The organism is Nocardioides flavus (ex Wang et al. 2016) (assembly GCF_014653115.1).
Classification (GTDB): domain Bacteria; phylum Actinomycetota; class Actinomycetes; order Propionibacteriales; family Nocardioidaceae; genus Nocardioides; species Nocardioides flavus.
In genome coordinates this window covers 57672-115342 of the sequence record NZ_BNAD01000007.1, presented here as the reverse complement: position 1 = coordinate 115342, position 57671 = coordinate 57672, and the positions used below count along the sequence as shown (strand labels likewise).

52 protein-coding genes (1 of these 52 only partly in view) are annotated in these 57671 nt (G+C 68.3%); 24 read left to right on the top strand and 28 right to left on the bottom strand.

Annotated elements, in window-relative coordinates:
* Both IE200_RS13285 and IE200_RS13280 read left to right on the top strand, forming a co-directional pair.
* A protein-coding gene (locus IE200_RS13285; protein WP_191279962.1) for a sulfatase family protein crosses the window boundary here: on the top strand, window positions 1-1063 show its 3' portion. It extends 458 nt beyond the left edge of the window; only the last 1063 of its 1521 coding nucleotides appear in the window; its start codon lies beyond the left edge, outside the window; the stop codon is at window positions 1061-1063.
* A gap of 30 nt (window positions 1064-1093) precedes the next feature.
* Window positions 1094-2020, top strand: a complete 927-nt coding sequence (locus IE200_RS13280; protein WP_191279961.1) for a threonine/serine dehydratase — start codon at window positions 1094-1096, stop codon at window positions 2018-2020.
* A 237-nt stretch (window positions 2021-2257) separates the two neighbouring features.
* Here IE200_RS13280 and IE200_RS13275 read toward each other — a convergent pair whose 3' ends face one another.
* Window positions 2258-3715, bottom strand: a complete 1458-nt coding sequence (locus IE200_RS13275; protein WP_191279960.1) for a phospholipase D-like domain-containing protein — start codon at window positions 3713-3715, stop codon at window positions 2258-2260.
* A gap of 196 nt (window positions 3716-3911) precedes the next feature.
* A complete protein-coding gene (locus IE200_RS13270) occupies window positions 3912-4640 on the bottom strand; it encodes a sulfite exporter TauE/SafE family protein (RefSeq protein WP_229856511.1) in 729 nt (242 codons plus the stop codon).
* A gap of 331 nt (window positions 4641-4971) precedes the next feature.
* On the opposite strand from IE200_RS13270, the gene IE200_RS21110 reads away from it, so the two are divergent.
* Complete coding sequence (locus tag IE200_RS21110) at window positions 4972-5436, top strand: FtsX-like permease family protein (protein ID WP_191280012.1); 465 nt, start codon at window positions 4972-4974, stop codon at window positions 5434-5436.
* 103 nt (window positions 5437-5539) lie between these two features.
* Here IE200_RS21110 and IE200_RS13260 read toward each other — a convergent pair whose 3' ends face one another.
* Window positions 5540-6184: a response regulator gene (locus tag IE200_RS13260; RefSeq protein WP_191279959.1), complete on the bottom strand. Its 645-nt coding sequence runs from the start codon at window positions 6182-6184 to the stop codon at window positions 5540-5542.
* Window positions 6181-8052 (bottom strand): sensor histidine kinase, encoded by a 1872-nt coding sequence (locus IE200_RS13255; protein WP_191279958.1) that lies wholly within the window; start codon window positions 8050-8052, stop codon window positions 6181-6183. Before IE200_RS13255 ends, IE200_RS13260 begins: the two co-directional genes overlap by 4 nt.
* Before the next feature lie 155 nt (window positions 8053-8207).
* On the opposite strand from IE200_RS13255, the gene IE200_RS13250 reads away from it, so the two are divergent.
* Both IE200_RS13250 and IE200_RS13245 read left to right on the top strand, forming a co-directional pair.
* The gene (locus IE200_RS13250) at window positions 8208-8876 is read left to right on the top strand and encodes a hypothetical protein (protein ID WP_191279957.1); all 669 of its coding nucleotides are present in this window, start codon (window positions 8208-8210) and stop codon (window positions 8874-8876) included.
* Between the two features lie 677 nt (window positions 8877-9553).
* Window positions 9554-10165 carry a YceI family protein gene (locus tag IE200_RS13245; RefSeq protein WP_191279956.1) on the top strand — a complete coding sequence of 204 codons (612 nt, stop codon included), beginning with the start codon at window positions 9554-9556 and terminating at the stop codon, window positions 10163-10165.
* Window positions 10166-10292: 127 nt separating this feature from the next.
* On the opposite strand, the gene IE200_RS13240 is transcribed toward IE200_RS13245, so the two are convergent.
* The 5 genes from IE200_RS13240 to IE200_RS13220 all read right to left on the bottom strand — a co-directional run bounded on the left by IE200_RS13240 (window position 10293) and on the right by IE200_RS13220 (window position 15759).
* Window positions 10293-10601, bottom strand: a complete 309-nt coding sequence (locus tag IE200_RS13240) for a hypothetical protein (RefSeq protein ID WP_191279955.1) — start codon at window positions 10599-10601, stop codon at window positions 10293-10295.
* Window positions 10602-10609: 8 nt separating this feature from the next.
* On the bottom strand, window positions 10610-11983 hold the full coding sequence (locus tag IE200_RS13235) for an NAD-dependent succinate-semialdehyde dehydrogenase (protein WP_191279954.1): 1374 nt from the start codon (window positions 11981-11983) through the stop codon (window positions 10610-10612).
* Window positions 11980-13050 carry an alcohol dehydrogenase gene (locus IE200_RS13230; RefSeq protein WP_191279953.1) on the bottom strand — a complete coding sequence of 357 codons (1071 nt, stop codon included), beginning with the start codon at window positions 13048-13050 and terminating at the stop codon, window positions 11980-11982. The genes IE200_RS13235 and IE200_RS13230 overlap by 4 nt, the downstream gene beginning before the upstream one ends.
* Before the next feature lie 94 nt (window positions 13051-13144).
* The gene (locus tag IE200_RS13225; RefSeq protein ID WP_191279952.1) at window positions 13145-14797 is read right to left on the bottom strand and encodes a flavin-containing monooxygenase; all 1653 of its coding nucleotides are present in this window, start codon (window positions 14795-14797) and stop codon (window positions 13145-13147) included.
* A gap of 47 nt (window positions 14798-14844) precedes the next feature.
* Window positions 14845-15759: an alpha/beta hydrolase gene (locus IE200_RS13220; RefSeq protein WP_191279951.1), complete on the bottom strand. Its 915-nt coding sequence runs from the start codon at window positions 15757-15759 to the stop codon at window positions 14845-14847.
* A gap of 201 nt (window positions 15760-15960) precedes the next feature.
* Between IE200_RS13220 and IE200_RS13215 the strand changes: the two genes are divergently transcribed.
* Window positions 15961-16893 (top strand): alpha/beta fold hydrolase, encoded by a 933-nt coding sequence (locus tag IE200_RS13215; protein ID WP_191279950.1) that lies wholly within the window; start codon window positions 15961-15963, stop codon window positions 16891-16893.
* On the opposite strand, the gene IE200_RS13210 is transcribed toward IE200_RS13215, so the two are convergent.
* From IE200_RS13210 to IE200_RS13200, 3 genes are read right to left on the bottom strand one after another with little or no spacing between them, the layout of a single operon-like run.
* Window positions 16874-18373, bottom strand: a complete 1500-nt coding sequence (locus IE200_RS13210; protein ID WP_191279949.1) for a long-chain-fatty-acid--CoA ligase — start codon at window positions 18371-18373, stop codon at window positions 16874-16876. The genes IE200_RS13215 and IE200_RS13210 overlap by 20 nt on opposite strands.
* Window positions 18370-19461, bottom strand: coding sequence for an alpha/beta fold hydrolase (locus tag IE200_RS13205; RefSeq protein WP_224275729.1), 1092 nt, complete (start codon window positions 19459-19461; stop codon window positions 18370-18372). The genes IE200_RS13210 and IE200_RS13205 overlap by 4 nt, the downstream gene beginning before the upstream one ends.
* Window positions 19458-19766: a hypothetical protein gene (locus IE200_RS13200; RefSeq protein ID WP_191279948.1), complete on the bottom strand. Its 309-nt coding sequence runs from the start codon at window positions 19764-19766 to the stop codon at window positions 19458-19460. The genes IE200_RS13205 and IE200_RS13200 overlap by 4 nt, the downstream gene beginning before the upstream one ends.
* A 265-nt stretch (window positions 19767-20031) precedes the next feature.
* On the opposite strand from IE200_RS13200, the gene IE200_RS13195 reads away from it, so the two are divergent.
* A complete protein-coding gene (locus IE200_RS13195) occupies window positions 20032-21831 on the top strand; it encodes a sigma-54-dependent Fis family transcriptional regulator (RefSeq protein ID WP_191279947.1) in 1800 nt (599 codons plus the stop codon).
* Between the two features lie 22 nt (window positions 21832-21853).
* Here IE200_RS13195 and IE200_RS13190 read toward each other — a convergent pair whose 3' ends face one another.
* Together IE200_RS13190 and IE200_RS13185 are read right to left on the bottom strand one after the other, a co-directional pair.
* Entirely contained in the window at window positions 21854-22645 is a 792-nt protein-coding gene (locus IE200_RS13190; RefSeq protein WP_191279946.1) for an alpha/beta fold hydrolase, read from the bottom strand.
* 119 nt (window positions 22646-22764) lie between these two features.
* Complete coding sequence (locus tag IE200_RS13185; protein WP_191279945.1) at window positions 22765-23073, bottom strand: hypothetical protein; 309 nt, start codon at window positions 23071-23073, stop codon at window positions 22765-22767.
* 102 nt (window positions 23074-23175) lie between these two features.
* Here IE200_RS13185 and IE200_RS13180 point away from each other — a divergent pair, with 102 nt between their 5' ends.
* The gene (locus tag IE200_RS13180; RefSeq protein ID WP_191279944.1) at window positions 23176-23571 is read left to right on the top strand and encodes a helix-turn-helix domain-containing protein; all 396 of its coding nucleotides are present in this window, start codon (window positions 23176-23178) and stop codon (window positions 23569-23571) included.
* On the opposite strand, the gene IE200_RS13175 is transcribed toward IE200_RS13180, so the two are convergent.
* Window positions 23511-24464 carry a LysR substrate-binding domain-containing protein gene (locus tag IE200_RS13175; protein WP_191279943.1) on the bottom strand — a complete coding sequence of 318 codons (954 nt, stop codon included), beginning with the start codon at window positions 24462-24464 and terminating at the stop codon, window positions 23511-23513. The two genes, IE200_RS13180 and IE200_RS13175, sit on opposite strands and share 61 nt — an antisense overlap.
* Window positions 24465-24535: 71 nt before the next feature.
* Here IE200_RS13175 and IE200_RS13170 point away from each other — a divergent pair, with 71 nt between their 5' ends.
* Genes IE200_RS13170 through IE200_RS13145 form a run of 6 tightly spaced genes read left to right on the top strand, consistent with a single transcriptional unit; the run spans window position 24536 to window position 30834 of the window.
* Window positions 24536-25711, top strand: a complete 1176-nt coding sequence (locus IE200_RS13170; RefSeq protein WP_191279942.1) for an acyl-CoA dehydrogenase family protein — start codon at window positions 24536-24538, stop codon at window positions 25709-25711.
* On the top strand, window positions 25711-26919 hold the full coding sequence (locus IE200_RS13165; RefSeq protein WP_191280010.1) for a CaiB/BaiF CoA transferase family protein: 1209 nt from the start codon (window positions 25711-25713) through the stop codon (window positions 26917-26919). Before IE200_RS13170 ends, IE200_RS13165 begins: the two co-directional genes overlap by 1 nt.
* 46 nt (window positions 26920-26965) lie before the next feature.
* The gene (locus IE200_RS13160) at window positions 26966-28129 is read left to right on the top strand and encodes a thiolase family protein (RefSeq protein ID WP_191279941.1); all 1164 of its coding nucleotides are present in this window, start codon (window positions 26966-26968) and stop codon (window positions 28127-28129) included.
* A complete protein-coding gene (locus IE200_RS13155; protein ID WP_224275727.1) occupies window positions 28126-28863 on the top strand; it encodes an enoyl-CoA hydratase/isomerase family protein in 738 nt (245 codons plus the stop codon). The genes IE200_RS13160 and IE200_RS13155 overlap by 4 nt, the downstream gene beginning before the upstream one ends.
* Complete coding sequence (locus IE200_RS13150; protein ID WP_191279939.1) at window positions 28860-29702, top strand: 3-hydroxyacyl-CoA dehydrogenase family protein; 843 nt, start codon at window positions 28860-28862, stop codon at window positions 29700-29702. The genes IE200_RS13155 and IE200_RS13150 overlap by 4 nt, the downstream gene beginning before the upstream one ends.
* 28 nt (window positions 29703-29730) lie before the next feature.
* Window positions 29731-30834 carry an alcohol dehydrogenase catalytic domain-containing protein gene (locus IE200_RS13145; protein WP_191279938.1) on the top strand — a complete coding sequence of 368 codons (1104 nt, stop codon included), beginning with the start codon at window positions 29731-29733 and terminating at the stop codon, window positions 30832-30834.
* A 42-nt stretch (window positions 30835-30876) separates the two neighbouring features.
* Here IE200_RS13145 and IE200_RS13140 read toward each other — a convergent pair whose 3' ends face one another.
* The 9 genes from IE200_RS13140 to IE200_RS13100 all read right to left on the bottom strand — a co-directional run bounded on the left by IE200_RS13140 (window position 30877) and on the right by IE200_RS13100 (window position 42445).
* Window positions 30877-31707, bottom strand: coding sequence for an NAD(P)-dependent oxidoreductase (locus tag IE200_RS13140; protein WP_191279937.1), 831 nt, complete (start codon window positions 31705-31707; stop codon window positions 30877-30879).
* A 24-nt stretch (window positions 31708-31731) separates the two neighbouring features.
* A complete protein-coding gene (locus tag IE200_RS13135; RefSeq protein WP_191279936.1) occupies window positions 31732-32157 on the bottom strand; it encodes a carboxymuconolactone decarboxylase family protein in 426 nt (141 codons plus the stop codon).
* Window positions 32158-32184: 27 nt separating this feature from the next.
* Window positions 32185-33555 carry an MFS transporter gene (locus IE200_RS13130; protein ID WP_191279935.1) on the bottom strand — a complete coding sequence of 457 codons (1371 nt, stop codon included), beginning with the start codon at window positions 33553-33555 and terminating at the stop codon, window positions 32185-32187.
* Window positions 33556-33882: 327 nt separating this feature from the next.
* Window positions 33883-34170 carry an SRPBCC family protein gene (locus tag IE200_RS13125; RefSeq protein WP_191279934.1) on the bottom strand — a complete coding sequence of 96 codons (288 nt, stop codon included), beginning with the start codon at window positions 34168-34170 and terminating at the stop codon, window positions 33883-33885.
* Window positions 34171-35630: 1460 nt separating this feature from the next.
* Window positions 35631-37412, bottom strand: coding sequence for a DUF4209 domain-containing protein (locus IE200_RS13120; RefSeq protein ID WP_191279933.1), 1782 nt, complete (start codon window positions 37410-37412; stop codon window positions 35631-35633).
* A gap of 1461 nt (window positions 37413-38873) precedes the next feature.
* Complete coding sequence (locus IE200_RS13115) at window positions 38874-40178, bottom strand: hypothetical protein (RefSeq protein ID WP_191279932.1); 1305 nt, start codon at window positions 40176-40178, stop codon at window positions 38874-38876.
* A gap of 164 nt (window positions 40179-40342) precedes the next feature.
* Window positions 40343-41539, bottom strand: coding sequence for a tyrosine-type recombinase/integrase (locus tag IE200_RS13110; protein ID WP_191279931.1), 1197 nt, complete (start codon window positions 41537-41539; stop codon window positions 40343-40345).
* Between the two features lie 6 nt (window positions 41540-41545).
* The gene (locus IE200_RS13105) at window positions 41546-41776 is read right to left on the bottom strand and encodes a helix-turn-helix domain-containing protein (protein ID WP_191279930.1); all 231 of its coding nucleotides are present in this window, start codon (window positions 41774-41776) and stop codon (window positions 41546-41548) included.
* Window positions 41777-42157: 381 nt separating this feature from the next.
* Window positions 42158-42445, bottom strand: a complete 288-nt coding sequence (locus IE200_RS13100; protein WP_191279929.1) for a hypothetical protein — start codon at window positions 42443-42445, stop codon at window positions 42158-42160.
* 331 nt (window positions 42446-42776) lie between these two features.
* Here IE200_RS13100 and IE200_RS13095 point away from each other — a divergent pair, with 331 nt between their 5' ends.
* The gene (locus tag IE200_RS13095; protein WP_229856505.1) at window positions 42777-43415 is read left to right on the top strand and encodes a transglutaminase-like domain-containing protein; all 639 of its coding nucleotides are present in this window, start codon (window positions 42777-42779) and stop codon (window positions 43413-43415) included.
* Window positions 43416-43426: 11 nt separating this feature from the next.
* On the opposite strand, the gene IE200_RS13090 is transcribed toward IE200_RS13095, so the two are convergent.
* Complete coding sequence (locus tag IE200_RS13090; protein WP_191279928.1) at window positions 43427-44437, bottom strand: AraC family transcriptional regulator; 1011 nt, start codon at window positions 44435-44437, stop codon at window positions 43427-43429.
* Between the two features lie 125 nt (window positions 44438-44562).
* Between IE200_RS13090 and IE200_RS13085 the strand changes: the two genes are divergently transcribed.
* The 6 genes from IE200_RS13085 (at window position 44563) to IE200_RS13060 (ending at window position 50240) form a co-directional block, all read left to right on the top strand.
* On the top strand, window positions 44563-44883 hold the full coding sequence (locus tag IE200_RS13085) for a 2Fe-2S iron-sulfur cluster-binding protein (RefSeq protein WP_191279927.1): 321 nt from the start codon (window positions 44563-44565) through the stop codon (window positions 44881-44883).
* A gap of 31 nt (window positions 44884-44914) precedes the next feature.
* Entirely contained in the window at window positions 44915-46306 is a 1392-nt protein-coding gene (locus IE200_RS13080) for a cytochrome P450 (RefSeq protein ID WP_084527698.1), read from the top strand.
* Window positions 46303-47505, top strand: a complete 1203-nt coding sequence (locus IE200_RS13075) for an NAD(P)/FAD-dependent oxidoreductase (RefSeq protein WP_191279926.1) — start codon at window positions 46303-46305, stop codon at window positions 47503-47505. The genes IE200_RS13080 and IE200_RS13075 overlap by 4 nt, the downstream gene beginning before the upstream one ends.
* Before the next feature lie 62 nt (window positions 47506-47567).
* A complete protein-coding gene (locus IE200_RS13070) occupies window positions 47568-48356 on the top strand; it encodes a lysophospholipid acyltransferase family protein (RefSeq protein WP_229856503.1) in 789 nt (262 codons plus the stop codon).
* A gap of 56 nt (window positions 48357-48412) precedes the next feature.
* Window positions 48413-49009 (top strand): TetR/AcrR family transcriptional regulator, encoded by a 597-nt coding sequence (locus tag IE200_RS13065; RefSeq protein ID WP_204797203.1) that lies wholly within the window; start codon window positions 48413-48415, stop codon window positions 49007-49009.
* 133 nt (window positions 49010-49142) lie between these two features.
* Entirely contained in the window at window positions 49143-50240 is a 1098-nt protein-coding gene (locus IE200_RS13060) for a BtrH N-terminal domain-containing protein (protein WP_191279925.1), read from the top strand.
* Between the two features lie 400 nt (window positions 50241-50640).
* Here the strand turns inward: IE200_RS13060 and IE200_RS13055 are convergent, their stop codons facing one another.
* Window positions 50641-50973 (bottom strand): MarR family winged helix-turn-helix transcriptional regulator, encoded by a 333-nt coding sequence (locus IE200_RS13055; RefSeq protein ID WP_166318101.1) that lies wholly within the window; start codon window positions 50971-50973, stop codon window positions 50641-50643.
* Window positions 50974-51360: 387 nt separating this feature from the next.
* Here IE200_RS13055 and IE200_RS13050 point away from each other — a divergent pair, with 387 nt between their 5' ends.
* The 3 genes from IE200_RS13050 to IE200_RS13040 all read left to right on the top strand — a co-directional run bounded on the left by IE200_RS13050 (window position 51361) and on the right by IE200_RS13040 (window position 55795).
* Window positions 51361-51909 (top strand): TetR/AcrR family transcriptional regulator, encoded by a 549-nt coding sequence (locus tag IE200_RS13050; RefSeq protein WP_191279924.1) that lies wholly within the window; start codon window positions 51361-51363, stop codon window positions 51907-51909.
* A 31-nt stretch (window positions 51910-51940) separates the two neighbouring features.
* Window positions 51941-54280 (top strand): MMPL family transporter, encoded by a 2340-nt coding sequence (locus tag IE200_RS13045; protein ID WP_191279923.1) that lies wholly within the window; start codon window positions 51941-51943, stop codon window positions 54278-54280.
* A 960-nt stretch (window positions 54281-55240) separates the two neighbouring features.
* Window positions 55241-55795 (top strand): TetR/AcrR family transcriptional regulator, encoded by a 555-nt coding sequence (locus tag IE200_RS13040; protein ID WP_191279922.1) that lies wholly within the window; start codon window positions 55241-55243, stop codon window positions 55793-55795.
* Window positions 55796-56127: 332 nt separating this feature from the next.
* Here IE200_RS13040 and IE200_RS13035 read toward each other — a convergent pair whose 3' ends face one another.
* Both IE200_RS13035 and IE200_RS13030 read right to left on the bottom strand, forming a co-directional pair.
* Window positions 56128-56607, bottom strand: a complete 480-nt coding sequence (locus IE200_RS13035; protein WP_229856525.1) for a PaaI family thioesterase — start codon at window positions 56605-56607, stop codon at window positions 56128-56130.
* Window positions 56608-56612: 5 nt separating this feature from the next.
* The gene (locus IE200_RS13030) at window positions 56613-57239 is read right to left on the bottom strand and encodes a TetR/AcrR family transcriptional regulator (RefSeq protein ID WP_135268391.1); all 627 of its coding nucleotides are present in this window, start codon (window positions 57237-57239) and stop codon (window positions 56613-56615) included.
* Window positions 57240-57671 lie beyond the last annotated feature (432 nt).

Sequence of the window (57671 nt, the reverse complement as noted above, 5' to 3'; positions counted from 1 at the left end):
CAATGGCTACGGCCCCCGCGACGTGCGCCCGGCCGGCTGGTCGCGCTGGGACGCACTGACCCGAGGCACCTACGACTACGTGGACTTCACGATGAGTGGCGACGGGACCCCGCGCCGCTACACCGACAGCTACGTCACCTCGGTGATCGAGGACCGCACCAACCGTGCGCTGAGGGACTTCGCCCGGAGCGGTGACCCGTTCGTCGTGTACGCCTGGCACCTCGCGCCCCACTACCGGATCACCCCCGAGGGCGGCCGAGGGCTGCCGCCGGCCGCGCCGCAGGACGACGACCTGTTCCTCGACGCTCGGCCTGCCGCCTTCGACGACCCCGCCTTCAACGAGGCCGACGTCTCCGACCAGCCGCGCTACCTGCGCAACCTGGCGCCGGCGTCGCGGACCGACGTCGCGGCCGAGAACACCGCCCGGCTGCAGTCCCTGCAGGCGGTGGACCGTGCCGTCGGCTCCCTGGTCGCGACGCTGGCCGAGGAGGGCGTCCTCGATGACACCTACGTCGTGTTCACCTCCGACAACGGCTACTCCCTCGGCGAGCACCGCTTCGTCGGCAAGGACGTGCTGACCGACGAGGCGCTGCAGGTGCCGCTGCTCGTGCGCGGGCCAGGGGTCGTGGAGGGCAGCACCTCCGACGTCCCCGCCACCCTCGTGGACCTGCCCGCGACGTTCGCCGCGCTCACCGGCGTCGCCCCGCAGTGGCAGGTCGACGGCGCCTCCCTCGCACCCACCCTCCGCGGCGAGGCCCAGCCCTTCCGCGACACCACCCTGATCCAGACCGGGCGGACCCTGGGCGACGGGTGGTCGCACCGGGGCGTGCGCACCGAGCGCTACCTCTACGGCACCGACGGGAGCGACGCGTTCCTCTACGACCGGCTCCTGGACCCCCACGAGACGCTCAACGTGGTCGACGACCCGGCCTACGCCGAGGTCAGGGAGGCGCTCGAACGTCGCCGCCTCGCGCTGGTGACGTGCGCCGGGTGGACGTGCAACCAGCAGTTCGGTCCGCTGCCCGGCCCGAGCGGCGGCGTCGCTCGGGTGCCGTCGCCCTGAGCGTCCCCGCCTCCGAGGGATGATGGCCCGGTGACGATCACCCGGGACGACGTGCTGGCCGCCCGCGACCGGATCGCCGGGCACGTGCGCCGCACTCCGCTGCTGGCGCCCTCCGGACGCGACCGGCTGTGGCTCAAGTGCGAGCACCTCCAGCACTGCGGTGTCTTCAAGACGCGCGGGGCGTTCAACCGGCAGCTCGCGGCGCGCGAGCGCGGCGAGCTGGGCGAGGCCGGCATCGTGGTCGCCTCGGGCGGCAACGCCGGGCTCGCGCAGGCGTTCGTGGCCCGCGAGCTCGGCGTGCGTGCCACGGTGTTCGTCCCCGAGACCGCTCCCGCGGTGAAGGTGGAGCGCATCCGGCGCTACGGCGCGGACGTGCGGCGGGTCGGGGCGGAGTTCGCCGAGGCCCAGGAAGCCGCCGTGCTGTTCGCGCAGGAGCAGGGAGCGACGTTCGCCCACGCGTACGACCAGCCGGAGGTCGCCGCGGGGGCCGGCACGCTGGCCGAGGAGCTCCTCGAGGACGAGCCGGACATCGACACGATCGTCGTCGCCGTGGGGGGCGGTGGCCTGTACGCCGGCGTGGCAGCGGCCGCCCGCGGTCGGGCGCGGGTGGTCGCGGTCGAGCCGCGGCTGATCCCCACGCTGCACGCGGCAATGGCCGCCGGACATGCGGTCGACGTGGACGTGTCAGGCGTCGCAGCGGACTCGCTCGGCGCCCGCCGCATCGGCGACCTCGCCCTCGCCGCGGCACGGGCCGAGCCCCCGGTCGCGGTGCTCGTGGACGACGACGACATCGTGGCGGCGCGCAGGCACCTGTGGGCCGAGCACCGGATCGCCTCGGAGCACGGCGCGGCGGCGGCGATGGCCGCCCTGCTGACCGGCGCCTACGTGCCGGCGGCCGGCGAGCGCGTGGCCGTCGTGGTCTGCGGCGCCAACACCGATCCGACAACCCTGGCCTAGCGCGTCCCGTTCCGAGACACACAGCAGCGGCGCGACCCTGGGGCCGCGCCGCTGTGGTGTGCGTCTTTCAGGTCGTCCCACCGCCTCTGGGGGGATCCGTACCCCGGCGGGAGGTCGAGGTACGGGTGGGCGGTGCTGGACCCAGCGGGACGCGGTCGCTCACTTGCTCAGCGCCGTCGCCGCGCCGCCTGTTACGGGGTGGTCCGGAAATTCTGCGATGGTCTGGACCAGCGGTCCTCAGTCGTTCTCCCAGGTGGGTCCCGGCCGGTAGGGGTCCGGCTCGATCGTGACGACCGGGCGACGCTCCGTGCGCCAGACCGTACGGCTCTCCCCGTCCTCGCCGACGACCGTGCGCTTGACGCGGAAGTTCACGTAGGTGGTCGTGTAGGCGTTGCGGGAGTTGCGCTTCTTCTTCCACTGGTAGTCGAAGTTCCGGACGTACTTCCGGGTCAGCTTCTTGCCGCGGATCGTCATCCACAGCTCGTCGTTGCCGGGGCTGAGGCTCGCCCAGTTGGCCGAGCCCGTCACGACCATGTGCGTGTCCGGGTTGCCGTTGTAGCTGCCCTGGATCGCGACGTACTTCTGGTGGCTGTAGTAGGTCAGGATCAGGTCGTCCTTGCCGTCCTTGTTGAGGTCGTAGTCGTCGTCGGGGTTGAAGTCGAGGCCGGTCGATCGCAGCGGGATCCGGCCGCGTGCCGTGGGAGCGCCGACGACCCGCTTGGTGTGGTAGCCGATGAGGCCGTACATCACCCGCACCTTGCACCCCTCGATCCACTTCTGCCGGATCGCGGAGGCGAGGTAGTCGCCCCGGTTGCCGCGCATGGTGTGCATCGACACCGCGAGGCGAGTGCGCTTCTGCCCGCCGGCGCCGTCCGGCGTCAGGCACTGCACCTTGTTGAGCAGGTCCAGCACGAGGTCGTTCTTCGGGCCCGACGGCTTGGGCCACGCCCAGACGGTGTGCTTGTCGACCGAGTCGTCGCACGCGACGCCGTTGGCGGGGGTGCCGCAGAAGAACTGCGGCGGCTGGCGGGTGGAGTGGTCCTTGCGCATGTCGTTGAAGAGCCGTACGAACTGGCGGAACAGCTCGTGGTCGCCGGAGGTGAAGTAGAGGTCGTTCCACTGGTGGATGTCGGCGTTGAGCATCAGGTTGGCCGACCCGACGGCCAGGACGTCCTTGGACCGACCGGCCTGGGAGAACGAGTAGAACTTCGTGTGCATGTTGTTGTACTGGTTCTGCTTGCTCCGGCACCCCGCCGTGCAGCGGTAGATGAAGCTCGAGCGGTAGCGCTTGGCACCGATCTCCTTGCGGACCGCGCGCATCGCCTTCGTGTACTGGTGGTCGTTGAGGATCATCTGCACCTTGACGCCGCGGCGGTGCGCGGCGATCAGGGCCCTGGCGACGGGCATCCGGTCGAAGGAGTAGACCGCGATGCGGATCGTCGACCCCTTGCGCGTGTGCTTGATCGTGTCGATGACCTTGCGCTCGATCCGGAACCAGCCCTTCTTGCGCCGGGGGTCGTTGAAGAACGGGCCCCGGGGCGCCTTCCAGCGCCGGCGGTCCTCGGCCGTGACCTTCGCAGCAATCGGGGTGGAGGCCATCACCCCTCCCGATGCGGCCGGCGCGACGGGCGCCTCCGTCGCGAGGACGCCCAGGGTGAGGCACAGGGCGGTGAGCAGGGTGAGCAGTCTCGACACGGGTTCCTTCCGGTCGCCACCGCGGTGGCGACGTGGTGCTTCCGCCCGCCGTACGGCCCGTCACCGGGCCGCGGCAGGACTCGTCGACCGCTCCGCAGTGCGCAGACCGGTCCGGTCACTTGAACATGACGTCCGCCGGACATGCAAAGTTGTGGGGTCGAGAGAATTGTGTCCAGCCGGCGCACCACCTCATCGGCTACGAGATGCTTCGCACGACCAGGACCAGGGCGCTCACCGCGCACACCAGGAGCAACGTCCCTCGCAACGAGGCCGCAGGAACGCGGCTGCGGAGGAACATCGCCGCGTAGAAGCCCAGCGTCATCGCAGGCAGCATGGCCAGTGCCACGCTGACGTCTCGGAGGACCAGGTGCCCCGATGCCCACAGGCCGATGACGGAGAAGGCCGCTCCGACGACGAAGTAGGCGCCCAGCGTGCCTCGGGTCTGGTCGGGCGGGCGACGCTGCAACAGCAACGCCAGGGGCGGACCACCGATCGAGGTGGCCGTGCCGGTGACGCCGGACACGAAGCCCGCACCGGCGAGCGATGCACGCGTGACCGGTATCTGCACCGTGCGGACGGTCAGGAGCACCGCGACCAACACCGCCAGGCCGACGATGACGCCGATCTGCTCGGGGGTCGCGAGCGCCACGACGACCACGCCGACGACGGTGCCCGGGACGCGGGCCGGCAGCGCCCAGGCCAGCGCCGGCCAGTCCACGTGCCTGACGTCCTTGGTCAACGTGAGCAGTGGCATGACCAGTGCCAGGCACAGCGGTACGCCCGGGAGCAGGGCGGGCTCGATGATCCCGGCGATCGGCGCCACCAGGAGCCCGAGGCCCAGACCGACCACACCTTGCAGCATCGCACCGAGGAAGGTGACCGCTGCGAGCAGGAGGAGGTGCTCCGTCGGCAGGTCGAGGCTCACGGGTGGTCCATCTTCACGCCGAGGCCCTCCCCCATCACACCGAAAATGACGACTCCCGGACCCACATGTCGTAGGTCCGGGAGCTCGTGATGTCCTGCGACATCACATGGTCGGGCTGACAGGATTTGAACCTGCGACCCCTTGACGTTGATCAGGCTGCGAAGCGACCTTTGGTTCTGCTTGCCCCTACCGGCTCTGACCTGCAAGGACTCCACCCTGGGACCTGGCGAGACTTTGTTCGAACGAGTTTCCATTGGCCGGGATCTGACGGGGTTTTCGACTAGTAAACGTCCACCGATTTGCCCGGCCTTGTTGGGACCGTCCCTGCCGCATCCGCCGACTCGGCCTAGCGACGCGAGCTCTGGTAGCGAAGTGCGGGTCAGCCGTCCCGCAAGCCGATCCTGCACTGGCGCGCTCCGCGAGACTCGGCGGCCTCTACGCGCTCATCGCCGTCATCAACGCCGTCGCGCTCGCCGCGGCCGCCCGCAAACGCGAGCTCGCCGTCGCGCGACTCAGCGGACTCACCCGAGGCCAGACCATCCGCACCTCAGCACTCGAGGCCCTCGCCGTCTCAGCCATCGGTGTCATTCTGGGCGCTGCTGCCGCCGCATGCTGCCTGCTTGCAGCACGCCGGGGATTCTTGACACTCCTCGGCGAACCCGTACTCGTCATCCCCTGGGCCACACTCCTGACCCTCACCGCGGTCAGCATCACCGCCGTTGTCGGCACCGCCACGATCGGCACCTGGCTCGCCAACCGCACCAACCCGATCACCCTCGCCGCAGCCCGCGAGTAAGCCGCGACCTGAAAGTCGATGTCGGCTCGTCCAGCACAGAGACCCCGTCGGCCCGCGCACGAGCCGACGACGGGTCCCAGATGCCCATCGTCTGACGGCACAGTCACTTGCCACCCCCCAGGCCCGCTTCGCGTGCCTTCACGATGGCCGCGGACCGGTCGGAGACCTGGAGCTTGTTGAGGACGTTGGATACGTGGTTGCGTACCGTCTTCAGGTTGATCATCAACTCGTGGGCGATGATCGAGTTGCCCTTGCCAGCAGCGACCAGCTCCAACACCTCGCGCTCGCGATCGGTCAGCGAGGGGAAAGCAGCTGCAGTGGATCCGGCGCCGCGGGCGAAGTGGGCGATGACACGTTGGGCGATCTCGCGGCCGAAGATCGCCTCGCCTGCCGCGGCGGCGCGGACCGCGCGCACGATCTCGTCCTGCTCTGCTCCCTTGAGGAGGTAGCCGCGGGCGCCGGCGCGCATCGCCGCGAAGACGGAGTCGTCGTCCTCGAACATCGTGAGGACGACGACCGCCGGGGCGAACGCGCCCCGGTTGATTCTTCGCGTCGCCTCGATGCCGTCCAGCTCGGGCATCCGCAGGTCCATCAGCACGACGTCGGGAGCCAGCTCTTCGGCAAGCTCCACGGCGCGTAGACCGGTTTCAGCCTCACCGACGATGTCGATGTCGTCGACGTCGGCGAGCATCAGCTCGAGGCCGCGCCGGTACGCCGGGTGGTCGTCGACCGCGAGCAGCCGGATCATCGCTCGACCCGGCTCTCCGCGCTCGCCGGAGGCTCCTCAACAGGCAGGACCGCACGCACGAGGAGGCCTCCTTCTCGCCGGTCGGAGATGTCGCAGGTGCCACCTAGCTCGGCGGCACGCTCGCGCATCGACGTCCACCCCACCCCGCTCGTAGTCGCCAGCGCTTGACCGCGCCCGTTGTCCGCGATGGTGAGTTCTAGGCAACCGTTCAAAGACACGTCGACCCGGCAGCGGCTCGCGCCAGCATGGCGGACGGCGTTTGTCATCGCCTCAGATGCTATTCGGAAGGCAGCGACCTCGACCGCCGCGGGCAGCGCGGGCAGCGGCTCCGGCCCGGACACCTCAATCGTCAGCCCCCCGGACAATGCCCCAGCGCGATGCCGGATCGCCGCAAGCAAGCCGACCTCGTCGATCGCCGGCGGCCTTAGGTCGTCGACGAGCCGGCGCACCTCCGCGATAGCGTCCTTGACCTCCTCGCGTGCCTCGGCAAGCAGTGCGGCGCGCGCGTCGACATCGGCGCGTGACTGCGCGGCGTTGAGCTTGAGCACGACGGCTGCCAGCGCCGGGCCGACCCCGTCGTGAAGGTCTCGGCGGAGCCGGCGGCGCTCCTCCTCGCGGCCGGCCACGATCCGCGAACGCGACTCGCGAAGAGCCTGGCCCTGTCTCTCCGATCGGACGAGGACCGCCGCATACCGGGCAAGGTCGCGGAGGAGAGCCAGATCCGCGGATGACAGCTCCCGACCGTGCGGCACTGCCACCGCGAGATATCCGAAACTCTCGCCGCGATGCACCAGCGGCGTCCGGACGACACGATCGTCCGCGTCGCCGGGCCGGGTGTCCACCCACGCGCGATCGGCACGGAGAGCTTCGGCGATCGCATCAGTGACCGCGTCGGTGACCGGAGTGCCGAACGTGTCAGATGCTGCAGCGTCGGCCCGGTCGGCGAGCAGGCGGAGGGCTTGGTGCGGCTGGGACCTGTAGCCGTAGACCCACCGCTCGACCCGCCAGCCGAGCCAAGCGTAGGCCGGGTGCACCGCGACTGCGACCACGGCGACCGTGAGTAGGCCACCCAAGGTGTCGTTTCCGCCGACGCGGGCGACAGCGAGGAGCAGCAGTGCGTACAACGCCACCACACCGACAACCAGGACGCCATAGGTGAGCGTGCGGCTGAGGACGAGCTGGATGTCGAAGAGGCGATAGCGCAAGATCGCGATCGTGATGGTGGCAGGCAGCGCAGTGCTGACACCGGTGAAAACGGCAGCGGTAATCCAGGGAATGTCACTCAGCAGGAAGTGATTCGCCCACAGGAGGAGCAGCCCCAGCGGGACGGCCAGCGCACCCCAGACCAGCCACAGGAGTTGCAGCCTGGTCTCGCCCGCCGATGCCTTGAGCCGGCTGCGCACGGCGACAGCGGAGCCGAAGAACAGAAGTACGACGAGCAGCAGCCCGACCGTCCCGAGAACTGCCGACACCGCCGGCGATAGCCACGCCACCGGTGGGGCGAGCCCGTCGTGCTCCTGCCGGAACGTACTCCGGTCACCGGCCGCACCCACGAGAAGCAGCGCTGCGCCCGCCAGCCCAACACGGACCCAGAGCAGCCACCGACTTGACAGCGGACGCCCATCGGGCAAGACGTAGGCGATCAGGACCAACCATAGGAACAGGAAGACCCAACCGCCGGCGAGCAGCTGGTCGGCAACCAAGGCCGCCGTGGTCGTGCTCGTGAACTCGGAGCCACCCAACAGCAGGCCCACCGACAGCCCGTGCGCCACCAGCAGGCAGCCGATCCGACGCTGACCACGCCGCACGAGCAGCAGACCAAGCGTGATCGGGACCACCGTCGCGAACACAACGGCCGTGAAGAACATGTCCACAGTCTGACGGCGCGGCAGCCTCCCGTCTGCAGTCCCGGGAACACCTCCCGGCCCACCCGGGACGGCAACCTCGTGCGCCCGGGCGACTCGACCGGAATGGTCGCGGTGTCGGCGATCCCCGCCGGCATCATGCGGAAGGGAGTGGCGAAATGCCTCGCAGCAAGTTCGAACGATTCCTGCCCTGGACGGGAGCGATCGCGGGCGCGGCCTGGATCGGGCAGATGTTCCTGTTCCAGACCGGCGACCAGGACTCACCCGGGACGATGACCACCGCGGCGATCCGCGATCACCTGGCCCTGAACTACGCAGCCATCGGCTGCCTGGTAGTCATGGCGATCGCGCTGGTCTTCTTCGGGACCGCGCTCCGCAGCCATCTCCGTGCGGGCGAAGCTCGCGAATCGACATACTCCAGCATCGTCTACGGCGGCCTGTTGCTCGTCGCTGCCGGCCTCTCACAGATGGTGATGTGGAACTGGGGTCTGATCAACGGAGCCGCGGACGCCAAAGACGACCAGGCCCTGGGAATCCTCAGCTTCGTGGGCTTCTTCGGGTTCGCCGGCATGGGCATTGGCATCGCCACCACCCTCCTCGGCGCCGGACTGGCCGGTCTGGCCAACGCCGTACTGCCGCGGTGGTTCGCGATCCTCACCCTCGTGCTGGGCGTACTCAGCGCCCTAGGCACCGCAGGCATCCCACCCGGTGGCCTGGTGAACTACCTGCTCCTCCCGCTCTGGCTCATCGCCGCCGCGATCATCCTCGCCCGACGGCAGGGCGAGGCCGATCTGTCGTTGAGCGTGAAGGGCTCCGTCGTATCGTGACAGGACCCGCAAGCGCTCGAGTTGGTAGCCAGTCACAAGGCAGGCGCGATCCGCCCCCGCCCGTTGATGGATGGTCGGTGTCACCGCAAGAAGAACCCTCCACGGCTACGCCGCAGGAAGCGGAGCTCTTGAGGCTTGGTGGTTCCGCAAGACCCGTCCGGTACGTCTTCCCGGGACAGGGAAGGCTCCCGGAACAGAGTCCCCACTACTCCCCCACCCCACATTGCTCGAGGCGAACCGGGGACACGATTTGAACCGAAACCCTCTGGGAGAGATCGAGCGCCACTGAATGACTCGGATGATCGCGGATCTCCTCGGGTTTACGCGGGGAGAGCTCGCGGTTCACTACGGATTGTAGCGCCCTGTCATGGACGTGATCGGTCTGTAAGTGTCTAGTTTGTGGCAGTCGGTCCGAATGGCACGGGGGTCCGGGCGTCTGCTGGCCCCCGAGCTCGGGGCCGGCTGCGCCTGACGCTAGGCCTCCATCGGCTGGGAATCGAGGACCTCGGAGAGGTCTCCCTCTCCCTCGCGGGACGAGCGACCGACAGACGTGGAGGCCGTGACACCAGCAGCTCCAACCTGAAGTGAGCCAGATCACGATGAAGATGGAATGAATTGCCGCGGTCGAGCCTTAAGTTAGTTGAACTCTCAACCACATCCTTCACCTGGAGCAAACCGTGTCCTTCTTCCGTCGCAAGCCCACCACCGCCCCCGCCGACGCGACCCCGGTCGCCGTCGCCGAGGCCACCCCCGGGTCGGTGCTCACCGGTGACTACACCATCGACGCCAGCCACAGCCGCCTCGGCTTCTCCGCACGCCACGCGATGGTGACCACCGTCCGCGGCCAGTTCGGCGACTTCGACGGCGCCGCGCACGTCGACGCCGAGAACCCGGCAGCCTCGAGCGTGGCCCTGACGATCCGCGCCGCCAGCATCGCCACCGGCACCGCCGACCGCGACGGCCACCTCACCTCGGGCGACTTCTTCGACGTCGAGAACCACCCCGAGCTCACCTTCACCTCGACCTCGGTCGAGCGCGACGGCACCGAGTGGACCATCACCGGCGACCTCACCATCAAGGGCGTCACCAAGTCCGTCACGATCCCCTTCGAGGAGACCGGCACCGCCGTCGACCCGTTCGGCAACACCCGCGTCGGCTTCGAGGGCGCGACCACGATCAACCGCAAGGACTGGGACCTGACCTGGAATGCCGCGCTCGAGACCGGCGGCGTCCTCGTCTCCGAGAAGATCAAGCTCGAGTTCGACATCTCCGCGATCAAGAACGCCTGACGTACGGCGTCGACACCGACAAGGCCCCGGGCTCCCGTCAGGGACCCGGGGCCTCGGCATCCCTACCAGGGCAGCCCGCGCACACGATCGGTCGAGCGCGATGCGATCAAAGGTCAGTTGGCGTGTGTCAGTACTCGCGGACGCCCTCGAGGCAGTCCGGACATGCCTTCACCAGGATGGTCGAGAACGGCACCTCCCAGAACTTGACCCACGAGCTCGCGTTGCGGCCGCACACGGTCGTCCCGGTGCCCATGGCCTTGGCATGGATCCGCCCGGTCGTACCCGTCAGCCGGCCCTCGCCGTCGACGAACGCTCGGCGCTCGGGCGTCGTCGCGAAGAAGTCGGTCAGCGTGCTCGGGGACGGCGCGAGATCGGCGGATCCCAGGACCGGGAACTCACGACCGCGCCGTCGAACGCTGGGAGCTGCCTCTCTCATGACGGGACCTACCTCAGCTTCCGGACGAGCTTCTTGTTGGCGAACTCGTCGAGTCCGAACCGACCCAGCTCGCGCCCGACGCCGGAGGCCTTGACTCCGCCGAAGGGCAGGTCGGGGGCACTCTTGACCGTGGTGTTGATGCCCACCATTCCGACCTCGAGGCGGTCGGCCACCTCCCGTGCCCTCGCCTCGTCGCCGCCGAACACGGCTGCGCCGAGGCCGAAGGGCGAGTCGTTGGCGACAGCGATCGCCTGCTCTGCCGAGGCCACCCGGTAGAGGACCGCCACGGGGCCGAAGAGCTCTTCCCGGTAGGCACGCATGGTCGGCTCGACGCCGGAGAGCACCGTTGCCGGGTAGTAGGCGCCGGGGCCGTCCGGCACGGTGCCACCGAGGTGAACCTCGGCACCCTTTCCCACGGCGTCCTGCACCTGCTCCTCGAGGTCGGCTCTTCCGGCGACAGAGGCCATCGGGCCCAGCCTGGTGTCGGCCGAGGACGGGTCGCCGAGCGTCCACTGGCGCGCCTGGGCAACGAACTCCTCCAGGAACTCGTCCCACACTTCGTCCTCGATGAGGATGCGCTTCGAGGACGTGCACGCCTGGCCCGCGTTGGCGAACCGACCGGTCGCCGCTTCACGAGCAGCGCTCGGCACGTCTGCGTCCGCCAGGACGATGAACGGGTCGGAACCACCGAGCTCGAGCACGCACTTCTTCATGTGCGCCCCCGCGACACTGCCCACGGCCTGCCCGGCTCGCTCGGACCCGGTCAGCGAGACCCCCTGGACGGCAGGATGCGCGATCATCTGCGCGACCTGGTCGTTGGTGGCGAACACGTTCTGGTAGACGCCGACCGGCGCACCGGCGGCGGAGATGAGGTCAGCGATACGGAGGGCCTGCTGGGGACAGTTGCTCGCGTGCTTGAGGAGGATCGTGTTGCCGAGGAGCAGGTTCGGGGCCACGAACCGCGCGACCTGGTAGTGCGGGTAGTTCCACGGCATGATCCCGACGAGCGCGCCGATGGGCTCCGTCACGACGGTGGCGCTGCCTTGGCCGGCGATGTCGAGCTGCTCCTCGACGAGGAAGTCCGGGCCCGTGGTGGCGTAGTACTCGAAGATCGACGCGACCAGCGCGATCTCGCCCCTGGCCTGGGTGACGGGCTTGCCCATCTCGGCGGCCATCAGGGCTGCGAGATCGTCGGAGTGCTCGCGGTACTGGTCCGCGATCCTCTGGAGCAACGCGGTCCGTGCGCCGAGGTCGGCGTGCCGCCACGACAGGTAGGCGGAGTGGGCTGCCTCGACGGCAGCGTCCACCTCGGAGTCGGTCATGCTGTCGAACTCCTTGACCACGGCACCGGTGGCCGGGTCGACCGAGACGTACTTGCTCACTGTCCTGCTCCCTTCAGCACGATGCGACCCGTCACTCCACCGGCGGCGAGCCGGTCGAGGGACTCGGTCACTCCGACGAGGTCGAGCTGGGCGTCGTGGACCGGGATGCGGGGGATGTCGCCCCGCTTGGCGAGCTCGACCACCTCGTGCAGCTCGGGCAGGGTCCCGACGAAGCTGCCCTGGATGGTGATCATCTTCAGCGCCAGCAGCGCCGTGGGGATCGTCAGCTCTCCCCCGAAGAGGCCGACCTGCACCATCTGCCCTCCCTTGGCCAGGGCATCGAAGGCGACGGGAGCGGTGCGCTCGTTGTTGACGAAGTCGATGACGGCTGCGACGGGCCCACCAGTCGTGGCCTGCAGCTTGGCGGCCACGTCGTCGCCGACCGAGGTCAGGGTGTGCGACGCCCCGAGCTCCTGGGCCGCCGCGAGGTTGGTCGCCGAGGTGTCCACGGCGCAGATGGCACGGTGGCCGAGGGCGCTCAGGGTCGCGACGGCGGTCAGTCCGACTCCCCCGACCCCGATGACCACGATCGGCGCGTCTGCGGGGAGCGGCAGGACCTTGCGCGCAGCGCTGTAGGCGGTCAGCCCGGAGCAGGCCATCGTGGCCGCCCAGCTGAGGTCGAGCCCCTCGATGTCGACGAGGTAGCGCGGGTGCGGGACGAGGACCTGCTCGGCGTACCCGCCTGCTCGTGCGACGCCGATGTTGCGGCCCCGCGGACACGCGTTCTCACGTCCGTCCAGGCATGGCGGACACTCACCGCAGCCCACCCAGGGGTAGACCAGCCGGGTGCTGCCCACCTCCACGCCCTCGACGTCGGGTCCGACGGCGGTCACGACTCCCACGACCTCGTGTCCCATGACCAGGGGGTAGGGAACGCCCCGGTCTGTCAGGCGCATCTGGCCGCGTCGGCCGAGGTCGTAGTAGCCAGCTCGCAGGTGGGTGTCGGTGTGGCACACCCCGGAGCGGACGACCTCCAGCAGCACCTCAGTGCCCGAGGGCGTGGGCGTGGGGAGCTCGATCTCGGCGAGGTCGGTGGTGGTGGGCTCGGGTACGGCGAATGCGCGCATGGTTCCTCGCAATGTTCGTTGGATGGACGGGATCGACGACAGGTCGAGCCCAGAGGAGTGGCGGCCGCCACAGAGGCGGCCGCCACCCGAGTGGTCAGGCAAGTGCCGGCTGGGCGGCGGGAGCAAACTCGAATCCCTTGAAACCGGTTCCCTCGACCTCGTCGAGCTGGGCGCGGTAGTTGGCCAGTCCGCCGATGTAGAACATCACCGTCTTGGTCTTCCCGGGCACGTTGGCTCCGAAGATCCAGGAGTCGACCTGGGGGAACAGGGTCATGTCGGCGATCGTCTGGCAGGTCTCGGTCCAGGCCTGCTCGGCCTCGACCGACGGCTCGACTGCGGCGCCGCGCTCGCGGGCCTCAGCGACGAGCTTGCCGATCCACTCGACCTGGGTCTCGATGCTCGGGGGCAGGTTCGTGAAGGGGCCGTTCGGGCCGAGGATCATGAACATGTTGGGGAACCCGTTGGTGCTGACCCCGAGGTAGCTGGTCGGGGCGTCCGCCCAGGCCTCGTTGATCGTCTGCCCCCCGCGACCGCGCAGGTCCATGGCCATGTAGTTGCCGTCCACGGCGTCGAACCCGGTGGCCAGGATCAGCACGTCGAGCTCGTGGACCTTGCCGTCGGCCGTACGCACTCCCTCCGGCGTGATCTCGACGATCGGGTGCTGCTTGAGGTCGGCCACCGACACGTTGTCGCGGTTGAACGTCTCGTAGTAGTGGTTCGCGCACAACGGGCGGCGGGCGTAGAGGTCCGTCGGGGTGAGGATGCGCGCCTTCTCGGGGTCCTTGACGATCTGCTTGATCTTGGACCGGATGAAGGCCGCCGCCGCCTCGTTGGCCTCGGGGTCGGTCGCAATGTCGCAGAAAGTGCCGAACATGAACCGGAAACCGCCGCCGATGTCCCAGTTCTCCTGGAACACGCGCTGGCGCTCCTCCTCGGAGACGCTCATCGCCGGGACGGCGCTCTCCTCGAAGCCGAAGGCCACCACCGAGCTGCGGACCTGGTCCCAGATGGAGTCGAAGTCACCCTTGATGGACGACACCTCGTCGGCGGTCATGGGCCGGTCGCCCGCCGGCACGCTGTACTGCGGGGTCCGCATGAACACCGTCAGGTGCTCGACCTCCGGGGCCACCGCCGAGATGACCTGCTGACCGGTGGAGCCGTTGCCGATGACACCAACCCGCTTGCCCGCGAACTCGTGCTCGTCGGGCCAGGCGCCGGTGTGGATGATGTCGCCGGCGAAGGTCTCGATGCCCGGGATGTTCGGCATGTTGATCTTGGAGAGCAGACCCAGCGCGGTCACGACGTACGTCGCGGTGACGGTCTCGCCCTGCTCGGTGGTGACCGTCCAGCGGTTCGTGGCCTCGTCGAAGACGGCAGCCGCGATCCCGGTCTCGAGTTGGATGTCCTTCGCGAGGTCGAAGCGCTCCACGACGTGCTCGAGGTAGGCCAGGATGTCGGCCTGCTTGAGGTAGCGGGTGTTCCAGTCGTAGTCCTGGAGCAGGTCCTTGTCGAAGGAGTAGCGGTAGACGAAGCCCTCGGTGTCGGACAGCGCGCCGGGGTAGCGGTTCCAGTACCAGGTACCGCCCACGCCGCCGGCGCGGTCGTACGCACGCACCGAGAGGCCGAGCTCGTTGCGCAGCTTGTGCAGCATGTAGATCCCGCCGAAGCCGGCGCCGATGACGATGGCGTCGTAGTCGACGTGGGTGGTGGCGTCCGGGCGCGGCCCGGTCGTGGTCGTGGTGGTCATGGGTGTCTCCGTGTCTGTGGGTGGGGAGCGCAGGGGTGTCCGGCTGATCAGCCGGCGAACCACTTCGCGATGGCAGCGATCTGGTCGTCCGCGGCGGCGGTGTGGCCGGCGTTGAACGGGAACACGTGCTGCTGGCCGTCCACGACGGACAGGGTCACGTCGACGCCGGCGTCTGTGGCCAGGTCGTTGAGCCGGGTGGCGTTGTCGAGCAGGGACTCCGCGCCACCTGCGGTGATGTAGAGCCGCGGGAAGCCGGTGTAGTCGCCGTACAGCGGGTTGGCCAGGGGCGCAGAGGGGCTGGTCCGGTCGCCGAGGACGCCGGCGATCATGCCCTCGAGGAGCCCGACCGTGATGAGTGCGTCGGTGGCGTCGTTGGTGACCAGGGTCTCGCCCTTGTTCTCCATGTCGAGCCACGGGGACAACGCGATGACAGCGCCGGGGAGCGGCTTGCCCTGCTCCTTGAGGGACAGGGCCGCGGCGACGGCGAGGTTGCCGCCGGCCGAGTCGCCGATGGTGGTGACGTCCTCGGGCGCGATGCCGCTCTCGACCAACGCCTCGAACACGGAGACGGCGTCCTCGAGGCCGGCCGGGTGCGGGTGCTCGGGAGCGCGGCGGTAGTCGAGGACGAAGGAGGTCACGCCGAGCGCCTTGGCGAAGTGGCCGGCGAGCTTGCGGTGGCTGGAGGCCGAACCGACGGCGAACCCGCCACCGTGCGTGTAGAGGAGCACCTTGGAGCTGTCGGCGCCCTCGGGGTAGCACCAGATGCCCGGCACGCCGCCGACGGTGCCCTCGGCGTACGTCACGTCGGTGGGCTCGGCGGTGGGCTGGTGCCACTCGTCGAAGATGCTGCGGAACAGGCGGATGGTGAGGTTCTCGGCGGTCCCGAGGATCTCGGACCAGTCGGCGTACAGCTCCTTCAGGGGGTCCTGCTCGACTCCGACGACGGACTGCTGATCACTCATGTCACTTCTTCTTCCTAGGATGGGCTGGGTCTTGGCCACGTGCTGTCTGTCGCGGCCGGCGGGCTTCCCGCCATCCCCAGTGCTGGTGTGATCAGCGACACTAGGTTCGTCCGAAGGGCACAACCTGTTCCGATGTGGAACACCTCACTCGGACCCGTCGCGGGAGAGGCTCGCGGGACCACCGACCCGAGGAGCGACCCCATGACCGACCCCACGACCGACCAGGTGAAGCAGGTGACCGTCGGCGACGTCAAGATCGCCTACGAGTGCTTCGGCGACCGCGCCGACCCGCCCCTCCTGCTCGTGATGGGCCTGGCCACGCAGATGCTGGGCTGGGACGAACGGTTCTGTGCCCGGCTCGCGGACCACGGGTTCCACGTCATCCGGTTCGACAACCGGGACGTCGGGCTGTCCACCCATCTCGCCGACGCCGGCGTCCCCGACCTGGGCGCCCTGGTGAGCGGCGATCCGACCGCCGCTCCCCCGCCGTACACCCTGCTCGACATGGCCCGCGACGTCGACGGGCTCCTCGATGCCCTCGGCCTGGACTCTGCGCACGTCGTCGGCGCCTCCATGGGCGGGATGATCGCCCAGCAGCTCGCCATCGGGCACGCTCACCGTGTCCGCAGCCTGACCTCGATCATGTCCACCACGTCCCGCGACGTCGGCGCGGCCCGGCCCGAGGCGATGGCGGCACTCTTTCTCCCGCCGCCGACGGACGCGGACACTGCCGCGGAGCGGGCGCTCGACGTCTACCGGGTGATCGGCTCCCCCGGCTACCCACTGGACGAGGTTCGCCTCGCGGAGGTGGCGCGCCGGGCCTTCGCACGCGGCCACGACGCTGCTGGCGTGGCGCGGCAGTTCGCCGCGATCGTGGTGTCACCGGACCGTACGCCCGGCCTCCGCGCGCTCGACGTCCCGACCCTGGTCATCCACGGTGAGGACGACCCACTGGTCCAGGTGGACGGCGGACGGGCGACCGCGGACGCGGTCCCGGGTGCGCGGCTCGTCGTGGTCGCGGGGATGGGGCACAACCTGCCCGAGCCGCTGTGGGCGCAGCTCGTCGACGAGATCGTCGCCCACGCCAGGGCCGCCGAGGAGACCCGCGAGGGGGTCAGCCCGCCGACGCGGTGACGGCCTCCGGGGCGTGGATGTCCCGCTTGAGGATCTTCCCGGTGGGCCCCTTGGGCAGCGCCTCCATCACCCAGACGTGGCGCGGATACTTGTACGCCGCCACCCGGGCCTTCACGTGGTCGCGGAGCTCCTCGGCACTGACGACGTACGCCGGGCGCAGCGTGACGGCCGCGGCGACCTCCTCGCCGAGGGTGGGGTGCGGCACGCCGACGACCGCGGCCTCGAGGACTGCTGGATGGGCGTACAGGACCTCCTCGATCTCGCGCGGGTAGACGTTGAAGCCACCGCGGATGATCAGGTCCTTCTTGCGGTCGACGACGTAGTAGAAGCCGTCCTCGTCGCGGGTGGCCAGGTCGCCGCTGTGGAACCATCCGTCGACGACGGCGTCCGCAGTGGCGCGGGGCCTGCCCCAGTAGCCCTTCATCACGTTGTGGCCGCGGATCACGATCTCCCCGACCTCACCGGGGCCCACCTCGTCGCCGTTGCGGTCCACGAGCCTCACCTCGACGCCGTCGATCGGGATCCCGATCGAACCGACCTTCGCCCGGCCCGGGCGGTTGAACGTGGCGGTGGGCGAGGTCTCGGACAGGCCGTAGCCCTCCAGGATCGGCGCCCCGAACGTCTCCTCGACGCCGCGCAGCACCTCCACCGGCAACGAGGCGCCACCGGAGACGCAGACCCGGAGGCTGGACGTGTCCGCGCCCTCGGCGCCCGCCTGGAGCATGGTGACGTACATCGTCGGTACACCGGCGAAGACGGTCACCCGGTCGCGCTCGACGAGCCGCAGTGCCGCTTCGGCCTCGAAGCGTGGCACCAGGGTCAAGCAGGCCCCGACCGCGACGGACGCGTTGAGGCAGTTGCTCTGCCCGAACGCGTGGAACAGCGGCAGGCTGCCCATCACCACGTCCTGCTCGGTCAGGCCGATGAGTCCGCCGAACCCGAGCGCGTTGAGGCGCAGGTTGGCGTGCGTGAGCTGGGCGCCCTTGGGCGAGCCGGTGGTGCCGGAGGTGTAGAGGATCACCGCGGTGTCGTCGTCAGCCCGCGCCACCGGCGCGAGGTCGGCGTCGAGGTCACCCAGGCCGGCCACGAGGCCGTCGTCCGCCACCACGACCTCCGCGCCGGTCCCCCTCGCAGCGGCCTGCGCCTCGGGAGCGGCCTGGGTGGACACGAGCACCAGCCGGGCACCGGAGTCCCGCAGGTGGTGCTCGACCTCCCTCGCCTTGAGCAGCGGGTTCATCGGGACGACGATCGCTCCGGCACGCAGCACTGCGTAGTAGAGGACCGCGAACGGCACGATGTTGGGCAGCATGAGCCCGACGCGGTCGCCGGGCTCGACCCCACTCCCGCGCAGCCAGCCCGCGGCGCGGGCGCTGAGGTCGTCGAGCTCGGCGTGGCTGAGCACCACGTCGTCGAGCCGGATCGCCGGACGATGGCCGTGGCGATCCGCTGAAGTGGTGAGGATGCTGACGAGGTTGGTCATCTCCGACCACCTTTCTCGAGCAGGAACTCGATGATCGTGGGGATGGTGGTCCGGGCCGCGGTCCGTCCCACCAGCAGCCCGACGTGGCCGCCGTCCAGCCTTAGCTCGTGCTTGTCCGCCGAGCCGACCAGGTCGAGCAGCGGGGCGGCGGAGGCCTCCGGGACGATGTGGTCCTGGTTGGCGAGCACGGTGAGGAACGGCACGGTGATGTCGGAGAGGTGCACCCGGTCGCCGCCGATGACGAGCCGATCGTTGACGATCGCGTTGTCGTCGAGCATCCCCGCCAGCTGGCGCGCGACCCCGCCGGGCAGGGGCACGTGGTCCTGGGCCCAGCCGATCAGGGCCTGGTAGGACGCCACGTAGTCGTCGCTCCACAGTCCTTGCCACAGGTCGACGTACTGGGTGACCGCTGCCGTCGGCTTCAAGGACCGGAACCCCTGGTAGATGACCTGCGGGGGGACGTTGCCGTCGGCGTCGAGCAGCGAGTCCACGTCCAGGCGGCCCTGGGTGGTGAGGTTGCCGAAGGGGCCCAGGTGGTCGAGGTCGACGGGGGTGGTCATCACCGTCAGGCTGCGCAGCGGCGCGTCGCGGTGGTGCGCCGCGTACAGCAGTGCGAGCACGCTGCCGAAGCAGTAGCCGAGCAGGTTGACCCGGTCCGCGCCCGAGACCTCGCGCACGCGCTCGACCGCCGCGGGCAGGTAGTCGTCGACGTAGTCCTCGAGCCGGTTCGCGGCGTCGCGCTCGTCGGGGACGCCCCAGTCGAGCAGGTAGACGTCGAAGCCGGCCTCGAGCAGGCGCTCGACGAAGCTGTTGCCCGGCCGGAGGTCGAGGATGTAGCTGCGGGAGAACAGGCTGAACACCAGCAGCAGCGGCGGCCGGGGCTCCGGGCCGCCATCGCCGCCCTCGTCACTGCGGTAGCGCCACAGCTCGCTGCGACCGTGGCGCCAGACCACGTCCTTGGGGGTCTGTCCCACGGCAGGACGTGCGGCCCCGGTGGCCATTCGGGCCCCGTTGCGCGCTCGCAGGCCGGCGCGGACCACCTTCTGGCTCGCCCGTCCGGCGATGCCCGTGGCGTCGTGCGTCGTCACTGTCCGCCGCTCCGCTCACGTCCGGGGTTCGCCTGCTCGAGCTGCAACGAGAGACGCCGCACGTCCCGGTCCAGGGCTCCGATCTGCACCCGGAGTCGTTGGACGTCCGTCTGCGCCGGCAGGTTGACGAGGTGCCACGCCGCGGCTGTCACCCCGCTCAGCCTGCGCCCTACCGTGCGCCGGACACCGAGCGCCAGCGCCGTCGCCCTCGCGAACTCGCCGCTGCGCACCCACCTCTCGGCATGGGGGGCGACGACCCGTTCCGCGACGTCGTAGGTTCTGCGCCAGGTGGGCGTGTGGGTCATCGGTGCTTCCTCCGGGGTGCAGGCCACATCAGCGCACGCGGGCGCCACCGGCGGGTTGCCGTCGGTCTCCGGTGCTGGGTGGCAGCGACCCTAGGGCGACGCGGAGGCACCGTCGTGTTCCGATCTGGTACAGCGTCCGCGTCGCATGCGGTCGGCTTCTCGCGGCCGCTCGCGATACCTGAGGTGCAACAGTCCTTGGTGCATTGGTATCAGGAATGCAGCGTCAGCCCTCCCGCTGGTGTGACCGTCGTTACATACTGATGAGGTGAACCGCCGCAACGAGTCGTCCGCCGTGACACCCGTCGGTCATGCGCGGGTCGACGACGCGCTGGTCCGCTCCGCGAAGGAGACCCTGATCTCCTTGGGCCTGCTGCACAGCGTGGACTCGCAGCCGCTCAGGGTCCCCGACGAGATCGACCGCAGCTGGCGTCGATCCATCAGCGCCGGGGCCACCCGCACCACCGGGGCGTTCCAGTTCGTCAACGAGTTCGACGCGGACAGCGAGCTCTCGCGCGCAGCCCGGCCCGTCCTGGACCGGCTGGCAGAGACACTGCAGGACATGGGCACGGCCATCTTCCTGGCCGACCGGTCGGGACAGATCGTGGAGCGCCGCGTCGCCGGCGGTACCGAGCAGGACCGGTTCGACCGGGCGAACGCTGCGGAGGGTTTCGACTTCTCCGAGGAGACCATCGGGACCAACGGGCTCGGCACCCCCATCCACGACGGGACCGCCGTCTTCGTGCGCGGCGCCGAGCACTTCAACGAGGCACTGGAGACACTCGCGTGCGCGGGCGTCGGGATCCGCCACCCCGTCACCGGTCGGGTCATCGGGTCGCTGTCCCTGGCCGCGCCCGTCGACGCGGCCGAGATGATGATGCTCGCGATGACCCGTCAGGGCGCCCAGCAGATCGTCGACAACCTCAGCGCCACCGTCGGCAGGCGCGAGCTCATGCTCGGGCACAGCTACCAGCGCCTCCGGGCCAAGGGCCCGGTGATCGTGCTCAACAGCGACACTGTGATGACCAACGTCACCGGCCTGTCCTTCCTCAACGTCGAGATGCACGCGCGGCTGTGGGACTCCCTCCTGGCGCGTAACTGGGACCGGGGGCCACAGGAGCTGGAGCTCGACCTCCAGTCCCTCCACGCCCGGGTGCTCGCGCACCGCCTCGACGACACCGACGACGCCGCGTTCGCCGTGGAGATCCTCGACCGCAAGCAGGCCCGGCCGACTGGCAGGCCGGCGCGGTCGACACCGGTGCGCGACCCGTATGTGGTCAACCTGCAACGTACGGCGGCCCGTTCGTCGGGCGCGCTCGCGGTGACCGGGCCCAGCGGGTCCGGCAAGTGGTACGTCGTGCGGGAGTGGTTGCGCGCCGAGGGCCACGACGCGCTGCTCGTCCTCGACGCCGGCGCCCTCGGCGGCCATGACGGCCATGACGGCCATGACGGGTGGCGACGCCAGGCGAGCGCCGCTCTTGCCGAGGGCGGAACGGTCGTGCTTCGGCGACTCGAGGACATGGACGTCAGCCTGGTCGGCACGCTCAAGACGTTGGCCGACAGCGCGAGCCCCGGACGGCTCGTGCTCACCGCTGACCTCACCAGGTGCTCGGCGCCGGCCCTGCAGGTGCTGTCGCAGGTCGCGGTCGGTGTCGAGGTTCCGGCGCTGGCGAGCAGGGGTCAGGAGCTCTCGTCGATCGTCCAGGCCCTGCTGGCAGAGATCGAGCTCGCCCGGCGACCAGTGATCTCGGCGGCAACGATGCAGGTCCTGATGCGTTGGAGCTGGCCGGGCAACGTGGCCGAGCTGCGCCAGGCCCTGCTGGGCCTGGCCGCCGAGCTGCCGGGCAAGGTGGTCAGCCCTTACCACCTGCCCGAACGCATGTGGGACGCCGCGAACCGCCGGTCCCTGACCCGGATCGAGGCCGCCGAGAGGAGCGAGATCGTCGCCGCCCTGCGCCAGGCCGGGGGCAACCGGTCGAAGGCGGCGAGCATGCTGGGGATCGGTCGTACGACGCTCTACCGCAAGCTGACCGCCCTCGGGATCGACGACGAGGCGCTGCTCTCCTGACCTCGCCCCTGCGGGTCGGGACTTATCGGTCGCCGGCCTCGAGGAAGTCCGTCACCCTCCGTGCGGTCGACTCGGGCCGGGACAGCACGAACATGTGGCCGCCACGCGGGATCACCTCCAGGGTGGACCTGGGCGTCAGCGCATGCATCAGGCGCGCGTTGTGGACCGAGAAGACCGGGTCGTCGTCGCCGTGCATGATCAGGGTCGGTTGGCCCAGCAGCGGGAGGAAGGGCACGCTGGTCCAGCCGAGGAGCGCCAGGAGCTGTCGGCGGTAGGCGCCCGCGTCCACCTTGCGGACCAGGCCCAGTCGCGACAACAGCTCGGGACGTGCCACGAAGTCCCCGCCGTAGACGCGTCGGACGAGGGTGTCACGGTTCGCCTCGCTGCGGTCGGGGCGCCAGAAGCTCGCGACCGTCGCGGGAGCGACGGGGAGCGCGAGGAACCCCGGGCTGGTGCCCGCCAGCACGACCCGGCGCACGCGCCGGGGATGGGTCAGCGCCAGCTGCTGTGCGGTGATGCCGCCCCAGGACAGTCCGACCACGTCGAACCGTCGGACGCCCAGCTCGTCCATCACGCGGCTCACGAACCGGGCGTAGGTCGGTATCGACGGCCAACGTCCGAGGTGCTCGGGCTCGACGTCGAAGGCGATCGTGGTCCGAGGGATCAGCTCTCGAAACTCCCCCCATCGCGCCTGGTCCAGCCCGACCCCGTGGCACATGAGCACCGGCACCGATCCGCGGGCCGTCTGCACCGACACCTTCACCACCCGGCCGGAGACCGTGATCTCGCGTACCTCGTCTGCCCGACCGTTCACGTCCTGCACCCGCTTTCTCGCCCGGGCGTCCGCGAAGACCGCTCGGCACACTCGACGACGACATGGAACGGCCGAGGTGGCGCTCCTCTGCGGGCGCCACCTCGGCCGTGGGCTCGGTGCTACGCCTTCTTCTTGGCCGCCGGGGCAGCCTCGACGACCGGCTGCGCAGCAGCGAGCAGCTGGTGCCCGAACTCGCGCTGGTTGGCGATCACCTTCTCGAAGGCGTTGTAGACGTCGTCCACCAGCGCCGAGGGCTGCGGGAGCCGCTCCGACCAGGCGGCAACGCCCGGCCGCGAGGCCTTCGGGGTCAGCGACTGGGTCGCCTGCGCCCAGAAGCCGACGGTGCTGAGGGTCGCGGCCTGCGCGGTGCGCACGCCGTCGAGCACCTGGTCGGTGACCTTCTGGACGTACTCCTGTGCCTGTGTCATCTGCTTGCTCCTCTGTGAGATCGATGGGGACGACTTTGCAAACTATATGCAGCACTCGCTCAATGCGTCAACTAGTACGCACGTGCTCGGTATAGTTCACACATGGCAGATCGATGGACTCCGCAGCTCGAGGCACTGGGCCACTACATCAAGACCCAGAGGCAGCTGGCCGACCTGTCGCTGCGCCAGATGGCCGAGCTCGCAGAGGTCTCCAACCCCTACCTGAGCCAGATCGAGCGCGGCATGCACCAGCCGTCCGTGCGCGTGCTGCGATCGATCGCGCGAGCCCTGAACATCTCGGCGGAGTCGCTGCTCACCCAGGCCGGCCTGCTCGACGCGGTCGCCAGCGAGGACGGCGGTGCGGCGTCGGGGGTGGAGGCCGCCATCAAGGCGGATCCGCGCCTGTCCCAGCAGGCCAAGCAGACACTGCTGGCGGTCTACCGCACCTTGCTCCCGGACGACGGCGATGCCGGAGGCACAGAGGGCTCGTCCACCTGATCGACCTCCAGCAGGGCGTCGAGCACCGCGCGTACGGCGGGGCTGCGCTCGTCCGCCCGCCACGCGGCGCGGAGATGGACGTCGGGAAGTCCTCCCCCCTCGCTCGCCGCGACGGGGACGAACGTGACGTGCGGATCGCCCTGGTTCGCCGCCACGGACGACAGGGTGAGCGAGCAGCCCACCTCGGCACTGACCAGCGCGAGCGCGGTCTGCGTGTCCGGAGCCACCTGTACCACCTGGGGCACGAACCGCTGCGCCTCGGCCAGCCGACGTAGGCGATCCGTGAGCACGGATCCCTCGTCGGGAGGGAGCGTGACCAGGCGCTCGCCCCGCAGCTCGGCGAAGTGGACCTCCTCCTGGTCGGCGAGCCGGTGGGTGGCCGGGACGGCGAGCACCAGCCTGTCGCCCATCACCACCCGGGAGTCGATGCCGTCGGGGAGGACGTCCCAGCGGCCCAGCGCGATGTCCGTCTCCCGAGTGGCCAGCTTCTGGATGGCTGGCAGCGCAAAGTTCTGACTCGACAGCTCGAGCTCGATCCCCGGGCGTTCCGAGCGGACACGGCGGGCGAGGGTGGCGACCAGCGGGTGGGTCGACACCCCGGCGAACGCGACCCGGACGAGCCCGACCTCCCCGCGCTCGGCCGAGCGGGCGGCCTCGGTCGTTCGTCGGAGCGCCTCCAGCACCTCACGCGCGGGCTCGAGCATCGCCTGACCCGCTGGCGTCAGGGAGACCGACCGCGTGTTGCGGTCGAACAGCGTGGTGCCGAGCTCCCGCTCGAGCTGCTTGATGGTGCGGGTGAGGGGCGGCTGGGCCATGTGGAGCCGTTCGGCAGCCCTCCTGAAGTGCAACTCCTCGGCCACGGCGAGGAAGGCGCGGACCTGGGACGCATCCATAGCGTCACGGTATCACCGAAGTAGATATGAAGTATTGGACGAGCAACAATCAACCGTCCATAGTCGTGTCCATGTACACCGGAAACCCCGAGGTCCCCGACGACGTCTTCACTGACGTGCTCAAGCAGATCAGTGAGTTCGTCCGCGAGCGGGTTGTCCCGCGCGAGATCGAGATCATGTCGACCGACGCCATCCCCGACGACCTGCGTCACCAGGCCGCGGAGATGGGACTGTTCGGTTACGCGATCCCCGAGAAGTGGGGCGGACTCGGGCTCGACCTGGTCCAGGACGTCGAGGTTGCGATGGCGCTGGGCTACACCTCCCTGTCGTTCCGCTCCATGTTCGGCACCAACAACGGCATCGCCGGGCAGGTGCTCGTCGGGTTCGGCACGGAGGAGCAGCAGGACCGGTGGCTGCCCGGAATCGCATCCGGCGAGGTCGTCGCGTCCTTTGCGCTCACCGAGGTCGGCGCAGGCTCGAACCCCTCCGGCCTTCGCACGACCGCCACTCCGGACGGTGACGACTGGGTGATCGAGGGAACGAAGCAGTTCATCACCAATGCCACCGAGGCCGGCCTGTTCGTCGTGTTCGCCCGCACCGCACCGGCCACCGAGTCGAGCACCGGCATCGCGGTCTTCCTCGTCCCCGCGGACACTCCCGGTGTCGAGGTCGGTGTCAAGGACGCCAAGATGGGCCAGGAGGGATCACGCACGGCGGAGGTCACCTTCGACAGGGTGCGCGTCGGCAGCGACGCCCTCGTCGGCGGCGACGGTGACGTCGGCTACCGCGCGGCGATGACGTCCCTGGCCCGTGGACGCATCCACATCGCAGCGCTGTCCGTCGGCACCGCGCAGCGCGCCCTCGACGAGTCGGTGTCGTACGCCGCGACGGCGACGCAGGGAGGTAGGGCTATCGGTGACTTCCAGCTCATACAGGCGATGCTCGCCGACCAGCAGGCCGGCGTCCTGGCCGGTCGCGGGATGGTCCGAGAAGCCGCCCGGGCCTACGTGACGGGCGAGGACCGCCGCATCGGCCCGTCGGCCGCCAAGCTGTTCTGCACCGAGATGGTGGGCGAGGTGGCCGACCTGGCCGTGCAGGTGCACGGCGGCTCCGGCTACATGAGGGAAGTGCCGGTCGAGCGCATCTACCGCGACGTCCGCCTGTTGCGGCTGTACGAGGGCACCAGCGAGATCCAGCGCCTCATCGTCGGTGGCGGCCTGGTCCGGGCCGCCCGGAAGACGACGTGATGCTCCCGCTGGACGGGGTCACCGTCGTCGCGCTCGAGCAGGCCGTCGCCGCCCCGCTCGCCACCCGCAACCTTGCGGACCTCGGCGCCCGGGTCATCAAGGTCGAGCGCGTCGACGGCGGCGACCTCGCGCGCGGCTACGACCATGTCGTGCACGGCACGGGCGCCCACTTCGTCTGGCTCAACCGGGGCAAGGAGTCGATCGCGATCGACCTCAAGACCGACGAGGGCCGAGCGGTGGTCAAGCGGCTCGTGCTGGACGCCGACGTCTTCGTCCAGAACCTCGCGCCCGGTGCGGCTGTGCGACTCGGGCTCGGCGCCGCCGAGCTTCGCTCGGAGAAGCCCGAGCTGGTCGTGGCGAACCTGTCGGGCTACGGCGCCGGCGGCCCGTTGGAGCAGCGCAAGGCCTACGACATGCTCATCCAGGCCGAGGCCGGCCTGATCTCGATCACCGGCACGCCCGACGACCCGGTGAAGACTGGCATCCCCACCGCCGACATCGCGTCGGGGATGTACCTCAGCCAGGCGGTCGTCGCGGCACTCCTCCGCCGCTACCGGACCGGCGACGGCGCCACCATCGACGTCTCGATGCTGGAGGCCACCGTCGAGTGGATGGGCCACGCCCTCTACACGCAGCTCCACACGGGGACCGCGCCCGCGCGCATGGGCGTGGGGCACAGCGCGATCGCGCCGTACGACAGGTTCCCGACCACGGACGGCGAGATCCTCATCGGGGTGCAGAACGACAGCGGCTGGCGCGCGCTGGTCACCCGGGTGCTGGACGCGGCCGAGCTGGCCGACGACCCCCGCTTCGCCACCAACGTCGCACGGGTGGCCCATCGCACGGAGTGCGACGAGGAGGTCGCGGCGCGCACCCGAATCTGGACGACCCAGCAGCTGGACGAACGCCTGGCCACGGCCGGCATCCCGGCCGCCCAGATCAAGTCGATGGGGCACGTCGTCGCCCACGAGCAGCTGAGGGCGCGCGACCGTTGGCGCAGCATCGACATCGAGGGCGGGACGACGTCGGCGCTGCTGCCCCCCGCCACCTTCGAGGACGTGGAGGCCGCCATGGGTGCGGTCCCGGCCCTGGGCGAGCACACGCGTGCCCTGCTCCTCGAAGCCGGTCTCGACCGGTCTGAGGCGGAGGCGATCCTCCGCCGCGGCACCGCGTCCCAGCCCGACGGCAGCGCCGTCGGGGTCGCGTAAGGCGACCACCCCCACCCCGAGCCCTACCCGTCGAGGAGACATCCCCATGGAAGCATTCATCGTTGCCGGTGCCCGGACACCGATCGGACGGTACGGCGGCGCCCTGGCCGGCACGCGACCCGACGACCTCGCCGCCCTGGCGCTGGGCGAGGCCGTGACTCGTGCGGGGGTGGACCCTGCGCACGTCGACGAGGTCGTCCTCGGCGCGGCCAACCAGGCTGGCGAGGACAATCGCAACGTCGCTCGCATGGCCGCCCTCCTGGCAGGGCTCCCCGACTCCGTCCCCGGTCACACGGTCAACCGGCTGTGCGCCTCGGGGCTGACCGCGGTGGCCACCGCGCGGACGATGATCGCCGCCGGGGACGCAGACCTCGTCGTGGCCGGCGGGGTCGAGTCGATGACCCGGGCGCCGTGGGTGACGGAGAAGCCGGCCAAGGCCTGGGCGAAGCCCGGCGCGAGCTTCGACACCTCGATCGGGTGGCGCTTCCCGAACCCGCGCTTCGGACCCAGCACGACGTTGTCGATGCCCGAGACCGCCGAGCGGGTGGCCACGAAGTGGGGACTCACGAGGGACGAGCTCGACGAGTTCGCCCTCGAGTCCCACCGACGCGCGGTCCGGGCGATCGAGAGCGGTCACTTCGTCGACGAGATCGTCGCAGTGGGCGAGGTCGACACCGACGAGGGTCCCCGCAGCGACACCAGCCTCGAGCGCCTCGCGCGCCTTCGTCCCGTCAACGGCCCGGGCGGGGTCGTCACCGCCGGCAACTCGAGCTCGCTCAACGACGGAGCGGCGGCGCTGGTGATCGCGAGCGAGGCGTACGTCGAGAAGCACGGCCTCCAGCCTCGTGCCCGGGTCGTCGCGTCGGCATCTGCCGGGGTCGCCCCCGAGATCATGGGGATCGGCCCGGTCCCCGCCACCCGCAAGGTGCTGGAACGGGTCGGCTGGTCGACCTCCGACCTCGACGCGGTCGAGCTCAACGAGGCGTTCGCGTCGCAGGCGTTGGCGTGCATCCGGGACCTGGGGCTCGACCCCGAGGTCGTCAACGCCGACGGTGGAGCCATCGCTCTCGGCCATCCCCTGGGAGCCTCGGGCGCCCGCATCCTCCTCACCCTCCTCGGACGGATGGAGCGGACCGAGGCACGGCGCGGTGTCGCCACGATGTGCGTCGGCGTCGGGCAGGGCACTGCGCTGCTGGTGGAACGGCCGTGACCGCCACGCTCGAGGTGGAGGAGCAGACCGACCGCGTCGTCGTGCACCTCGCACGCCCAGAGGTTCGGAACGCGATCAACCACCAGATGGTGTCTGAACTCCATGCCGTGTGCGACCTGCTCGAGGCCAGGCCGCGCGTGCTGCTGCTCGCCGGCAAGGGCGGCCACTTCGCCGCCGGCGCGGACATCGCCCAGCTGCTCGAGCGCCGTCGGGACGATGCGCTCCGGGGCATCAACTCGTCGCTCTTCGACCGGATCCACCGGCTGCCGATGCCAGTCATCGGGCTGCTGGACGGCTACGCGCTGGGCGGCGGCGCCGAGCTCGCCTACGCGTGCGACTTCCGGGTCGCGACTCCGCGCGTACGCCTCGGCAACCCCGAGCCCGGACTGGGCATCCTCGCCGCTGCCGGCGCCACCTGGCGGCTGAAGGAGCTCGTCGGGGAAGCCGTGGCCAAGGAGGTCCTGCTCGCAGGCCGGGTGCTGACGGCGGAGGAGGCGCTGAACGTCCGACTGGTCAACGAGATCGCAGAGCCGGACGTCCTGCTCGACGCCGGCCATCGCTGGGCCGACCGCATCGTGAGTCAGGCCGGACTCGCCGTACGCCTCACCAAGGCCGCGTTCCACGCGCCGCGCGACGCCCATCCCTACATCGACGACCTCACCCAGGCCGTCCTGTTCGACACCGACGAGAAGCAGGCACGCATGACGGCGTTCCTGGAGAGGAACAAGAAATGACCGTCCCCACCCAGGTCGGCGTCTACGGCGGAGGCCGGATGGGCGCAGGCATCGCGCACTCCTTCCTCGTCGCAGGCGCCCACGTGAGCGTCATCGAGTCGTCCAGCGAGGCCGCCCAGGCCGCGCAGGAGCGGGTCGCGTCGTCCGTGACGCGCGCGGCCGAGCGTGGACACCTGCGCGAGGAAGCCGGTCCCACCCTGGCGCGGCTGACCGTCGCCACGGACCCGTCGGGCCTGGCGGGCTGCGGGCTCGTCGTGGAGGCGGTCCCTGAGCAGACGTCCCTGAAGAAGCAGGTGCTCGCCACGATCGAGGCCGCGGCCCCGGACGCCTGGATCGCCACCAACACCTCCAGCCTCTCCGTCGACGAGCTCGCCGCAGCCCTGGTCCGACCCGAGCGGTTCATCGGCCTGCACTTCTTCAACCCGGTGCCGGCGAGCCGGCTCGTCGAGATCGTCGTGGGTGCCGAGAGCGGCAGCGACCTCGTCGAGCTGGCCGGCACCTGGGTCGGCGACCTGGGCAAGACCGCGATCACGGTGACCGACTCCCCCGGCTTCGCCTCGTCCCGCCTCGGTGTCGCCATCGCGCTCGAGGCCATGCGGATGCTGGAGGAGGGCGTCGCGACGGCGGAGGACATCGACACCGCCATGGAGCTCGGCTACAAGCATCCGGTCGGTCCGCTGCGGACCACCGACCTCGTCGGCCTCGACGTACGGCTCGCGATCGCCGAGCATCTTGCCCAGGAGGTGGGCGAACGGTTCGACCCACCTGCCGTGCTGCGAGACCTGGTCGCGGCAGGTCACCTCGGTCGCAAGTCCGGGCAGGGGTTCTACAGCTGGTGACAGCGCCGACGACGAGGAGTGTCCACCCATGAGGATCACCGGTGCAGTTCTCGAGGAGGTCGGCCGAGCCGGACCGTGGGCCGAGACCCGTCCGTTGACGGTGGGTGAGCTCGACCTCGAGGAACCGGGTGCGGGCGAGGTCCTCGTCCGGATCACGGCTGCCGGGGTGTGCCACTCCGACCTGTCCGTGGTCAACGGCGACCGGGTCCGCCCCGTCCCGATGCTGCTGGGCCACGAGGCCAGCGGACGGGTCGTCGCCCACGGCCCCGGCGTGTCCGACCTCGCGGTGGACCAGCAGGTCGTCATGACCTTCCTCCCCCGCTGCGGGGAGTGCGCGGCCTGCGCAACCGGCGGCCGCCTGCCATGCCTCCCCGGCTCGGCCAGCAACATGGCCGGCGAGCTGCTCGGAGGAGGGCGCCGACTGAGCCGGGACGGCGCCCCGGTGTACCACCATCTCGGAGTGTCGGCCTTCGCCACCCACGCGGTGGTGGACACCCGCTCGGTCGTCGCCGTCGAGGACGACGTGCCGCCCGACGTCGCTGCCGTTCTCGGGTGCGCCGTGCTCACGGGTGGCGGCGCTTTGCTCAATGCCGCACCACCCGGTCCCGGGCAGAGCGTCATGGTCGTCGGGCTCGGCGGCGTGGGCATGGCGGCGCTGCTCACCGCCCTCGCGCTCGGCCGCGGCGACGTCGTCGCGGTGGACGGTGTCGCCGCCAAGCGCGACCACGCGAGGGAGCTGGGAGCGACCACCGTGCTCGATCCGGGCGAGCTCGCCTCGAGCGGAGTGAGGTGCGACGTCGTCGTCGAGGCGGCCGGCAACGCCCGGGCGTTCGAGTCGGCGGTCGCCGCCACCGCCCCGGGAGGCCGTACGGTCACCGTGGGCCTGCCACCCCCCGACGCTGTCGCAGGGGTCTCTCCCCTGCTCCTGGTGGCCGAGGCTCGCACGGTGATCGGCAGCTACCTCGGGTCCGCCGTGCCTGCCCGGGACATCCCGGTCTTCGCACAGTGGTGGCGGGAGGGTCGGCTCCCGGTCGAGGCACTGGTCTCGTCCCGCATAGGACTCGACGACATCAACCGTGCCATGGACGAGCTGGCTGCCGGCACGGCCCTGCGACAGATCATCGAGCTGTGAGGACCGGAGCGGCGTGCAGTGGCCGCCCGTCCAGGAGATCCACTAGGCGCCCGGGTCCTGCTCCCACGAGCTGAACAGCAGGGTGGAGGAGAGCGCGTTGAACGGCAGCGGGATCCCGTGCTCGAGACCCTTGAGGTGGGCGGCCTTGAGGTCCTTGAGCAGCACCGCCAGAGCGGTGTCGGCGGTCCACTGGGAGACCGAGTCCCAGTTGCGGGCCACCCAGCTGTCGCCGGTCGACACCTCGAAGAGGCTCAACAGCTCGGACCCCGGGAGGTTGTAGTGCGCTCCCAGCTTGAGGCCCTCGGCCACGGCGTTCATCGTGATGCCCAGCACGAGGTTGTTGACCAGCTTGGCGGCCTGGCTGTTGCCCGGCTTGTCGCCGTAGTAGAACGTCTGTGACCCGACGGCGTCGAAGTACGGACGCGCGGCGTCCACCCTGTCCCGGGGACCGGAGGCCATGATCGACAGCGTGCCCGCCTCGGCACCGGTGGCACCTCCGGACACGGCAGCGGCGATGAGCCGCACGTCTCCGGCATCCTCGACTCGCTGACCGAGCTCGTTCATCGAGTCGGGGTCGAGCGTGCTCATCACGATGATCGTCATGCCCTGAGGGTCGGCGGACAGGAGTCCGTCCTCCCCCAGGATGACGTCGACGTTCTGGGCGTGGTCGCGCACCATCGACACGATCGCCTCGTCCGCCTTCTCGGCCACTTCGGCGACCGTCGAGGCAATGGTGATGCCGGCGGCACGTGCCTTGTCGCGGCTGCCCTCGAAGGCGTCGTAGCCGATCACCTCGAAACCGGCCCTGTTGAGATTGACGGCCATGGGGAGCCCCATGGTTCCGAGTCCTACGAACCCGATGCGCTTGCTCATCGTCTGCTCTTTCGTGGTGGGGGGTCAGCTGGCGGAGGAGTCGCTCGCGGTCCGTTCGGCCATGACCTGCTGCAGCAGCGTCAGGCCGTTGAGGACGCGGGGGAACCCGATGTAGGGGATTCCGTGGATGAGCGCACCGACGATCTGCTGCTGGGTGAGTCCGACGTTGAAGCCGACGCTGATGTGCAGCTTCAGCTGTGGCTCGATGCCCAGGGCAGCGAGCATCGAGATCGTCACGAGGGTCTGCTCCTGCTGTGTCAGGGAGTCACGCGAGTAGATGTCGCCGAAGGCGAAGGAGACGATGTAGTCGGCGAGGTGCTCGTCGATGCTCTGGTAGGAGTCGACCAGCTTGGCGTGGTCGTACGACCCGGCGTGCTCGGGCGAAACGAGCTCCATCATGCGGTCCAGGCCGCGCTGGTACCGGTCGGTGGTGGGGTTGGTGTCGGTCATGGTTCTCTCCTGGTGGTTGCGGGGCGATCAGCGGTCGCTCGGTGCGCCGGCGAGAGCGCGACGTGGAGACGGCTCGGGGGCAGACGTACCGACGGGGGTGTCCGACGCGGAGTGCGCACGGGGCACCAGGACGCTCAGCACGGCGCCCACGAGGGCGAGGCCGGCGAGGACGTAGAAGACCGAGCTGACGCCGACGCCCGCGGCGAGGAAGAGCCCACCGAGGAGCGGCCCGCTCACCCCGCCCAGTCGGCCGAAACCAGCAGCCCAGGCAACGGCAGCCCCGCGCATGGGGGTGGGGAACTGGGTGGCGACCAGCCCGTAGATCAGGATGGACGTGCCGGTGGTCCCGAAGCCGACGACGGCGACGCATGCGAGGCGTACGCCGAGCGGCAGGTCGAGGGACATCAGCGCGATGAAGGCCGCCCCGATCACGAAGCACGTCGCGACCACGGGACGCGCCCCGAAGCGGTCGGCGAACCGAGCACCGGTCAGGGCTCCCACGATGGCGCCACCCGCCAGGACGAGCAGGAAGGACAGGGAGCCCCTGGTGTTGAAGCCCACCTGCTCCATCAGGACCGGCAGCCAGGTGTTGAGGTAGTAGTTGAGGAACTGGCCCAGCGCGCTCATCAGGCCGACCACCACGGTCGCCAGGACGAATCCGGGACTGAAGAGCCCGGCGAACCCGACGCGGGGGGCGTCTTCAGCTTCGGCTCGCGGAGCAGGCATCGGGATCCCGGTCCGTTCGGAGACCTCTCGAGCCTTCTCGAGCTCGCCACGGGCGACCAGCCACTGCACGGACTCCGGCATCTTGAGGATCGCCAGGGGCAGCAGGGTCACCAGCGGAAGCGCACCCACCATGAAGAGTGCCCGCCAGCCGATGGCCTCGAGGAACAGCATGGTCAGCAGCGCTCCGAGGAGGCTTCCCAGCGGCACGCCCGCATAGCTGATCGCACTGGCGAGGTTCTTCCTGCCGGGCGGCGCGATCTCGGTGACCAACGTGGCGGTGGTGCCGATAAGAGCGCCGATCCCGAGACCGGTGAGGAACCGGAGCACACCGAAGGACGTCGTCGTCGTCATCAGCGCCGTGACGAACATGCCGACCGAGAACCAGGCGTACGCGATGAGCATCACCTTGCGGCGACCGATGCGGTCGCCGACCGCGCCCGCCATCAGGGCGCCGGCCATCATGCCCAGCAGCGCATAGCTGCCGAGTGTCCCGGCGAGCGTGGGTGTCACCTCGCCGATGTGGCTGGAGTCTCCGAGGAAGGTGGACAGGACCGCGCCGTAGATGACGAGGTCGTAGCCGTCGAAGACCATGCCGACGGTCGCGAGGGAGATGACCCACCTCACCGTGCGTCGACGGCGGATGTCCTGGTCAAGGGTGGTGGTCGAACTCATGGGGACTCGTCTCCTGGGCTGATCCGTTTCGGATGGTGTGGTCGCATGACCCGGCGAGCCGTTGTCCCCGAGAGCAATGTGACGTGGACGACTAGGTGCGCGGGAGACCCCGCCTTACGTGTACCGATGTGGAACACCCCGAGCCGGAGGGCTCAGTGGCCATCGCAGCGGGCGCTATCGACTGCCCGACTCCATGTACGTCTTGAAGCCGACCCAGTTGCGACGCTCCCAGGTCGGCCCGACCAGGGCCAGCACCGGCGAGAGCAGCCGCATGGGTCCGACGAGACGCATGTCCCAGTCCCACCTGAGCCGCGTCCCGCCCTCGACCTACTCGAAGGTCAGCGTGCCGTCCACCCACATGTACGACGAGATGACGCGGTTGTGGAGACGGCGTGGTCGCTCGTACTCCCCGATTGTCAGCGTCATCTCGCCCTTGGCGCCCGTCCCCCTGGGCTCGGCCACGAACCGGGCGCCGGGGCCGACCGGTCCCGCGCTGACCTTCTCGGCACGGGTGATCCGAGGGTTGTACCTCGGTTCGTTCCGCTCGTCGGCGACCAGGTCGAAGACTTCATCGACGGGCGCATCGATGGTGACCTCTCCTGCGACGCGGGTCATCGCCGCACCTCGTGCCCACTCGTGACCTGGACCATGACACACATCCCGTCATCCGCAGGAGCGCCCGCGTGGCCACGAACTGCGACCCGGGGCACCGCGCTCCCTCCTGTCAACGGTACTTCCGCGCACTCCGGGCGGGCAGAGCCGAAGGTCCCGTCAGCGCCTCAGTCACTGACGACGGTCGGCGGTCGGACACATGAGGGCGGCCCGAGGGTCTCCCCCTCCGGGCTGGCCGATTGAGCAACGTATCCACGGCCGGCTCGCCGTCCCGACCACGCCTCTCACCCCACGTCCTGCATCTCCAGCAGAGTTTTTTGCCTTTTTGCGAAACGCCGCCGATCGCCGCGGACACCCCCGGTCATGCTTCTGTGCACCTAGTCGTACCGCCCGCCCGCCAACATCACCCGAATCGAGACGGCCACCAGCACACACCACCTGGCATGCAGGTGCACACCTCGGTCCGCAGTTTGTCCTCCGACTGATTGTCCACAAGGCCAATTCCACAGAACCCGCCTCGATCTGCAAGAGGTGTATGTCGGATTGGGGTGAGGACGGGCGGGAGGGCCTTGGACACCTACATGATGCGTGGAGATTCAAGACTCAAGGTGCGTGCAGAGGGCTGAGGGTGCAGTGCCATGCAGCGTGCATGCAGTCGTTGCGGTCACGGACAGGACGGTGATTCTCGACGCGCGGTCGCCCGGGATGAAGGCGAACTCTTGAACCCGGTCCACCGAGCGGCCTGTCCTCGCCAAGCCGGTCAACCGCCACATCGTCTCTGCCTCCAGGCAGTTCAGGACGAGTGCTCGCGCCGACCTCGCCTGGCCCGACGACCGCCAGCTCGAGGTTGCAGGACCGGTCTCGGGACTGCGCGCTTGACCATGCTGTGCGTAAGCCAGTCAGCGTTCAAGGCCCTCGTGCTCGGCGCTCAAGAATTCGCCTGCACGATCATCGGTTCGCGGGTCGAGCGTGAGCTGGAGTCCGACAACGTCTGGCCTGTCAAGGATCGCGGCATCCATCGGGTTGACATCGGCATGTTAGGACGGGCGCCCCTTCGGTCGACGCGAACGCCGCGCACCCTCCCCCGCCCGTCCTGGGACGGGCGAACCTCGGGCGGGCGCAAAATGGTGCCTTCCTCGTTCACAGTGGGGACATGAAGACGTCGCTTGGGCTAGGCACCGGACCTGTCGCCGACTCGAACTGGTAGAGCCCTCGAACGACAAGAACGCAGGTCAGACCGGTGATGCTGAATCAGCAGGACCGTGGGCAGCGATGGACGGCACGTCGACTCCCAACGCCCGTCGGATTGTGGCCCACCCGTCACGTCCACACCGGCTTCGTTGTGTGTGTCCTTCATCGCGCAGTTTGAGGTGACCTGGAGGCACTGCACAGCGCCCAGATAGACGCAGCCGGGGAAGCCGCCATCCGCAGTGACGAGTAATGCTTGTTCGTTCGACGCTCAACTAGACGTTCGCACTCCCGGTATCGGACGTTCCGTCGGCGGACCACTGGGCAAGGACGAACATGACGTGAAGCGCCAAAGCAGCCTCGTCCGGTGAGACATCCTGCATCAATCCATGTGCGGACCGGTTGCGCAGGTTGATGCCAGTGCGCTGGGTCAAGAGGACGGCGAAGTACCGTCGAAACTGTTCGGGGACCCGCCCCTCAAGGAGGCTCAGGAGTTCCCCGAGACCTTTGTACGCGCCCATCGATCTGCCGTCGAGGGACGGCTCTCGGTAGACGGAGAGGCCAACGGCGCGGGCCATGCTTCTGACGACGCGCTCAATCCGTACCAACAGACGCTGTAGACAGGCCTCGTAGTCGCTAGCCAGGAAGTCCTCGTAGGCCTTCCCCACGCCTTCTGAGGTCGGTTCATCAACGAATTGACCTTGGACCAGTTGTTGCACCTCAGCAGCCGTGAGCCGTCCCTGGGCTCCCAGGCGCTGCAGGATCTCGCGCAGAAAGCTCCCCCAGAGAGTGATCGACATGCTGTGGTGCCAGGTAAGCGCATGGTTGAACTTCTGTTCGTCGCTCGTGACGTGGGCGAGAGGCATTCCCTCGGTGTTAGTCACGACGGTGGTGAAGAGATGTACAAGCGGGTACGCGCGCATCTGTTCTCTGACTAGGTCCGCATCTGCGTCAACGTCCGTGATGGGACAGTGGGCGCCGAGCTTCACGAGTGACTCTTGTGCACTCGACGTTTCGACGAACGTGGCAAGGAACCCCTCTACGACGTCACTGGGGATCGATAGCTCGGTCGCCATCTTCTCCATGCCCAGTTCTTCCGGCGTCCTCGGCTGCTGCAATAGCTCGCGCAGGTCTTCGGCCGCCGCGGTGAGTCCTTCGTTCCGCGCGAGTTCTAGAGCCCGCTCAAGGTGAGAGAGGCCAACGAGTCCTCCCCGCTCGTCAGCTTGCTGCTTCCACATGTGAACGGCTTCTGCGGCGATGCGTCGTCTTTCGTCAGCATCCTTGGCCCGCTGCATTCGAAGCAGTTGCAGCGCCTCGACGATGAAGGGATCGTCGGCGTAGCGAACCCGCGCCTCCCCAATCAGCGCGTTCAGCTCTGCTGGTCGGTCAGGCTCCCGCAAACCAGCCAAGGCCTCGATCAGCGGAACCGCCACGCCAGGTGCCCATTCCTCGTCCGCCACTGTCTGGCGAACGGCATCGACCATCTCGCTCACGGTTTCTTGGACCAATGTCGCATCGCGAAGCTCAACGGCCAGTTCCAGGGCGCGGACGAGCGCATCTGACCGATGAAGCGATGCCAGCGCATTCTGGCCCCACATTCGCCGGAAGGCCGCGTTCGCTGTCCTCGCATAGAGGTCCGGTCGGGGTTGCGCCTTCACACACCAGAGGAGGTCATTTAGCCGTGCCACCACGACATCGCTTGTGGTAAAGAGCTGAGTCGCGTCAACCCATGCCGCGACAGTCTCTGGGGTCACGGCCGTCAGGGGCTCGGGATAGGCGTCGCCGTCTCCGCTAGAGAACATTGATCCGTAGATATCATCAATAGTCTCTGGGCGAGAGGCCGAGCGCCGCGCGTGGTAGTCGAGTGCCCGAATGAACGCCTGGAGATGGTCTTCCACCTCCTCCGGGAGCGCAGCCTTCACCCTGCCCGAGAGCTCGTAGATCTCGCAGGGCTCCCTCAGCGCCTCGGCGATGGCGGCTACCACGTCCGGCGACCAGTCAAAGTTCAGGCTTAGCCCGTCGCCATCCGGATCGGACGCCGCATCCTCGTCAGTCATTCTTGCTCCCTCCGCTAAAGGAGATTACGTCGAGCCAGCTCGCCCACCCATTGGGTTCGCAAGTGTCGCGAGGACTGTGGCCGATGTTGCAACCTAACCTTCGGCCGAGACCGAGGCAGCGTGGTCACTGGACAGCGGAGGCTTTGTCATGGCTGACCGCGGGGGCGTCAATCCGCCGCTTGCGCATCGCCCCAAACTCCCCTGTCTCGGTAGGGTCTGCCAGTCGGGTCCTGAGTAGGACCGAGGTCGATCCGAGGAGGCAACTACATCAAGTCCGCGGGTGGGATGTCGGTGCGGTTGTAGATGCTTGCTCCATGACTACCGAAGAACCCGCAGGTTTGATGGCGGCAGGGCCGGTCCGAACCTGCGCGTTCTGTGGCTCTGGTGCGACGCTCACACGCGAGCACGTTCTTCCGCAATGGCTGTGGCGAGACGCGGCTGGACGTCGACGGAACCCGGAAGCGGTCTCGTTGGAAGGCGCTTTTGGGCGTAAAGAGTTGCTCGTCCAGACTCCCGCAGGGATTGCCGGCAACTACTTCACGAAACGGGGTCATCCTTGGCAGACCCCAAACCGGCGGGTGGTACGGGCAGTCTGCGCGACGTGCAACAACGGCTGGATGTCCGTCCTCGAGACGGAGTTCAAGACGATCCTGACGACGAAACTGTGCCGCCCTCGTTGGCGCTTGTCTCGCGACGAGTTGTCGACCGTCCGACGCTGGGTCATGAAGACTGGTGTTCTGCATGAGTTCACAGACGGCGAGATGAAGCTTGTCGATCAGCCAATCTTGAATGCTCTGATGGCCAACAAGGAGCCTCCAGGCACTTGGTATGTCGGGCTCGCAGGGGCTGCAAACGACCTGAGCGAGGGCTTGGACTCGTGTCCCGTTTCGCTACACATAGAGCCGGTCCCCGACCAGAGCGGCCGAACTGTCGGGCACGCTCACCCAGCTTCGGGGGACCATGAGCTCGTGTATGCGATGCAGCATCTACTCACGTTCTGTGGCCTGATCTTTGTCCTGAGGTATACGCCGCTCCCACTTGTGCCGCCGGCTCGGCTCGATCACGACTTGCCGCATATGCCTGGCGGTGCTCCGCTGACGATTGCCAAGGAGCGGCCACTCCAACAGGTGCGGCGCGCTGACCTGCCCCGATGGAGCGACATCGACGCTCGGAACACCGATCTGTGGTTCCACGCAATGTCCGCGGACAAGGCGATGATTCTGATGTGTGGACAAGACCACCTGTTGAAGATCGGTTCTCACGCGACTTCTAAGGAGAGTGACTTTGCAGGGATGGAAGCGGTCCTACAGGGGTTGGTCCATGGCGCTATCTCCGTGGGGGACCTGCAGCGTCGTATCCGTGCGTCATAGCGCCGCTTGTCGGCACGGGTGAGTCACAGGATCGATGAATGTTTCGGGCGGGCAGCGATGCGGTCATGGCAGACGTGGGATCACTGCGAGATCACTGCGAGAGCTCTGCGAAAGCGATCCTGCGATTGCGGGTCGCTGACACCACGGCTGCCTCTCGGTCGCCGTATGCAACAACCACGGGCCGGTAGTCGTCCAACCCGACGTAGGTGATGTGCGTCGGGGGCCCCCAGGCTCCGCCACGCCCGCGGACCCGCGTCCGCATCTCGCCCTGCTTTCGAATCCACACCACACGCAGGGCCCCGTCCCGCTCGAAAGCGGCGGCGTTGAACCACATGCGCGACGACGCTCGCCCTATTCTTCTCGGAGGGCCCCAAGCCCGCCCGTCTTGCACCCGTGCCATCAACCATGAGTCGCCGTCTGACGAGGGCAAGGAACTCCACACGACTGCGGTTAGTCGACCGTTCGTGGTCAGGGTCTGCCAGAGTTCGTCCCGGTCGGGCTGCGCGGCGATACTTCCGGCCGGCGTCCAGCGCCCTGACGCCGTCCGTGACGAGGTGTACGCGTGATGCTCAAGCTCGTCCGTCTCGACCCAAATGGCAGTGACCCGGCCGGAACCGCGGTTAGCCACTTGAAGATCAGCAACGCCAGCCGACTGCATGACGAACTCGGTGGCCATCCACTCTCCGTGCGCGGAGAGCAACCGATGCTTCACACGGAAGGAACGCAACCCGTCCTCCCACATCACGTCCGTCCACAGCACCGCGACGGATCCGTCCCGCGCAGCACCCGTCGCGATGCTCAGCGGCCTCGCGTCCTTGCCGGTGAGGAACTTCGGTTTCGACCAGGCCGCACTTGAGCCGTCGCGGCGGACGGCCACGACTCGATTGCCTGCCCCGGGAAGTCGCTGAAGCCAGACCACGACCTGCCGACCGCTCTTGCTGACCACGAGCTTTGGACCGGAGAGGACCCGCCCTGGTAGCCCCGGAGCCAGGAGCATGCTTGGGCCAAAAGTCCCATCGGCCTCCTGCGTCCTGACGTGGGGACCAGCCCCGTCATCTGGCAGGTACGCGGCGACCAGGCGACTATCTACCGCGAGCTCGATGTCATAGCGGCTGACGTCGGCCTCTATCACCTGCTCGATGCTCCACGTCCCGCCAGCGGGCCTAGTTCGGATCACCAGTGCCCAATCTAGTGACGAAGCGCTGGTCGCGACCCACGCGGCCGTCAAAGCGCCGTCAGCCGCGGCGAACAGGCGCGGGGCGTTGCCGTTTACTCCTGGCCGAGTGAGGATCTCTCGCTGGCTCCAGTCTTCTTCACCGGCCACCGCTTCGGGCGCGGGCAGGAAACTGGCTAGAACGACACCGATGACAACCCACGCCCGACGCCTTGGGATCATCGCCCCAGCATCCTCGCGGCTGCTTCTGCTGGCAAGGAACAGATAGGATCGGCGTCGGCAACCGAGTTCCTCGCTCCACCCCACTTCTGGCGTCACGATTAGGCGTCAGCTCGAAGCCGCGCTGCGTCACTCCGCCGCCATTGGGCGTCAACACCTGTCATAAGTCATCGCTCGTCCTCGGACGGGCGTGGTGCGAGCAACTCGAGGATGTCAGCCGTCACGGGGTTCACCGCCTCGTCCGGTTCGATGTAGTGCTCCTTGGTGATCTTGGACGAGGTGTGGCCGAGCATCTCGGCCGCCAGGTCCGCTCCCCCGGCCCGGTCGAGGACAGTCGCGACGGTGCGTCGGAACGAGTGAGGGGTCACTCCTTCGATCCCGGCCTCCTCCAGCACCGCGCGCAGGCGGCGCCGGATGTTGTTGGTCGTCAGCGGCGTGCCGTTGCGGCTGTAGAAGATCAGGTGATCGGGGGCATCTGATGCGATGTTGACCAGCCGCGCGCGAAGCACTTCGGCAGCGAACGATGGCACGGAGACGGTCCTGGTCGACTTCATCGTCTTGGGGTGCGGCTGTCGATGCGTGGGCTTTCCCGTAGGCGACACGATCGTCCCGCAGAGCCGAACCGTCGCGGGCGACCTCGTCACGTCCACGTCGCACTTGCGGATGGCGAGCACCTCGCCGATGCGGGCGGACGTGCCGAGCATGACTTCGATGATCTGCTCGAGCTGTCCGTCGGGCGGAGGGCCAGGCAGGCCGGACCCTCGACGCCAGCCGCGTACGGCGCGACGAATCTCGTCGACCTGCTGGGTGGTGAGCGACATTGCTTGGGCGTGTGGCTTGCGGAGGCGCGCGGTGTCGCGGACCGGGTTCTCGCGCATCGCGTCGTAGCGGACAGCGAGCCCGAAGGCCAGGCTCAGTACCGTGCGCGCCTGCTTCGCCATGCTGTAGCTCCTGGTCTTGGCGAGCGTCTTGATGAACTGGTCGACCTTACGGACGCTGACCTCGCGCAGCGCGTAGTGCTCGAAGGCCGGCAGGACGAGCTGGCGCATGTTGCGCTCGTAGAGGGCACGGGTGCTGGGTGCGAGCGCGTCCTCGAGATCCAGGTCGGCGAGCCACACGTCGACGAGGTGCCGGAAGGAGCTGGCGGACGTGAGGTCGCCCTGTCCGACCTTCTGCTCGGTTCGTTCGGCGAGCATCTCCTTGAGCTTTCGCTCGGCTGCCTTCGGCGTGTCCGCTGTTGCTTGGACGCGGCGCAGCTGGCCGTCGTAGTCACGGAACCGGGTCAGCGCTCGGGCTCGACCGTCGTGGGTCTTGTCGACGTGGATCTCGCCGAAGGTGCCGATCGGGGTGCGAGGTCTAGCCACGATCTCTCACCCACCGCTGGGCCCACGCCCCGGCTCGGCCTCGCGCTGCCTGAGCAGCCAGGTCAGGACGTCGGAGGTGGCGAAGCGGACGCGACCGCCGACCTTGATCGCACACGGTCCCTTGCCGTCGGTGCGCCAGTCGCGGATCGTCGTGACAGGCACGTCGAGGTACTCGGCGAGCTCCTCGATGCTCAGCAGCGGCTCTAGGCCGCTCAGCGTGCTGTGGGTGGTCTCCATGCTCGTGAGGTGCGCCCAAGGTCCCGAGTGGTCCCGTGCGGGTCCGTGACAACCCATGCCGATGCTCGCGGATGCGGCTCGAGGAAGCGCAGCGACGGGGTTTATGGCCGGTTTGTGGCAGTCGGATCAAATCTCAAATGCTTTCAGGCTCGGAGATCCGTGATCTCCGAGCCTGAAACTTTGTAGCGGGGGCAGGATTTGAACCTGCGACCTCTGGACGCCGTCGAGGGCGTCGCGACTACTTCGGTCCTGGATCGGAAGCTACCGATTCGCACGGTGTGGTGAGGGATGCGCCCTCGCGTCCGATCTCAGGATACCCGCCTGGCACCGAGTAGCGCGGGCCCAATGTGGACCGTAAGTGGTACCGGGTCGAATCCCCTGTCAGCCTTCGGCGGGCGCTCCGCGAGCATCGCGCTGGCCACGGTCGTAGGCCTCAATGCCGCCCTCGAACCAACAGTGCGTCGCTAACTGGGTGAGCGCGGCGTCGACGCCGAGAGCGTCGACGTTCTTGCCAGCGTCGTGCAGCAACGCGGCCAGCATCGGGTTGTCCGGGCTTGGCCACGGCGGCTCCGGCATCTTCGCCGCTCGCGGAGTCGGCCAACTCCCCCGTCGCATGTCCTGCTCCCAGGTGTAAGTCTCAGCCTCTACCCACGGATCCTGCTCGGTCACAGCTTCAGCCTGCCACGACCCACCCACCTCGCGACCGCGACGGGCGAAGTCCGGGTGAGTGCGACCTTCGCGGCTACTAGACGATTCCCGCAGGGCCGGTGTCTGGCCAGACGCGGTCCAGGTGATCGGCGGGGAGCTCTCCACGCGGCTGCCCACCGGCTGTTCTGGTGTGGCTCACTATCGGTCTGCAGCCCGCCGATCACCGTGACGAGGCGTGGCTCAAGAAGGGACCGCCCTGCTCGTAGTAGCAATGCCCACTGGCGGCGGCGATGACGCCGACCGCGGGACCGCACCTCGAGCGACCTTCTTCCTTGATCACGACAGCGCTTCGGTGCGCGACTTCACCGAGCAGGTGATCGCCGGCGCGTCGAGCCCTCGTGAGCGAGCGAGCCTCCTCTTCGCAGCGGTCCGGGATCGGGTCTGGTACGACCCCTACTCGGTGTCCCGAGATCCTGCGCACTACCGGGCGAGCTACGTGCTCGAGGCGGGCCGCGCCTACTGCGTTCCCAAGGCGGTGCTGCTGACCGCGGTGCTGCGGGCCGTGGGCATCCCCGCCCGGCTGGGCTTCGCTGACGTCCGCAACCACCTGCAGACCGACACCTTACGGGCCGTCATGGGTGGCACGGACCTGTTCGTGTACCACGGGTACTGCAGCGTTCACCTCGACGGGCGATGGTTGAAGGCGACGCCGGCCTTCAATGTCGAGCTGTGCCCCCGGTGGACTTCGACGGACAGAGCGACGCGCTCATGCACGCCTTCACCCTCCGACGGCACCCGGCACATGGAGTACGTGCGGGACCACGGCAGCTTCGACGACCTCCCGCTGGACCGGATCCAGACGGCCCTCGAGCAGACCTACGGCCGCATGGCCCCCGGCGTCGGGCTTGCCGACGACGCCTTCATTGGTCCTGGGAACGCCGGGGAGGCCGCCGAGCATGCACCCGTGGACCCGTCAGGAAGCTCGGACTGAGCACTCTCGCCTCAACGGACCTCGTGCTCACGTCGGAAGTGGCTCGGTGAGCTGCCGGTCCATTTCTTGAAGGCGTGCGAGAAGTTGGTGAGATCGCTGTAGCCGAGCTCGTTGGCGACCTCGCCGACCGACGTGGAGGGGTCGAGAAGCCGCTTCCTGGCGCGGTCGACCATCGACTGCTGCAGCAGCTCGCGGAAACTGGTCCCCTCAGCGGCGAGGCGCCGTTTCAGGGTGCTCGAGGACATCGAGAACTCGTCCGCGACGGACTGGATCGTCCTTGCCCCGGACCCGTCGTCGAGCAACGCCCAGACTCTGCGGGTGAACTCCGGGGTGTCGGCTCGGCGCGCGAGCGCCTGCTGGAGCTCGGTGACGGCGAGTTCGTAGGAGATCGGGTCGGGGAAGCGGCAGGCAGCCTGAAGCGTCCTCGCGGGCATGTGCAGGTAGGAGAAGGGGGCGTCGAACCCGAGCCGGGACCGGCTCGCGGCCTCTCGGGGTAGCACGCTCGGCTCCGGCCAGTGGCTGTGCATGGTTGCCTCCGAGGCCTCGACGACCACCAGGTCGATCAACCGTAGGAGTGCCAGTCCGCAGTAGGTGACGACCAGACAGTCGAGATCGGGGTCGCCTGCGTTCCCCGACAGCCGGATCGTCAGGTCGTCCTGCTGCGGTTGGAACTGCGTGGTGACCGCGTTGGTGATCAAGGGCAGATAGGTCAGCAGCTCCACGACTTCTTCGACGGTGCACGCGCTGACCAACGGGACACTCAACGGTCCGAAGGATGTGAGCTGCGCGTGTTCTGCGCAGGCGATCCCGAGCCGGGTGGCCTGCTCGATGTCGAGGTCGGGATAGACCTCGCGGAACCATCGCAGCGGTGCCTCGCCCTGGGTCCGGATGAGAGCCAGCTCACCGGTTCCCTCGCGCGCCATGATGACGCGAAAACGCTCGACTGCGTCCGCGTCGATCGCCGGACTGCTCAGCAGTTGCACGAAGGCCAGCGACGGGACGCCTGGCTCGTCTGTCCTCACAGGCAATCCTCACGTGATCCGAATTCACAACATACTGACACGATACGACATGGCTTTGCCGGGGACAGTCGACAACAATCATCATCGAAACGTCTATCCGGTAGGCAAAGGTAGGAGAATTGTCGATGGCAGTCGTCACCTTCATATCGCACGATGGGGAGCAGCACGAGGCCCCGCTCGAGGAGGGCAGCTCACTGATGCAGGTGGCGACGAACAACGCCATCCCGGGCATCGACGCCGACTGCGGCGGCGAGGCCGCATGCGGCACCTGCCACGTGATCGTTGATCCCGCCTGCGCCGACAAGGTCGGCCGGTCCGGTCCCGAGGAGGAGGAGATGCTGTCGATGAACCCCGAGCGACAGCCGACGTCTCGCCTGTCGTGCCAAGTCAAGGTCTGCGAATCGTGGGACGGCTTGACGGTGCAGTTGCCAGAGTTCCAGATGTAGCAGGAGGTCAAGCCCGATGAAGTTCCCAGAAGTGAAGATCCCAGAAACAGTGAAAACGAAGGTCGAGTCCGCCATCCCCCTGGAGCGACAGATCCAGGGCGCGCGCCTCTACGACAAGGGCCGGCGTTGGGTCACCGGCGCGAACGGGCCGATGTTCGTCGAGGCCCGGATCCCGCCGGTCGAAGAGGTCCCCCTCGCCGAGATCGACCTCAGCAACCCGTTCCTCTACCGACAGGGGCGGTGGGCGTCCTACTTCGAACGTCTGCGCAACGAGGCTCCGGTCCACTACCAGCCCCACAGTCCCTTCGGCCCGTTCTGGTCGGTGACGCGTCACGCCGACATCATGGCGGTGGACAAGAACCACGAGGTCTTCTCCGCCGAGCCTCTCATCGTCATCGGAACACCCCCGCGGTTCATGGACGTCGCGATGTTCATCGCCATGGACCCGCCCAAGCACGACATACAGCGGCGCGCCGTACAAGGTGTCGTCGCACCGAAGAACCTCCACGAGATGGAGGACCTCATTCGCGAGCGCGTCAGGGACGTCCTGGACAACCTGCCTGTCAACGAACCGTTCGACTGGGTGAGCACGGTGTCGATCGAGCTGACCGCCCGCATGCTGGCTACGCTGTTGGACTTCCCCTTCGAGGAGCGGCACAAGCTCGTCGAGTGGTCGGACCTGGCAACCTCGATGGAGCAGACCAACGGCGGCCCGGCCACTACCGACAACGACGAGCTGTTCCGGGGCATGCTCGAGATGGCGCGAGGACTCACTGAACTCTGGCACGACAAGGCCGCCCGGCTCGCGGCCGGCGAAGAGCCCGGGTTCGACCTGGTCACGATGCTGCAGAGCGATGAGAGCACCAAGGACCTGATCAAGCGTCCGATGGAGTTCATCGGCAACTTTGTTCTGCTGATCGTGGGCGGCAACGACACCACACGCAACTCGATGAGCGGCGGAGTTCTTGCACTCAACCAGTTCCCCGACCAGTTCGAGAAGCTCAAGGCCAATCCGGACCTGATCCCGAACATGGTCTCGGAGATCATCCGCTGGCAGACGCCGCTCGCGTACATGCGGCGGATCGCGAAGACCGACACCATGCTGAACGGTCAGTTCATCCGCAAGGGCGACAAGGTGGTGATGTGGTACGCGTCCGGCAACCGCGACGAGACGGTGTTCGAGCGGCCGGACGAGCTGATCATCGACCGTCGCAACGCCCGCAACCACATCGCTTTCGGCTTCGGCGTGCATCGGTGCATGGGCAACCGGTTGGCCGAGCTGCAGCTGCGGATCCTCTGGGAGGAGCTGCTCCCGCGCTTCGAGAGGATCGATGTGGTCGGTGAGCCGCAGTACGTGCAGTCCAACTTTGTTCGCGGCATCAGCAAGCTGATGGTCGAGCTCACCCCCAAGGGCAGCGGATGAGCTCAGGGCGCGCGGTGGTGGTCGGCGCCAGCCATGCCGGGGTGCAGCTGGTCACCAGCCTCCGCCGAGAGGGTTGGTCGGGTGAGATCGTGCTGGTCGGTGACGAGTCGGCGCTGCCGTACCAAAGGCCTCCGTTGTCGAAGGCATATCTGGCCGGGAAGTGCTCGCTGAAGGAGCTGGCCATCCGGTCGGAGGACTTCTACGTCAAGCAGGACGTCGAGCGCGTGACTGCCAGCGTGCAGGAGATCGACCGGCCGACGGGCGAGCTCGTGCTCGGCACCGGGGACCGCTTGTCCTATGACGCTCTTGCTCTGTGCACGGGAGCGCACCCCCGACGTCTCCGCGCCGAGGGTGCCGAGCTCGACGGGGTGCACTATCTGCGTCAATCGTCGGGGGTGGAGCGGATCCGCGAGGACGCGATCCCCGGGCGCAACGCCGTCATCGTGGGTGGTGGGTACATCGGGCTGGAGACCGCCGCCTCGCTGCGCTCGTTGGGCCTCCACGTCACGGTCCTCGAGGCCGCAGACCGGGTCCTCGAGCGGGTCACTGCCCCTGAGGTGTCGGCCTTCTTCACACGGATCCACCAAGAAGAGGGCGTCGACGTGAGGACGAACGCCTCGGTAGAGGCCCTGGTCGGCGACACCCGCGTGCGAGAGGTGGTGCTGGCCAGTGGCGAGTCGGTCCAAGCGGACTTTGTGATCGTCGGGATCGGGATCGAGCCGACCACCGAACTCGCCGAGGCAGCCGGCCTGGTCGTGGACGACGGGATCCTCATCGACGCCCACGCCCGCACCAGTGACCCTGACATCGTGGCGGCCGGGGACTGTACGTCGCAGGACATCCCCCGCTACGGCCGACGAATCAGGCTGGAGTCGGTCCCGAGTGCAGTGGAGCAGGCCAAGGTGGCAGCGGCGACTATCTGTGGAAATGACAAGGAGGTGGCGGCGCTCCCGTGGTTCTGGTCGGACCAGTATGACCTCAAGCTCCAGATCGCGGGACTCAACACCGCCTATGACGACATCGTCATGAGCGGTGACCCGACCCGTGACCGCGACTTCACCTGCTACTACCTCCGGAAGGGCGAGCCGATAGCTGCTGACTGTGTCAACCGTCCCCGGGACTTCATGACCACCAAACGCATGCTCACCCAGGGGACTGCGGCCGACATGGCCGCCCTGACAGCGGAGGTGGCGGTGTGAGAAGCCGCAGTGACCGCTGGTCGTGGTCACCATCGAGCCATTGCCCGCCGAGGTGAGCAAGGATGGCTTGGAGGTCGACGGTCTGGACGGCGATGGGAGTCCTGCGTATCGTTCCGGACTTGCGTGACTCGGGTCGGTCCGCGGGCGCGAGAGGCGTCCCCAGAGACGCCCGCGGGCCTGCGTGGTGGCTGGCGTTGCTCGTCTGCAAACCGCTGCTGCTGCTGGGCAGGAGAGCGGACTGGCGCGGTACGGAGCGCCTGCCCGGGTCGGGAGGCGCGGTGCTGGCGGCCAACCATGTCTCCCAGGCCGACCCGCTGTTCCTGGGGGAGATGATCCTCGCCCAGGGCCGGACCCCCCGGTTCATGGCCAAGGCGAGCCTGTTTCAAAGTAGAGCAGTCGGCTGGTGGTTCCGGTCGGCCGGCCACGTCGAGGTCGATCGGTCCGACGGCCGGTCAGGGATCCGTGCCGCGGTCGAAGCCGTGGAGCGTGGCGCTCTTGTCGTGGTGTATCCGGAAGGATCGATCACAAAGCGACCGGATGGACGTCTGATGTCGCTCAGGTCGGGTGCTGTCCGCATCGCACTCGAGACGTCGGCTCCATTGATTCCCGTTGCTCAATGGGGCGTGCAGGCGATCGTGCCAGCCTACGAAGGGAGGGTGGTGCTGGGCCGCCGCCGTCGTCGGGTCACCCTGCTGGTCGGGGACCCGGTGCAACTCGAGGACCTCCGAGAGTTGCCGAGGGCGACGGCAGTCGCTGTAGGGGTGCAGAGGCTTCAGGACACCCTCGCCGTCATGGTCGACCAACTGGCCCACGAGCACGCTAGGAGCGTGCGGGCGTGTCCAGGTCAGTGACGCGAGTCGGTCGCGAGACACGAATCGCTAACCTCTCTGACATGCGGGGACCCTCCATGCGCGAACGGTTCAGGGAGCACATGCGCGCCGCTGTCCTCGAGGCTGCCCACGACCTGATCGTCGACCGCGGCTGGGACCGGGTGCGCATGGGAGAGGTGGCGCATCGTGCCGGGGTGTCGCGAGCGGCGCTCTACAAGGAGTTCGGTGACAAGGCCGGCCTTGGAGAAGCCCTCGTGCTCCGCGAGGCCTCGCGCTTCCTGGAGGGCATCCAGAAGGCGCTGGAGGCACACATCGGCGATGCGAAACGCGGCATCGCAGCAGCCGTCGACTACACCTTGATCGAGGCCGAGCGCAGCCCCCTGCTCAAGGCAGTGCTCATCTCCAACCGAGACCTGGATGCGGGCAGTCAGCCTTCCACAGGGATGCTCCCGCTGCTCACGACATCCGCGCGGCTTCTCGACCTCGCCTCCGACACCCTAGCCGCATGGGTGGCGAAGAGTTACCCGAGTCTTCCCCCAGACGACGTCGTCGACGCGGCCGACACCATGGTGCGCCTGACGGTCAGTCATCTGGCGCTCCCCAAGTGGGACCGAACCGCGACGGCGCGCAAGATCTCCGACGTCGCCGTCCGGTTCCTGTCCCTCGAATCGTGACCTGCACCAGCCCTCACGACCGCCGTCGACCGCGAGCCCCTGCGTGCCTCAGCGAAATGTAGAGTCGCGGAACCCGCCGCGCCCGACCCACCGGCGTACGCACAGAGCGCTGCGAGCCCATCCAGGAGTTGCCATGTCAGCTGAGTTCCTGCCCCGACAGCCGGAGCCGCGGCGGATCCTGCTGGACTATCCCCACCGCGAGGCCGGTCATTGCGGTTCCGGAGCGCTGAGAGACCTCCTGGAGTGGGCCGGTCTCGGCTGGGAGGAGGTACCGAGCGAAGGTCTGGTCTTCGGGATGGGCGGCGGTCTGGGTTTCACCTATCTGCGCGTGCCGGCTCTCACCCCGCCCATCTACTTCGTCGGGCGTAGCAGCGACCTTGAGGTCGACCTTCTTTCGAGGCTCGGTGCAGAGGTCGACGTCCGTGGCACCGACGACCCCGTGACCGGTTGGGGCTGGGTCCGCAGGGAGCTCCAGCGAGGCCGTCCCGTCCTGATGTGGGCGGACATTGCTGAGCTGCCCTACCTCAATGTCCGCCTTCAGATGAGTCGGCATGACATCGTCGTGATCGGTTATGACGACGAGACGGAGAAGGCTTTTGTGGTGGACAACGACCGAGCCGAGGTGCAGGAAGTCTCCTACGAGGCTCTTGCGCGGGCGCGCGCGTCACGGTCGTTCCCCGTGCCCACGAGGCACACCACGTACTTCGTGAACTGGCCCCAGAGCCTGCCCGGTCTCCGTCCGACCGCGGCTTCGGCCCTCGTCGCCTCGGTCGAGAACATGCAAGCGCCGGTAACCGCGATTATCCCGGATACGTCGGCGCTGCCGCCGGATGCCGTTGCTGCTGCGGGGATCAGTGGAGTCGCGGTATTCGCCGAGGATGTCGACCGGTGGCCGGCGCTCATGCCCGAACCGGAACTAGACGTCGCGCTGCGTTCACTCCACGCCTTTGTGGAGAAGGCAGGGACCGGCGGCGGCCTGTTCCGCCGGTTGCAGGCACATTTCTGTACCGACGTGGCTCGGCTAACGGGGTCCGCTGAGATGGCGAAGGCCGGAACCGCGCTCCTGCGCTGCGCGGACACGTGGTCGGCGCTGGCTGCGGCTGGCCGTAGCGACGCAGCGACGTTCGACCGCTGGCGACGGGTGAATGAGCTCGTCGCGACGCTCCCCAGAGACGAAGACCATGCCATCTCTCAGATGCGCAAAGCGGCGGGCGAACTCAGCGATGGGTGACCAATCGTAGGCAAGTCAGCGAACGCCAGCACGCGAGCACCACCGCCGAGCTCGGGACTGCTGGCTCGGACGTTTGTCTGCTACACCGGCCTCCTGGTGACTCTCGTGCCTGCATCTCCGATGGTGGGTGTGCCCGAAACAGAGGCGTCTCCAACTTCTCGAACCGGCGAACGTGCGCGGCCCCACTTCGCCCTGATGGAGGCGGCTAAGGTCAGACCCTCGCAGGTCCTACGACGGGGCGCAGGGGAGATGCGGGCCCTCGCGTCAGTCCGTCGGTCGTAGTCGGATGGGCTCGGCCGTCGCCGCCCGTGCCAACAGCTGGCCACGCACCACCCGAGCGCGCTCGTCCCGATCGGCCGGCCGCAGGCGCCGGCTCCTCCCGCGTCCGTGCGTGCAAGTGTCAGGCCAACTCCGAGACAAGGTCAATGATATGACGCAGCAGCGGGACCGCGATCGACCGCTCCTCGGCGCTGAGCGATGCCCAGGCCACTGACAACCGGTCGGCAACCAGTCCGCGCTTAGATGCCAGGAGGTCCTCACCGCGTTCGGTGAGCGTGAGGACCCGCCGGCGCCGATCGTTCTCGGCTGCGATGCGACGCAGAAGCCCGGCGGCTTCTAGCGCGGCGGCCTGCTGGGTCACGGTCGGTTGGCTGAGCAACGTGTACTCCGAGATTGCGACGATGCCTTCCCGCCCGCAGGCCTGGACAGCATCCAGCAGTACCAGCTGCGGCACGGTGACATCCTCGAAGAGGGGCTGCAGTCGGCCCCTGGTCCGCCGAGCGACCGCCAGTAGAGCCAGCACGGCGTCAGCGAACTGCGCGCCGTCAGCCAGCTGCGTGAGGTCCGCTACGCGTCCAGCGTCCGTCCCATCCCCCGCAGTGCCCATGCGCGCACTCCCATCCTTGGACGCCCACCCAATGCCACCCGCGGCGCCGGAGGGCGATGGCGAGCTGTTGCCGCCACGCTACCGAGCGCGTCGGACTGTTGCGGTCCATGGCGCCCCGAAGCCACGGCTCTGCTCGGTGGGCAATGTTGCCCATTGGGCACGACAGGTCATACTGCGCACATGGATCGTGGACTGCGTGACCTCAAGCGAGAGGCGACGGGACAGACGCTGGCCGTGGCGGCGTTCGAGCTCACCCGAGAGCGTGGCCTGTTCGGTTTCGTCACCGCGGACGTGGTCGACCGAGCGGGCTACTCGCGACGCACCTTCGCGAACCACTTCTCCTGCAAGGAAGAGGCGGTCGCTTCGGTCGCGTTCGGCCGGGTCGACGACGTCAGCGAGATCCTGACCAGCCTCCCCGCAGACCTGCCCTTGCTCGATGCCCTGCTGGCCGTCATGAGGGAGCAGTTCACCGAAGACACGTTGCTGACGATGCGCGAGCTGATGACGATGGCGCGGCAGTACCCGACCCTGGAGCCCTACGTCCTGGGTGTTCAGCAGCGCATGCGTCATACCGCCCAGGAGCTCTTGGGGTCGGTGGCCGGGGAGCGGTACCCCTCGATCTATGTGCCGCTGCTGTTCGGCGCGGTGTACGGCGCCGTGATGGCCGCCCTGGAGGGCACCCTCGACGTCCACCTCAGCGGCGAGAGCGACCTCAGCTCCGCCGCGATGGACTACAGCTCGTTTCTCGACCTGACCTTCGACTACCTACGCAACGGCCTCTAGAACCCCCTCGCCCTCAAGGAGCACCAGACCCATGTCCACCTTCCTGTACCGGCTCGGACGAACCGCCTTCGGCAAGCCGTGGCTGTTCATCTCGGGCTGGCTCGCGGTCCTCGCCGTGGTCGTCGGTGCGGTCGCTATCAATGGAGTCAGTGTCAGCTCCGAGATGAAGATCGAGGGCACCGAGGCACAGACCGTGCTCGACCGCGTAGCCGATGAGCTGCCTGCAGCCTCGGGAGGTCAGGCCAGCGTCGTCTTCACCGTCCCGGAGGGTGAACGACTCGACACCGCGGACCGCCTTTCGGTGATCACCAACACCGTCAACGACGTCTATGACCTCGACAAGGTCGTAAACCCCTTCGACCTTGCGCCGGGTGCGGCTGATCAAGGCGCTGCAGGCACTCCCAACGAGAATGCACCGGGCACTCCCCCGACGGGATCGGCGCAGGGGCAGACGCCTCCCTACCAGCCGCTGCTGGTGGACGGAGCACCTGTGCCCGGCGTGCTGGTGTCCTCCGACGGTCAGGTCGCGCTGTTCCAGTTCCAGTTCACGGTCGCCTCGACCTCCTTGACCGACGATGACGTCACCTCGGTGGTCGAGGTGGTGGAGCGCGCGGAGCACGGGACCGGGATCACCGTGCTCCCGAGCGACTCGCTGAAGGCCATCGAGATCCCGGTCGGCATCGGTGAGGTGATCGGTCTCGCCGTCGCCGCCCTGGTGCTGGTGCTCACGTTGGGTTCCCTGATCGCGGCCGGCCTTCCCCTGGTCACCGCGCTGGTCGGGGTCGGCATCGGCGTCGGCGGAGCGTACGCGCTCTCGACGGCCGTCGAGATGAACTCCGCCACCCCAGTGCTCGGTCTCATGGTGGGCCTCGCCGTCGGCATCGACTACGCGCTGTTCGTCGTCAACCGGCAGCGACGGCTCATCCTCGACCGCGGACTCACCGCGCAGGAGGCGGCCGGCAGAGCAGTCGGCACCGCGGGCAGTGCCGTCTTCTTCGCCGGCGTGACCGTCCTCATCGCACTGACCGCACTGACCGTGATCGGCATCGCCATGCTCTCCACGATGGCCCTGGTCGCGGCGTCCACGGTGGCCCTGGCCGTCCTTATCGCGCTGACCCTGCTGCCCGCACTGCTAGGGCTGGTCGGTGAGCGGATCTGCTCGGACAAGGCCCGAGCCCAACGCCGCGCCAAGGTCAAGGAGGAATCACACAGTGTCGCCGACCACTGGGTCAAAGGCGTGATCAGGTTCCGGTGGCCCGTCATAGTGGGTGTGGTCGCCATCCTGGGCGTGATGGCGATCCCCGCCGCCAGCATGAACCTGGGCATCCCCACCGGGGCCACCGCGAACCAGGACACCGCCGCCCGGCAGAGCTACGAGGCAGTCTCGCAAGGCTTCGGCGAGGGATTCAACGGTCCCCTACTCGTCACCGCAGAACCCACCGGCACCGCCGGCCGCGTCACACCCGAGCTGACCGCGAAACTGATCGCCGAGTTCCAGGACCGAGACGACATCGTGCTGGCCGCCCCGGTCGGCGTCAACGAGGCCGGCGACCTGGCCGTGTTCAGCGTCATCCCCACTTCCGGCCCGAGCGACGAGGCCACCAGCGACCTGGTGAAGTCGCTGCGCGAGCCCGACAACGCGATCGCCGGCGACAATGAGGTGCAGCTGGGCGTAACTGGGTTCACCGCCATCGGCATCGACATGTCCGACAAGCTCGCCGACGTCCTTCCGCTCTACCTCGGCATCATCATCGCGCTTTCCGTGCTGATCCTGATACTGGTCTTCCGCTCGATCATCGTCCCGATCAAGGCCACCGCCGGCTTCCTGCTCAGCATCCTGGCCACCTTCGGTGCCACCACGGCCGTCTTCCAGTGGGGCTGGCTCTCCGGCCTCTTCGGGTTCGACACCGGGGGGCCGCTGATGAGTTTCATGCCGATCATCGTCACCGGCATCCTCTATGGACTGGCCATGGACTACGAGGTGTTCCTGGTCTCCTCCATGCGCGAGGCACACATCCACGGTGAGGGAGCACGGCAGAGCGTCGTGCATGGGTTCGACCAAGCCAGCCGGGTCGTCGTCGCAGCCGCCATCATCATGGTCGCGGTCTTCTCCGGCTTCATCTTCAGCCACGACATCATGATCAAGCAGATCGGCTTTGCCCTCGCCGCTGGCATCCTTATCGACGCCTTCGTCGTCCGGCTGACGCTCGTCCCGGCGCTCATGGCCGTCTTCAACGAGCAAGCATGGTGGCTGCCCCGCTGGCTCGACCGCGTGCTGCCAGACCTCGACATCGAGGGGGACAAACTGCTCACGATGCTCAACGAGGAGGCTGAGGCCCCGGGTCGTCAACACCTCGAGGTCCGCAACTGAAGTAGGCGAAGCTTCCAGAGTCGAACGTCGGGCGATGTTTCAGGAGCCGCTCCAGACCTACGGCGTCTGCCAGCCTCTCTGAACGTGGGCGGCCATCGGCCCTTTGGCTCGACAGTCAGCCTGGACCGCTCCGCGAGTCACACAAGCGCAGCTCCGTTAGTCCCAGCTCGCTGCGCGGAAAGCGCTCAACGTCGCTGCTGGGGTTGATGGAGTTGCTTGGTGGCCGCCATCGCCGGGCCCCCGGACGGGGTGTCTGGGCCCGCCCATCAGCGATGAGTTAGCGAACGGCTGACCGAGGGCGTCCGGCGCGATGGAGGGGGGCTTACCGCCGGGGCGCGCCTGGGCGCCTCCACGTGCGAAACCGCGCGGGACGAGAAGGAACATCGTGGGGGCAGGCTGGACCGCGTTCGCGCAGGTACTCCTCGAGGTCGCCCAGCCCTCGGGCGATATCCCTGCGCAGCTTGCGTTCGGCAACGAACCGGAGGCGCGGAGGCGGATGCTCGCGAACCCACGCGGTGTACATGAACTGGCCCATGCACCAGCATGACCCGAACGCGATGCTGCCAGCCACCAGCGTCCACAACACGACTGCCAACGCATCCCACAACGCGCTTCCCAGCTGTTGCCATGCCGGCCCGTACGGATCTCCGTACCTCACTTCGTTCACCTCCACCCCTGGCGGCGAGCCGGGCCTCACGATCACCCCAGCCACAGTGGCACAGCCCACGGTACGCCGAAATACATAGGAGGAACAGGGTAGCTTCGGGAAGCGCGCTATCGAGCCTTGTCAGCGTCGATTCGGCTCCGCCGGCGATCCCCGGGACGGAGAGGCGACGCCAGCATCCACACTGAGCACGGAGTGAGTTGTGTATGGAGCAACCTTCTGGCCGAACAAAGACCCCCGGGACGGCAACGCCCAGGCTCAGCCCGGGAGGTTCAGGACGCCGACCGGGGCACAGCGTGACACGCGAGCAGATAGCTCGGGCCGCTCGCGAGCAGTTCGCCGCCGGCGGCTACGACCGCGTGACCATGAGGTCAATCGCGGCACAGGCAGGCGTCGATGCCGCCCTGGTGGCATACTTCTTCGGCTCGAAACGGGAGCTCTTCGACGAGGTGACCGTCCTCTCTTTCGATTCGGCCGCGTTGAGGGCTCAGCTCCTCGACGGCGACTCCAGGGACGTCGGCGAGCGCCTAGCCAGGTGCCTGATCGAAGCCCTCGATGAAGCAGGCCGGCGGAAGCGCATCCTCGCAATCATCCGCACCGCCGGGGTCGAAGCCGACACTGCCCGCATGATTCGGGACAAGTTCACGACGGGGGTGCTGGAACCGATCGTGTCCCAGCTCGGAGCCGGGCAGGCACCACTGCGCGCCGTGCTCGTCATGTCGCAGATCCTGGGCATTGCCGTGGCTCGCCACGTCGTCGGACTCGAAGATCTGACCTCGGCAAGCCAAGACGAGCTGGTGGCCGCGTTTGCTCCTACGTTGCAGCGCTACATGGTCGGCAACATCTCCTGACACGGCGTCCGTCTGCCCGCGGACACTCGGCCCTATCTTCGACCCGCGTCGGCTTGCAGCCTCCCCACCGCCACCCGTGGGTCGCGGCGCCTGCGCAGGCGTCCCCGGCTATGGCGCAAGAGACAGAGCAGGATTCCCCCTCGGCTAGCGGTATGGGTGCTACATGCAACAAAAAGCGGAGGGCGAGCTGGTCTCGGTGGAGACAATCGAGCAGGAGCTGACGTTGTTGGTGCGTGGCGCCCAGAAGGTGCACTTGCGCGGTGGGATCGAGCGGCCCCCACGAGCGCGCTCGGAACCCTCTGGTCCGGAAGAACGGCGCCGGACTGTCTGCGTCAGATTCGCAAGCCCTGGTTGAAGTGGGTCACGTCCACAGAAAGGAAGAGGGCCGAGGCGGAGGCGACACGTGACCCTCCGAGCTGCTTCATGTCGGCTTCCATGAAGAGCTTGCGCCCTTCTGTGCGGACGACCCTGGCCGCGAGGTCGTAGGTAGTGCCGAGGATGACCGGTGAGTCGTAGAGCACCTCCAGCTTCCGGGTCACCGCAGGACCGCCCGTGAGGTAGAGCAGGAACCCGAAGAGGTCGTCGAAGACGGTTGCTACGGCACCACCGTGGGCGATCCCGGGTGCGCCGACATGACGTTCATCGAAGACGTGGGTCGCGTGCACCTCCTCTCCTCGACGATTGACGGTGAGGTGGTGGCCGTGCGGGTTGTCGGGTCCACAGGCGAGGCAGTGGGTGTGGTGCGGCGGAAGCTGAGCACCATCAGCGTGCAGCCGGAACTTCTCGTTCCAGCTGGCGAGGAGCTCCTCCATGCTGCTCACAGCGCTTCACCCCGCCGCTGAACGCGACTGGCAGGTGTCGCGAGACCGTCGAGGACCAGCTCGCTGACCGCGGCAGAGAAACGCGATGCGTCGGCGGATGGGTCGGCGGACGGCCCCTCGACGGCCGCGCTGAGGCCAGCGACGGTGATGGCACCGAAGACGCTCAAGGCCACGGCGCCCGGATCAGCGACCTGGCGCAGCGACCCGTCGGAGACACCCTCAGCCAATAGTTGCTCGATCGGTTCGTAGAAGGCAGTCCGCAGTGCCGCCGCCAACTCGGGCAGCCGGGTCGCGCGTCCAAGGTCGCCGACCAGTGCCCGACACAAGGACGGGTGCTCGAGCATCACGCCCAGCTGCGCCAGCACAGCCGCCTCCAGTCGGGTCCGAGCATTCTCCTCGCTCGCTACCGCAACCCCGACCGCCCCGGCGATCATGTCCAACAGGTCGCCGAGGAGAAATTCGAGCACGGCGTTCTTGCCGTCGAGGTGATAGTAGATCGTGGCCTTGGGGATGCCCGTGGCCTCAGCGATGTCTTCGATCTTGGTGCCGTCCAGACCGCGCTCCGCGATCAGCTCCGCCGCCCCGTAGAGCTGACTGGCCAACTTCGCCGGAAGCTTCCTCATCCCCCTCATCCCCCTCGTCTCCGTTCGGGTGCCGTCGATCTCGGTGAGGTCGCGGGTCTCGACCTACGCGACATCGTATGTTGTACTCACAGTACAAACCAAGAGTTCGGAAGATGACGCGGCCAACCGAGCGACGTTCGGTGGGCGGCACGCTCGTCGCCCCCGCCCACTGTCCGTACTCGACATCGATCACAGCCGAGGGCTGCGGATGAAGGAGCGACCGCGAAGGAGATGTCCGATGAGCGATCAGCCACTGACCTACAGCCCGTTCGACGCCGAGGTGATAGCTGACCCCTATCCCGTCTACCGAGAGCTGCGGGCCAACTCCCCGGCCCACTGGTCGCGCGAGGCCAACTCGTGGGTACTCAGCCGGTACGACGACGTCTCCGCCGCCCTGGCCGACCCGGCGACGTACTCCTCAGCGTCGGGCAT

Coding starts and splice junctions, on each gene's coding strand:
- IE200_RS13260 (WP_191279959.1), bottom strand. CDS start 6,184: ATGATCCGGCTGCTCGCGGTCGACGACCACCCGGCGTACCGGCGCGGC.
- IE200_RS13255 (WP_191279958.1), bottom strand. CDS start 8,052: ATGTTCTTCACGGCCGTTGTGTTCGCGACGGTGGTCCCGATCACGCTT.
- IE200_RS13250 (WP_191279957.1), top strand. CDS start 8,208: ATGCCTCGCAGCAAGTTCGAACGATTCCTGCCCTGGACGGGAGCGATC.
- IE200_RS13240 (WP_191279955.1), bottom strand. CDS start 10,601: ATGAGAGAGGCAGCTCCCAGCGTTCGACGGCGCGGTCGTGAGTTCCCG.
- IE200_RS13230 (WP_191279953.1), bottom strand. CDS start 13,050: ATGCGCGCATTCGCCGTACCCGAGCCCACCACCACCGACCTCGCCGAG.
- IE200_RS13225 (WP_191279952.1), bottom strand. CDS start 14,797: ATGACCACCACGACCACGACCGGGCCGCGCCCGGACGCCACCACCCAC.
- IE200_RS13220 (WP_191279951.1), bottom strand. CDS start 15,759: ATGAGTGATCAGCAGTCCGTCGTCGGAGTCGAGCAGGACCCCCTGAAG.
- IE200_RS13215 (WP_191279950.1), top strand. CDS start 15,961: ATGACCGACCCCACGACCGACCAGGTGAAGCAGGTGACCGTCGGCGAC.
- IE200_RS13210 (WP_191279949.1), bottom strand. CDS start 18,373: ATGACCAACCTCGTCAGCATCCTCACCACTTCAGCGGATCGCCACGGC.
- IE200_RS13200 (WP_191279948.1), bottom strand. CDS start 19,766: ATGACCCACACGCCCACCTGGCGCAGAACCTACGACGTCGCGGAACGG.
- IE200_RS13185 (WP_191279945.1), bottom strand. CDS start 23,073: ATGACACAGGCACAGGAGTACGTCCAGAAGGTCACCGACCAGGTGCTC.
- IE200_RS13180 (WP_191279944.1), top strand. CDS start 23,176: ATGGCAGATCGATGGACTCCGCAGCTCGAGGCACTGGGCCACTACATC.
- IE200_RS13175 (WP_191279943.1), bottom strand. CDS start 24,464: ATGGATGCGTCCCAGGTCCGCGCCTTCCTCGCCGTGGCCGAGGAGTTG.
- IE200_RS13170 (WP_191279942.1), top strand. CDS start 24,536: ATGTACACCGGAAACCCCGAGGTCCCCGACGACGTCTTCACTGACGTG.
- IE200_RS13165 (WP_191280010.1), top strand. CDS start 25,711: ATGCTCCCGCTGGACGGGGTCACCGTCGTCGCGCTCGAGCAGGCCGTC.
- IE200_RS13160 (WP_191279941.1), top strand. CDS start 26,966: ATGGAAGCATTCATCGTTGCCGGTGCCCGGACACCGATCGGACGGTAC.
- IE200_RS13150 (WP_191279939.1), top strand. CDS start 28,860: ATGACCGTCCCCACCCAGGTCGGCGTCTACGGCGGAGGCCGGATGGGC.
- IE200_RS13145 (WP_191279938.1), top strand. CDS start 29,731: ATGAGGATCACCGGTGCAGTTCTCGAGGAGGTCGGCCGAGCCGGACCG.
- IE200_RS13140 (WP_191279937.1), bottom strand. CDS start 31,707: ATGAGCAAGCGCATCGGGTTCGTAGGACTCGGAACCATGGGGCTCCCC.
- IE200_RS13135 (WP_191279936.1), bottom strand. CDS start 32,157: ATGACCGACACCAACCCCACCACCGACCGGTACCAGCGCGGCCTGGAC.
- IE200_RS13130 (WP_191279935.1), bottom strand. CDS start 33,555: ATGAGTTCGACCACCACCCTTGACCAGGACATCCGCCGTCGACGCACG.
- IE200_RS13125 (WP_191279934.1), bottom strand. CDS start 34,170: ATGACCCGCGTCGCAGGAGAGGTCACCATCGATGCGCCCGTCGATGAA.
- IE200_RS13120 (WP_191279933.1), bottom strand. CDS start 37,412: ATGACTGACGAGGATGCGGCGTCCGATCCGGATGGCGACGGGCTAAGC.
- IE200_RS13115 (WP_191279932.1), bottom strand. CDS start 40,178: ATGATCCCAAGGCGTCGGGCGTGGGTTGTCATCGGTGTCGTTCTAGCC.
- IE200_RS13105 (WP_191279930.1), bottom strand. CDS start 41,776: ATGGAGACCACCCACAGCACGCTGAGCGGCCTAGAGCCGCTGCTGAGC.
- IE200_RS13085 (WP_191279927.1), top strand. CDS start 44,563: ATGGCAGTCGTCACCTTCATATCGCACGATGGGGAGCAGCACGAGGCC.
- IE200_RS13075 (WP_191279926.1), top strand. CDS start 46,303: ATGAGCTCAGGGCGCGCGGTGGTGGTCGGCGCCAGCCATGCCGGGGTG.
- IE200_RS13070 (WP_229856503.1), top strand. CDS start 47,568: ATGGCTTGGAGGTCGACGGTCTGGACGGCGATGGGAGTCCTGCGTATC.
- IE200_RS13065 (WP_204797203.1), top strand. CDS start 48,413: ATGCGCGAACGGTTCAGGGAGCACATGCGCGCCGCTGTCCTCGAGGCT.
- IE200_RS13060 (WP_191279925.1), top strand. CDS start 49,143: ATGTCAGCTGAGTTCCTGCCCCGACAGCCGGAGCCGCGGCGGATCCTG.
- IE200_RS13045 (WP_191279923.1), top strand. CDS start 51,941: ATGTCCACCTTCCTGTACCGGCTCGGACGAACCGCCTTCGGCAAGCCG.
- IE200_RS13035 (WP_229856525.1), bottom strand. CDS start 56,607: ATGGAGGAGCTCCTCGCCAGCTGGAACGAGAAGTTCCGGCTGCACGCT.
- IE200_RS13030 (WP_135268391.1), bottom strand. CDS start 57,239: ATGAGGAAGCTTCCGGCGAAGTTGGCCAGTCAGCTCTACGGGGCGGCG.